48 protein-coding genes and 2 tRNA genes are annotated in these 53319 nt (G+C 64.0%); 31 read left to right on the forward strand and 19 right to left on the reverse strand.

Translation table 11 applies throughout. The features are described from left to right. The first annotated feature begins 46 nt into the window (after positions 1-46). The 14 genes from rlmE (at position 47) to rpsO (ending at position 13440) form a co-directional block, all read left to right on the forward strand. Positions 47-694, forward strand: a complete 648-nt coding sequence (gene rlmE, locus ACGLWX_RS15955; protein WP_396241203.1) for a 23S rRNA (uridine(2552)-2'-O)-methyltransferase RlmE — start codon at positions 47-49, stop codon at positions 692-694. A gap of 194 nt (positions 695-888) precedes the next feature. Continuing rightward, positions 889-2886 (forward strand): ATP-dependent zinc metalloprotease FtsH, encoded by a 1998-nt coding sequence (ftsH, locus tag ACGLWX_RS15960; protein WP_396241205.1) that lies wholly within the window; start codon positions 889-891, stop codon positions 2884-2886. A 100-nt stretch (positions 2887-2986) separates the two neighbouring features. Beyond that, on the forward strand, positions 2987-3892 hold the full coding sequence (gene folP / locus ACGLWX_RS15965) for a dihydropteroate synthase (RefSeq protein ID WP_396241207.1): 906 nt from the start codon (positions 2987-2989) through the stop codon (positions 3890-3892). After that, positions 3889-5238, forward strand: a complete 1350-nt coding sequence (gene glmM, locus ACGLWX_RS15970) for a phosphoglucosamine mutase (protein WP_252108385.1) — start codon at positions 3889-3891, stop codon at positions 5236-5238. The genes folP and glmM overlap by 4 nt, the downstream gene beginning before the upstream one ends. 97 nt (positions 5239-5335) lie before the next feature. Continuing rightward, complete coding sequence (gene tpiA / locus ACGLWX_RS15975; protein ID WP_396241209.1) at positions 5336-6085, forward strand: triose-phosphate isomerase; 750 nt, start codon at positions 5336-5338, stop codon at positions 6083-6085. A 4-nt stretch (positions 6086-6089) separates the two neighbouring features. Then, positions 6090-6449, forward strand: a complete 360-nt coding sequence (gene secG, locus ACGLWX_RS15980; protein ID WP_252108387.1) for a preprotein translocase subunit SecG — start codon at positions 6090-6092, stop codon at positions 6447-6449. Between the two features lie 34 nt (positions 6450-6483). Then, positions 6484-6570 (forward strand) — tRNA-Leu (locus tag ACGLWX_RS15985). Between the two features lie 133 nt (positions 6571-6703). Next, a tRNA-Met gene (locus tag ACGLWX_RS15990) sits at positions 6704-6780 on the forward strand. Between the two features lie 311 nt (positions 6781-7091). Beyond that, positions 7092-7553 (forward strand): ribosome maturation factor RimP, encoded by a 462-nt coding sequence (rimP, locus tag ACGLWX_RS15995; protein ID WP_252108389.1) that lies wholly within the window; start codon positions 7092-7094, stop codon positions 7551-7553. 76 nt (positions 7554-7629) lie between these two features. Then, positions 7630-9144 carry a transcription termination factor NusA gene (nusA, locus tag ACGLWX_RS16000; protein ID WP_252108391.1) on the forward strand — a complete coding sequence of 505 codons (1515 nt, stop codon included), beginning with the start codon at positions 7630-7632 and terminating at the stop codon, positions 9142-9144. A 26-nt stretch (positions 9145-9170) separates the two neighbouring features. Continuing rightward, positions 9171-11708, forward strand: a complete 2538-nt coding sequence (gene infB, locus ACGLWX_RS16005) for a translation initiation factor IF-2 (RefSeq protein ID WP_396241211.1) — start codon at positions 9171-9173, stop codon at positions 11706-11708. A gap of 18 nt (positions 11709-11726) precedes the next feature. Continuing rightward, entirely contained in the window at positions 11727-12134 is a 408-nt protein-coding gene (rbfA, locus tag ACGLWX_RS16010) for a 30S ribosome-binding factor RbfA (protein ID WP_252108395.1), read from the forward strand. Beyond that, positions 12134-13054 (forward strand): tRNA pseudouridine(55) synthase TruB, encoded by a 921-nt coding sequence (truB, locus tag ACGLWX_RS16015; RefSeq protein WP_396241213.1) that lies wholly within the window; start codon positions 12134-12136, stop codon positions 13052-13054. Before rbfA ends, truB begins: the two co-directional genes overlap by 1 nt. A gap of 116 nt (positions 13055-13170) precedes the next feature. Further along, entirely contained in the window at positions 13171-13440 is a 270-nt protein-coding gene (rpsO, locus tag ACGLWX_RS16020) for a 30S ribosomal protein S15 (RefSeq protein WP_074397689.1), read from the forward strand. Between the two features lie 96 nt (positions 13441-13536). Here the strand turns inward: rpsO and ACGLWX_RS16025 are convergent, their stop codons facing one another. Next, positions 13537-14556, reverse strand: coding sequence for a GlxA family transcriptional regulator (locus ACGLWX_RS16025; protein WP_396241215.1), 1020 nt, complete (start codon positions 14554-14556; stop codon positions 13537-13539). Between the two features lie 101 nt (positions 14557-14657). Between ACGLWX_RS16025 and ACGLWX_RS16030 the strand changes: the two genes are divergently transcribed. The 11 genes from ACGLWX_RS16030 (at position 14658) to ACGLWX_RS16080 (ending at position 25532) form a co-directional block, all read left to right on the forward strand. After that, positions 14658-15773: a TauD/TfdA family dioxygenase gene (locus tag ACGLWX_RS16030; RefSeq protein ID WP_252108402.1), complete on the forward strand. Its 1116-nt coding sequence runs from the start codon at positions 14658-14660 to the stop codon at positions 15771-15773. Beyond that, positions 15770-16357, forward strand: coding sequence for an HD domain-containing protein (locus ACGLWX_RS16035; protein WP_252108404.1), 588 nt, complete (start codon positions 15770-15772; stop codon positions 16355-16357). Before ACGLWX_RS16030 ends, ACGLWX_RS16035 begins: the two co-directional genes overlap by 4 nt. Continuing rightward, complete coding sequence (locus ACGLWX_RS16040) at positions 16354-17967, forward strand: 5-guanidino-2-oxopentanoate decarboxylase (protein ID WP_396241217.1); 1614 nt, start codon at positions 16354-16356, stop codon at positions 17965-17967. Before ACGLWX_RS16035 ends, ACGLWX_RS16040 begins: the two co-directional genes overlap by 4 nt. A gap of 31 nt (positions 17968-17998) precedes the next feature. Beyond that, complete coding sequence (locus tag ACGLWX_RS16045; RefSeq protein WP_252108408.1) at positions 17999-18937, forward strand: ABC transporter substrate-binding protein; 939 nt, start codon at positions 17999-18001, stop codon at positions 18935-18937. Then, on the forward strand, positions 18934-19674 hold the full coding sequence (locus tag ACGLWX_RS16050) for a class II aldolase/adducin family protein (protein WP_396241219.1): 741 nt from the start codon (positions 18934-18936) through the stop codon (positions 19672-19674). Before ACGLWX_RS16045 ends, ACGLWX_RS16050 begins: the two co-directional genes overlap by 4 nt. Before the next feature lie 16 nt (positions 19675-19690). After that, positions 19691-20902, forward strand: a complete 1212-nt coding sequence (locus tag ACGLWX_RS16055; protein WP_252108413.1) for a pyridoxal phosphate-dependent aminotransferase — start codon at positions 19691-19693, stop codon at positions 20900-20902. Continuing rightward, positions 20899-21705, forward strand: coding sequence for an ABC transporter ATP-binding protein (locus ACGLWX_RS16060; protein ID WP_396241221.1), 807 nt, complete (start codon positions 20899-20901; stop codon positions 21703-21705). Before ACGLWX_RS16055 ends, ACGLWX_RS16060 begins: the two co-directional genes overlap by 4 nt. A 43-nt stretch (positions 21706-21748) precedes the next feature. Beyond that, complete coding sequence (locus ACGLWX_RS16065) at positions 21749-22522, forward strand: transporter substrate-binding domain-containing protein (RefSeq protein ID WP_396241223.1); 774 nt, start codon at positions 21749-21751, stop codon at positions 22520-22522. An 84-nt stretch (positions 22523-22606) separates the two neighbouring features. After that, positions 22607-23311 carry an ABC transporter permease gene (locus ACGLWX_RS16070; RefSeq protein WP_396241225.1) on the forward strand — a complete coding sequence of 235 codons (705 nt, stop codon included), beginning with the start codon at positions 22607-22609 and terminating at the stop codon, positions 23309-23311. Beyond that, positions 23312-24037: an ABC transporter permease gene (locus tag ACGLWX_RS16075; protein WP_396241227.1), complete on the forward strand. Its 726-nt coding sequence runs from the start codon at positions 23312-23314 to the stop codon at positions 24035-24037. A gap of 25 nt (positions 24038-24062) precedes the next feature. Then, positions 24063-25532, forward strand: a complete 1470-nt coding sequence (locus tag ACGLWX_RS16080) for an aldehyde dehydrogenase family protein (protein WP_396241229.1) — start codon at positions 24063-24065, stop codon at positions 25530-25532. On the opposite strand, the gene ACGLWX_RS16085 is transcribed toward ACGLWX_RS16080, so the two are convergent. Both ACGLWX_RS16085 and ACGLWX_RS16090 read right to left on the reverse strand, forming a co-directional pair. Then, a complete protein-coding gene (locus tag ACGLWX_RS16085) occupies positions 25493-26728 on the reverse strand; it encodes a TauD/TfdA family dioxygenase (protein WP_396241231.1) in 1236 nt (411 codons plus the stop codon). The genes ACGLWX_RS16080 and ACGLWX_RS16085 overlap by 40 nt on opposite strands. 77 nt (positions 26729-26805) lie before the next feature. Further along, the gene (locus ACGLWX_RS16090) at positions 26806-27768 is read right to left on the reverse strand and encodes a GlxA family transcriptional regulator (protein ID WP_396241277.1); all 963 of its coding nucleotides are present in this window, start codon (positions 27766-27768) and stop codon (positions 26806-26808) included. A gap of 148 nt (positions 27769-27916) precedes the next feature. On the opposite strand from ACGLWX_RS16090, the gene pnp reads away from it, so the two are divergent. Together pnp and ACGLWX_RS16100 are read left to right on the forward strand one after the other, a co-directional pair. Next, positions 27917-30079: a polyribonucleotide nucleotidyltransferase gene (pnp, locus tag ACGLWX_RS16095; protein ID WP_396241233.1), complete on the forward strand. Its 2163-nt coding sequence runs from the start codon at positions 27917-27919 to the stop codon at positions 30077-30079. A gap of 85 nt (positions 30080-30164) precedes the next feature. Beyond that, entirely contained in the window at positions 30165-31331 is a 1167-nt protein-coding gene (locus tag ACGLWX_RS16100; RefSeq protein ID WP_396241235.1) for an MFS transporter, read from the forward strand. A gap of 210 nt (positions 31332-31541) precedes the next feature. Here ACGLWX_RS16100 and ACGLWX_RS16105 read toward each other — a convergent pair whose 3' ends face one another. The 10 genes from ACGLWX_RS16105 to dksA all read right to left on the reverse strand — a co-directional run bounded on the left by ACGLWX_RS16105 (position 31542) and on the right by dksA (position 43490). After that, a complete protein-coding gene (locus ACGLWX_RS16105) occupies positions 31542-32717 on the reverse strand; it encodes an acetyl-CoA C-acetyltransferase (RefSeq protein WP_396241237.1) in 1176 nt (391 codons plus the stop codon). A 215-nt stretch (positions 32718-32932) separates the two neighbouring features. Continuing rightward, the gene (gene panC, locus ACGLWX_RS16110; RefSeq protein ID WP_396241239.1) at positions 32933-33781 is read right to left on the reverse strand and encodes a pantoate--beta-alanine ligase; all 849 of its coding nucleotides are present in this window, start codon (positions 33779-33781) and stop codon (positions 32933-32935) included. 48 nt (positions 33782-33829) lie between these two features. Then, complete coding sequence (gene panB, locus ACGLWX_RS16115) at positions 33830-34621, reverse strand: 3-methyl-2-oxobutanoate hydroxymethyltransferase (RefSeq protein ID WP_396241241.1); 792 nt, start codon at positions 34619-34621, stop codon at positions 33830-33832. Positions 34622-34723: 102 nt separating this feature from the next. Continuing rightward, a complete protein-coding gene (folK, locus tag ACGLWX_RS16120) occupies positions 34724-35221 on the reverse strand; it encodes a 2-amino-4-hydroxy-6-hydroxymethyldihydropteridine diphosphokinase (protein WP_396241243.1) in 498 nt (165 codons plus the stop codon). Between the two features lie 8 nt (positions 35222-35229). After that, positions 35230-36615, reverse strand: a complete 1386-nt coding sequence (gene pcnB, locus ACGLWX_RS16125; RefSeq protein WP_396241245.1) for a polynucleotide adenylyltransferase PcnB — start codon at positions 36613-36615, stop codon at positions 35230-35232. A 969-nt stretch (positions 36616-37584) separates the two neighbouring features. Continuing rightward, complete coding sequence (locus tag ACGLWX_RS16130) at positions 37585-38958, reverse strand: sigma-54-dependent transcriptional regulator (protein WP_396241247.1); 1374 nt, start codon at positions 38956-38958, stop codon at positions 37585-37587. Continuing rightward, the gene (locus ACGLWX_RS16135) at positions 38951-41881 is read right to left on the reverse strand and encodes an ATP-binding protein (protein ID WP_396241249.1); all 2931 of its coding nucleotides are present in this window, start codon (positions 41879-41881) and stop codon (positions 38951-38953) included. The genes ACGLWX_RS16130 and ACGLWX_RS16135 overlap by 8 nt, the downstream gene beginning before the upstream one ends. Next, the gene (locus tag ACGLWX_RS16140; RefSeq protein WP_252108443.1) at positions 41871-42047 is read right to left on the reverse strand and encodes a hypothetical protein; all 177 of its coding nucleotides are present in this window, start codon (positions 42045-42047) and stop codon (positions 41871-41873) included. The genes ACGLWX_RS16135 and ACGLWX_RS16140 overlap by 11 nt, the downstream gene beginning before the upstream one ends. A 1-nt stretch (position 42048) precedes the next feature. Continuing rightward, positions 42049-42960, reverse strand: coding sequence for a tRNA glutamyl-Q(34) synthetase GluQRS (gluQRS, locus tag ACGLWX_RS16145; RefSeq protein WP_396241251.1), 912 nt, complete (start codon positions 42958-42960; stop codon positions 42049-42051). A 92-nt stretch (positions 42961-43052) separates the two neighbouring features. Beyond that, positions 43053-43490: an RNA polymerase-binding protein DksA gene (dksA, locus tag ACGLWX_RS16150; RefSeq protein WP_252108446.1), complete on the reverse strand. Its 438-nt coding sequence runs from the start codon at positions 43488-43490 to the stop codon at positions 43053-43055. 181 nt (positions 43491-43671) lie between these two features. Between dksA and ACGLWX_RS16155 the strand changes: the two genes are divergently transcribed. Both ACGLWX_RS16155 and sfsA read left to right on the forward strand, forming a co-directional pair. Further along, positions 43672-44832, forward strand: a complete 1161-nt coding sequence (locus ACGLWX_RS16155; RefSeq protein ID WP_396241253.1) for an aminotransferase class I/II-fold pyridoxal phosphate-dependent enzyme — start codon at positions 43672-43674, stop codon at positions 44830-44832. Further along, positions 44829-45560: a DNA/RNA nuclease SfsA gene (gene sfsA, locus ACGLWX_RS16160; RefSeq protein ID WP_396241255.1), complete on the forward strand. Its 732-nt coding sequence runs from the start codon at positions 44829-44831 to the stop codon at positions 45558-45560. Before ACGLWX_RS16155 ends, sfsA begins: the two co-directional genes overlap by 4 nt. Here the strand turns inward: sfsA and metW are convergent. From metW to ACGLWX_RS16185, 5 genes are all read right to left on the reverse strand, one after another. Then, positions 45557-46150: a methionine biosynthesis protein MetW gene (metW, locus tag ACGLWX_RS16165; protein WP_396241279.1), complete on the reverse strand. Its 594-nt coding sequence runs from the start codon at positions 46148-46150 to the stop codon at positions 45557-45559. The two genes, sfsA and metW, sit on opposite strands and share 4 nt — an antisense overlap. Next, a complete protein-coding gene (locus ACGLWX_RS16170) occupies positions 46150-47346 on the reverse strand; it encodes a homoserine O-acetyltransferase (protein WP_396241257.1) in 1197 nt (398 codons plus the stop codon). Before ACGLWX_RS16170 ends, metW begins: the two co-directional genes overlap by 1 nt. Positions 47347-47383: 37 nt before the next feature. Beyond that, positions 47384-47977, reverse strand: a complete 594-nt coding sequence (locus ACGLWX_RS16175; RefSeq protein ID WP_396241259.1) for a YggT family protein — start codon at positions 47975-47977, stop codon at positions 47384-47386. 54 nt (positions 47978-48031) lie between these two features. Further along, complete coding sequence (proC, locus tag ACGLWX_RS16180; RefSeq protein WP_396241261.1) at positions 48032-48856, reverse strand: pyrroline-5-carboxylate reductase; 825 nt, start codon at positions 48854-48856, stop codon at positions 48032-48034. 71 nt (positions 48857-48927) lie between these two features. Further along, on the reverse strand, positions 48928-49626 hold the full coding sequence (locus tag ACGLWX_RS16185; RefSeq protein ID WP_396241263.1) for a YggS family pyridoxal phosphate-dependent enzyme: 699 nt from the start codon (positions 49624-49626) through the stop codon (positions 48928-48930). 32 nt (positions 49627-49658) lie between these two features. Here ACGLWX_RS16185 and ACGLWX_RS16190 point away from each other — a divergent pair, with 32 nt between their 5' ends. Then, positions 49659-50702 carry a type IV pilus twitching motility protein PilT gene (locus ACGLWX_RS16190; protein ID WP_396241265.1) on the forward strand — a complete coding sequence of 348 codons (1044 nt, stop codon included), beginning with the start codon at positions 49659-49661 and terminating at the stop codon, positions 50700-50702. A gap of 6 nt (positions 50703-50708) precedes the next feature. Here the strand turns inward: ACGLWX_RS16190 and ACGLWX_RS16195 are convergent, their stop codons facing one another. Next, positions 50709-51863, reverse strand: coding sequence for an anhydro-N-acetylmuramic acid kinase (locus ACGLWX_RS16195; RefSeq protein WP_396241267.1), 1155 nt, complete (start codon positions 51861-51863; stop codon positions 50709-50711). A gap of 123 nt (positions 51864-51986) precedes the next feature. On the opposite strand from ACGLWX_RS16195, the gene tyrS reads away from it, so the two are divergent. After that, positions 51987-53183: a tyrosine--tRNA ligase gene (gene tyrS, locus ACGLWX_RS16200; RefSeq protein ID WP_396241269.1), complete on the forward strand. Its 1197-nt coding sequence runs from the start codon at positions 51987-51989 to the stop codon at positions 53181-53183. Positions 53184-53319 lie beyond the last annotated feature (136 nt).

Genomic DNA, 53319 nt, shown 5'->3' on the forward strand with positions numbered 1-53319 from the left:
CGGCACTTTCGCACATTCACTCCTCACGCCCAGATATAGACGCCCCATGCAGCAAAAGCCCCCAGGTCAAAAACGCGCCGCCAGCAAGACCAGCGCCAGCTGGATGAAGGAGCACTTCGACGACCAGTACGTCAAGCAGAGCTGGCAGGACGGCTACCGCTCCCGGGCAAGCTACAAGCTTTTGGAACTCGACGAGAAAGACAAGCTCTTTCGCCCCAACATGACGGTGATCGACCTGGGCGCCGCCCCCGGTGGCTGGAGCCAGGTTGCCGCCGAGAAGGTCGGCATCGACGGCGTAGTGATCGCATCCGACATTCTCGAGATGGATGCACTGGCCGGCGTGGACTTCGTTCAGGGCGATTTCACTGAGGAGAGCGTACTGAACGCGATTCTCGAAAAGCTCGGTGATCGCCCCGTCGACCTTGTGATGTCGGACATGGCCCCCAATATGAGCGGTATGGCGGCCATCGATCAGCCCCAGGCGATGTACCTGGTCGAGCTCGCCCTGGAGCTTGCGCGAGAAACCCTGCCAAAAGGCGGCACGTTTTTGGCCAAGGTGTTCCAGGGCGAGGGCTTCGATGCCTACCTCAAGGAGCTCAAGGGGTCGTTCGACCGCGTGGTGACGCGCAAGCCCGGCGCGTCGCGCGCCCGCTCACGGGAAGTCTACTTCCTGGCCCAGGGCTTTCGCGGCTAACGCTCGTAATACGAAAAACTTATCGAGGCGATTGCCGAGCCGGCAGGCGCAAAGCGTGTCACACTGCTCAAAAGCGGGATGGCACGGATGTCCCAAAGTCGGAACGTGCTTTGGCAATGGTTGAACGTAGTACTCTAGTGTAAGGTCTGAGTATCGACGGTTAACTGACGGATTCTTGTAATGAGGGTAGCCCCTTGAACGATATGGCGAAGAACCTGATTCTGTGGTTGGTCATTGCGGCCGTGCTGCTGACAGTGTTCAACAATTTCAGTACGGAAAGCGCACCTCAATCCACCAACTACTCCCAGTTCGTGCAGCAGGTGCAAAATCAACAGGTCCGCAGCGTGACCATCGACGGCTACACCATTCAGGGTGAGCGTACCGATGGCTCGCAGTTCCAGACCATCCGGCCAGCGGCGGAAGACCCGAAGCTGATGGATGACCTGTTGAGCAACAACGTCACCGTGGTGGGCAAGGAGCCGGAGCAGCAGAGCATCTGGATGCGCCTGCTGATCGCCAGTTTCCCGATCCTTTTGATCCTCGCCATCTTCATGTTCTTCATGCGTCAGATGCAGGGCGGTGCCGGCGGCGGTAAAGGCGGACCGATGAGTTTTGGCAAGTCCAAGGCGAAGCTTCTCTCCCAGGATCAGATCAAGACCACCTTCGCCGACGTCGCTGGCTGCGACGAAGCCAAGGAAGAGGTCGAAGAGCTCGTCGACTTCCTGCGCGACCCGACCAAGTTCCAGCGTCTGGGCGGCACGATTCCGCGCGGCGTACTGATGGTGGGCCCGCCGGGTACTGGTAAGACGCTGCTGGCTAAATCGATCGCTGGCGAAGCGAAGGTGCCGTTCTTCTCGATTTCCGGCTCTGACTTCGTCGAAATGTTCGTCGGCGTGGGCGCCTCGCGCGTGCGCGACATGTTCGAGCAGGCCAAGAAGCAGGCGCCCTGCATCATCTTTATCGACGAGATCGACGCCGTGGGCCGCTCGCGCGGCGCCGGCATGGGCGGCGGTAACGATGAGCGCGAGCAAACGCTCAACCAGCTGCTGGTCGAAATGGACGGCTTCGAGGCTAACGAAGGCATTATCGTCATCGCCGCGACCAACCGTCCGGACGTTCTCGACCCGGCGCTTTTGCGTCCGGGCCGTTTCGACCGTCAGGTGACCGTCGGCCTTCCGGATATTCGTGGCCGCGAGCACATTCTCGGCGTCCACCTGCGCAAGGTGCCGCTGGCCGACGACGTCAAGCCGGTGATCATTGCCCGCGGTACCCCCGGTTTTTCCGGTGCGGATCTGGCCAACCTGGTCAACGAAGCCGCACTCTTTGCCGCGCGGCGCAACAAGCGCCTGGTCGGCATGGACGAGCTGGAGCTTGCCAAGGACAAGATCATGATGGGCGCTGAGCGCAAATCCATGGTCATGACCGACAAGGAAAAGCTCAATACCGCCTATCACGAATCCGGCCACGCGATCATTGGTCTGGTGATGCCGGAGCACGACCCGGTCTACAAGGTGACGATCATTCCTCGCGGCCGCGCTCTCGGTGTGACCATGTTCCTGCCGGAAGAGGATCGCTACAGCCTCTCGCGCCAGCAGATTCTAAGCCAGATCTGCTCGCTGTTCGGCGGTCGTATCGCCGAGGAGATGACGCTCGGCGCCAACGGCGTTACCACCGGCGCCTCGAACGACATCAAGCGGGCCACCGAACTGGCTCACAACATGGTCGCCAAGTGGGGTCTCTCTGACGAGATGGGCCCGATCATGTACGACGAGGACGAGTCCCACCAGTTCCTCGGTGGCCCGGGTCAGGGCGGCGGTAAGCTGAAGTCCGGCGAGACCACCACGCGCTTGGACAAGGAAGTGCGCAAGATCATCGACGACTGCTACGAGCAGGCGCGCCAGATCCTGCACGACAACCGCGACAAGCTCGACGCCATGACCGAAGCGCTGATGAAGTATGAAACCATCGATGCCGCTCAGCTCAAGGACATCATGGAAGGCAAGGACCCGCGCCCGCCGGAAGGCTGGGATGACGGCGACTCCTCCGGTGGCGGCACCCCGGTGGGTGGCGACAAGGCGCAGCCCAAAGCCGATGAGCCGGATACCCGCGCCTCGGACGACGACAGCGAAGAGGACGACGACGAGCCGCGCCGTCGCCCGTCCGACCCGCTGGGCGGCCCGGCCGGACCCTAACCGAAACAGCTGGTTCATCATCAAGGCGCCCCGCGGGGCGCCTTTTTTTTGCTATGCTGGGCGCCCTCGAGCCGCAACGTTTTTATCTACAGGCTGTGCCATGAAACCAACTACCCCAGAGCCCTTGCCCGAAGCGGCGTCGTCACTGCAGTGCGGTCGCCACCGGCTGGATCTCTCCTTCCCCCGCGTCATGGGTATTCTCAACGTCACGCCCGACTCCTTTTCCGATGGCGGCCGCCACGTAGCGCTGGACGATGCGCTGCGCCGCGCCGAGCAGATGCTCGCCGAAGGTGCGGCCATGATCGACGTGGGCGGCGAGTCGACCCGGCCCGGGGCCGAGGCGGTGCCCGAGCAGGAGGAGCTCGACCGGGTCGCGCCGGTGGTCGAGGCACTGGTGCGCGAGCTCGACGCGCTGGTCTCCGTCGATACCAGCAGCGCCCTGGTGATGCGTGAGACCGCCGCGCGCGGGGCGAGTATGATCAACGACGTGCGCGCGCTGGAGCGCGACGGCGCGCTTGCCACCGCGGCGGCAAGCGGGCTGCCGGTTTGCCTGATGCACCGCCAGGGCGAGCCCCAGGCGATGCAGCACGCCCCGCACTACGAGGTGCCCGTCGAACAGGCTGTCGCCGAGTTTTTGAGCAAGCGGATAGCCGCCTGTGAGGCCGCCGGGCTGCCACGTGACCGGCTGCTGCTCGACCCGGGCTTTGGTTTTGGCAAAAGCGTCGAGCACAATCTGCGCCTTTTGAACCGCATGGAGGCGCTCGAAGCGCTTAGGCTTCCGCTATTGGTCGGCATGTCGCGCAAGAGCATGATCGGCAAGGTGCTCGGCCGTCCGGTCGAGGAGCGATTGTTCGGCGGGGTGGCGCTGTCGGCGATGGCGGTCGAAAGAGGCGCCAAAATACTACGAGTGCATGATGTCGGCCCCACCGTGGATGCCGTTACCATGGCATGGGCGGTTTTACAGGAAGGCTGCGAGCCGTCGACCAACAAGGAACTACTCTCATGACACGACGTTATTTCGGTACCGATGGTATTCGTGGCACGGTGGGCGAGGCGCCCATCACCGCCGACTTTATGCTCAAGCTCGGCTGGGCGGCAGGCCAGGTATTGCGCCGCGAGAAGGGCCGTACCCGCGTGCTGATCGGCAAGGACACCCGCATCTCGGGTTACATGTTCGAATCCGCGCTGGAGGCCGGGCTCTCCGCCGCCGGCGTCGATGTCTCGCTTCTGGGCCCCATGCCGACACCGGGTATCGCGTATCTCACCCGCACTTTTCGCGCCGACGCGGGCATCGTCATTTCCGCCTCGCACAACCCCTTCGCCGACAACGGCATCAAGTTCTTCTCTGCCGAGGGCAAGAAGCTTGCCGACGAAGTGGAAGATCGCATCGAGGCGATGCTGGACGCCCCGCTCGACACCGTTAGCGCCGGCCAGCTTGGCAAGGCCGCGCGGATCGACGACGCCGCCGGGCGCTATATCGAGTTCTGTAAGTCGACGCTGCCGGATCGCTTGAGCCTGCACGGCTTGAAGGTCGTGCTTGACTGCGCCAACGGGGCCACTTATCACATCGCCCCGAGCGTGTTTCGCGAGCTGGGCGCCGAGGTGAGCGTCATCGGCTGCTCGCCGGACGGGCTCAACATCAACCGCGACGTGGGCTCTACCCACCCGGCGGCGCTGCGTGCGGCGGTGATTCAACAGGGGGCGGATCTGGGGATCGCCTTTGACGGTGACGGCGACCGCGTGCTGCTAGTCGATGCCGACGGGCGCGAAGTCGACGGTGACGACATTCTCTATCTGATCGCCCGCGACCGCTTCGACCGTGGCCTGTTGCAGGGCGGGGTAGTAGGTACGCTGATGAGCAACTTTGGCCTGGCCATGGCGCTGGAAAAGCTCGGCATTCCCTTCGAGCGCGCCAAGGTGGGCGACCGTTTCGTCATGGAGAAGATGGCGGCCAACGGCTGGGAGCTTGGCGGCGAGTCGTCTGGCCATATCGTCTGCGCCCACGCGCAAACCACCGGTGACGGCATCGTCTCGGCGCTGCAAGTGCTGGCGCTGATGATGCGCGAGCAAAAAACGCTGGTGACGCTACTACGTGAGTTCGAGAAAGTGCCCCAGGCGCTGGTCAATGTGCGCCTGCCCGCTGGCACCGACGCAAAGGAAGTCATGAAAGCGCCGGAGCTCGATGCGGCGGTGAGCGGGCTCGAGGCGGAACTTGGTGACCAGGGGCGGGTACTGCTGCGCCCGTCGGGTACCGAGCCGTTGATTCGCGTGATGGTCGAGGGGCGCTCGCACCTGGATGTCATGGGACTTGCCAAAACCCTCGCCCAGCGCGTCGAAGCGCTGCTGGCCTGACGCGACGATTTCCCAGAAAAGGCCCTGATGTTGACAGCGGTTGTCTTGACAGGGCCGCTCCTATACCATTTCGCCCCACCTTGAGAGAGGACAACGAATGCGCACACCATTGATCGCCGGTAATTGGAAAATGAACGGCTCCATGTCGTTGATCGAGGACTTTGGCCGCAAATTTTCCGATGCGACGTTGTCCGAGGCGGTCAAGGTCGTGGTGATTCCTCCTTTTCCCTACTTGGAGGCGGCCCGTCAGGCGTTTCGCGACACGCCGCTTGCGCTTGGCGCGCAGACGCTCAATCCGGCCGATTCCGGTGCGCATACGGGCGAAGTCAGTGGTCGCATGCTTACCGAGCTCAACGCTACCTACGTACTGGTCGGCCACTCCGAGCGCCGCGAGCTCTACGGGGAAAGTGACGAGCAGGTGTTCGACCGCTTGCTTGCCGCGTTGAGCGTGGGGCTCGTGCCGATCCTGTGCGTGGGCGAATCGCTTGAAGAGCGTGATGCTGGACGGACCATGGACGTGGTGCTGCGCCAGGTAGGTTACGCCATGGCAAGGCTCGACCCCGAACAGCGTCAAAAGGTTGTCATAGCCTATGAACCCGTCTGGGCCATCGGTACTGGGCGCACGGCGACGCCGGAGCAGGCTCAGGAAGTGATGGCCGGCATCCGTGCCTATCAGGCAGAATTCAATACCACGCTTGCCGAGCAGCTCACGCTGCTTTACGGCGGCAGTATGAATGTAAAGAACGCGGCTGAGCTACTTGCCCAGCCCGATATCGACGGCGGTTTGGTGGGCGGTGCTTCGCTCAAAACCGATGATTTTTTCGCTATTTGTCAGTCAGCAGGATAACGCCATGCAAGTTGCAATTTTAATGGTTCACGTGGTCATCGCGATCGCGCTCGTTGTACTTATCCTGCTTCAGCAGGGTAAAGGGGCCGATGCCGGCGCCTCCTTCGGCGGTGGTGCATCGCAAACCGTCTTTGGCTCGCGCGGTAGCGGCAACTTTCTGTCGCGTACCACTGGCGTTCTGGCAGCGGGTTTCTTCGTAACGTCGCTGGCGCTCGCCTACTACGCGACTCAGGCGGGGCAGTCGCCAGAGGCCGGTATTCCGGATTCGCGTTTGATCGAGCAACAACAAAGCGTACCAACGCTTGACGAAGGCTCGGAAAGTGTGGATAATGCAGCGCCAGTGCTAGAGGGAAACGGCGAGTAAGTGATTGAGCCGCTTTCATTTAGCCTCCCCTGATGCCGAAGTGGTGGAATTGGTAGACACGCTATCTTGAGGGGGTAGTGACCTTACGGTCGTGCGGGTTCAAGTCCCGCCTTCGGCACCACTGAGACACCTTTAACGGTTTCTCAGCGCTCAACACAGCTGGCAACGGATGTGGTTTGAGTGAGCAGTATCTGAGACGAGAAAGGCGCTTGACGAAAGTAGTACAAGTCGCTAATATCGTCCAGCTTGATTGATGCGGGGTGGAGCAGTCTGGTAGCTCGTCGGGCTCATAACCCGAAGGTCATCGGTTCAAATCCGGTCCCCGCTACCATCTTCTACAAACGGTGTATGCGCAGCAAAGTCTTTAAAATGCTGGCAATCACATCTCACCGGTTTGTCGAAATGGTTCTACAGGTTTCTTTTAAAAAGCCCCTTCCTGTGAAGGGGCTTTTTGTTAGTAGCGCTTTTGCATAGCGGCGCTGCCGACTGTTTAAGAGTAGCTTTTTGCGAGCCAAGCGTGTCTGGCGTGCCGGCAGGGCCGGGCAGTCGACGACACATTTTCAGGTAACGCCAATCAGCCACCTAGCTTTTCTCATGACTCCTGGCCAGGTGCCTGATGCAACGGCTAAAGGAGCTTCGTCTGTGGCCACGAAACATGCAGCGCTGCACGCGCTGGTCGAGCCCGTTGTTGCCGCCATGGGCTTCGAGCTATGGGGCATTGACCATCTTTCTCAGGGCAAGCACTCCCGGCTTGTGATCTATATCGAGCGTGAAAGCGGCGTCAGCGTCGAAGACTGCGCCGATATCAGCCGCCAGGTCAGCGCCGTTTTGGACGTCGAAGACCCGATTCCTGGCGAGTATCGCCTGGAAGTCTCGTCGCCGGGCATGGCACGCCCCTTGTATACTCTGGATCATTTTACGCGCTTTCAGGGCCATCAGGTCGCGCTCAAGCTGCGCACCGCGTTCAGCGGTCGGCGCAAGTTTCAGGGGCTGCTCGCGGGGGTGGAGGGCGACGAAGTGTTACTTCAGCTCGACGACGAAGAGTACTGCTTTCCCATCGAAAGTATCGATGCTGCACACATTGTCCCGCAGTTCGACGACTAGGCTCGACGATTAAAAAAACGGCGGCCCCCCGGTTTGGGCGAGGCATAAAGGACAGGTTTACTGGCGAGGCATACGCATGAGTAAAGAAATTTTAATGGTCGTGGACGCGATCTCCAACGAGAAAGGCGTCTCGCGCGACGTCATTTTTGAGGCGGTCGAAGCGGCGCTTGCCAGCGCCTCACGCAAGCGTTTCGAACACGAAGAAGCCAACGTGCGCGTGTCGATCGATCGCCGCAGCGGCGACTACGACACCTACCGTTTCTGGACGGTGGTCGAGGACGACGAGTTCGAAACTCCGGACTACGAAATCAAGCAGACCATCGCCGAGCAGCGCGACCCGCCCCTGGCGCTGGGTGACATCGTCGAAGAGAAAATCGAGAACGCCGTTTTCGGTCGTATCGCCGCGCAAACCGCCAAGCAGGTCATCGTGCAGAAAGTGCGCGAAGCCGAGCGCGCCGAAGTCGTGCGTCAGTACGCCGACCGCGAAGGCGAGCTGGTCGCCGGTATCGTCAAAAAGACCACCCGCGACGGGTTGATCATCGATCTGGGCGAGAACGCCGAGGCGTTTTTGGCGCGTAACGAAATGATCCACGGCGAACGCTACCGCATGAACGAGCGGGTGCGGGCACTGCTGGTCAAGGTCGACGCCGACGCGCGCGGTGCCCAGCTTCAGCTGTCGCGCACCAATCCGCAGTTCATCATCGAATTGTTCAAGATCGAGGTGCCGGAAATCGCCGAGCAGCTCATCGAGATCAAGGGCGCGGCGCGCGATCCAGGCTCGCGGGCCAAGATTGCGGTCAAGACCAACGATCGACGCATCGATCCCGTCGGCGCCTGTGTCGGCATGCGCGGTTCGCGCGTTCAAGCGGTCTCCTCGGAGCTGCAAAACGAGCGCGTCGATATCGTGCTGTGGGACGACAACCCGGCGCAGCTAGTCATTAACGCCATGGCGCCTGCGGATGTCGCCTCCATTCTGGTGGACGAAGATGCCCACGCCATGGATGTCGCCGTCGCCCAGGACAATCTCGCCCAGGCCATCGGGCGCAGCGGTCAGAACGTGCGTTTGGCCTCGGAACTCACCGGCTGGCGTATCAACGTCATGACCGAGGACGAAGCCGAGTCCAAGCGCGAGCAGGAAATCGATAGCCTCGTGGACTCTTTCGTTCACCACCTGAGCGTGGACGAAGACGTTGCCCGCTTGCTGGTCGAAGAGGGGTTCACGACGCTGGAAGAAGTCGCCTACGTGCCGCTTGAAGAGATGCTCGAAATCGAGGAGTTCGATGAAGAGCTGGTCGAAGAGCTGCGCGCACGCGCCAAGGACGAGCTACTCACCATGGCGATCGCCTCGGAAGAAGCGCTCGATGGCGCGCAGCCGGCGGACGATCTGCTTGAAATGGAGGGCATGGAGCGCCATCTGGCCTTTATTCTCGCCAGCAAGGGCATCGTTACCATGGAAGATCTCGCCGAACAGTCTGTCGACGATCTGGTCGATATCGAGGAGTTAGACGAAGCGCGCGCAGCGGCACTGATCATGACTGCCCGTGCGCCCTGGTTTGAAGACGATAGCGAAGCGGCTTCGAACACACAGTAAACAGGTCACGGGCTTGGAGGGTCACAATGTCGGATATGACAGTTAAAGATTTTGCAGTAAAGGTGGGCCGCGACGTGCCCCGCTTGCTAGAGCAGATGAAAGAGGCGGGTCTCAAGCACGCCTCTGAAAGCGATGCGGTGTCCGAAGAGGACAAGCAGACGCTTTTGAGCTTTCTGAAGAAAAGCCACGGCGGCAGCGACGCCGCCGATGCGGGTAAAAACCGGATCACCCTGACGCGCAAGACGCGCAGCCGCATCAAAACCGGCGAGCGCGGCAAGACGATCGAAGTGCAGGTCAGAAAGAAGAAGACCTACGTCAAGCGCGCCGAAGAAGAGAAGCCGAAAGCCCAGGAGCCGGTTCACAGCGGCCCGCGCCAGCTGGTCGGCGACATGGCCGAAGCAGAAGCCGAGCGCAAGGTGCAGCAAGCGCGTGAAGCCGAAGCGCGCGCCGAGGCCGACAAGGCCCGCGCCGCCGAGGACGCCGAGCGTGCCAAGCAGGCCGAGGCATCCAACAAGGCCGTTGCTCCGGACATCGATGTTCCGCAGCTCGAGATAGACGAAACGCCCGCACCGGACGACATGCCCCCGGCACCGCCGAAAGAAGGCCGTACCGACCGTCGCACTGCGCCGCCGAAGAAAGCTGCGGCGAAGAAGAAAGGGCGTGACGAGGACGACGATCGCGGCGATCGCGAAGAGCGTAAGCGCGGTGGCGGGGCCAAGAAAGCCAAGCGCTCCGAACGCCGCGGCGGCCGTCGTAGCCCGGGCGGCAGCGGCAACGGTAAGCACGGCTTCCAGAAGCCGACGCAGCCGATCGTGCGCGAAGTCTCGATTCCTGAATCGATCAGCGTCGCCGAGCTTGCCGACAAGATGTCGATCAAGGCCAACGAAGTGATCAAGGCCATGTTCACCATGGGCGCGGCCGTGACCATCAACCAGACCATCGATCAGGACACCGCCGCGATCGTCGTCGAGGAGATGGGCCACAAGGTCAAGCTGGTCAAGGACGATGCGCTCGAAACCGAAATGATCGAGGGCATCTCCTACGAAGGTGAAGAGATCACTCGTTCGCCGGTCGTGACCGTCATGGGTCACGTCGACCACGGTAAGACCTCGCTGCTCGACTACATTCGTCGTGCCAAGGTCGCCACCGGCGAAGCCGGCGGTATCACCCAGCACATCGGTGCCTACCACGTGGAAGACAACCACGGCGGCGTCACCTTCCTGGATACCCCGGGTCACGCGGCGTTTACCGCCATGCGTGCTCGCGGTGCCAAGGCGACCGACGTAGTCATCCTGGTAGTCGCGGCGGACGACGGCGTCATGCCCCAGACCATCGAGGCGATCGAGCACTCCAAGGCGGCCGACGTTCCCATGGTCGTGGCGGTGAACAAGATCGACAAGGCGGGCGCGGATTTCGACCGTATTCGTAACGAACTCTCCCAGCACGGCGTTATTTCCGAGGACTGGGGTGGCGATACGCAGTTCGTTCACGTTTCCGCCAAAACCGGTGACGGTATGGAAGAGCTGCTGGAAGCCATCCAACTGGCCTCCGAAGTGCTCGAGCTCAAGGCCGTTCCGTCGGCACCCGGTAAGGGCGTGGTCGTCGAATCGCGTCTGGACAAGGGTCGCGGCCCGGTCGCTACGGTGCTGGTACAAAACGGCACGCTCAAGCGCGGCGACATCGTACTGGCCGGCCTGCACTACGGCCGTGTGCGCGCGCTGACCAACGAACTCGGCCAGCAGGTCGAGGAAGTGGGCCCCGCCATGCCCGTGGAAATCCAGGGCCTGGACGGCACGCCGGATGCCGGTGACGACTTCATGGTCGTGGCAGACGAGCGCAAGGCGCGCGAAGTCGCCAACTTCCGCCAGGGTAAGTACCGCGAAGTGCGCCTGGCGCGTCAGCAGAAAGCCAAGCTGGAGAACATGTTCAGCCAGATGGGTCAGGACGAGGTGGCCAAGGTCAACATCGTACTGAAGGCCGACGTGCAGGGCTCGCTGGAAGCGATCCGCGGGGCGCTCGAAGAGCTCTCCACTGACGAAGTGCAGGTGGCGGTCGTCTCTTCCGGCGTGGGCGGTATCACCGGTACTGACGCCAACCTGGCGCTGGCCAGTGAGGCCATCGTGGTCGGCTTCAACGTGCGTGCCGACGCCGCTGCGCGCGAAATCGTCGAGCGTGAAGGGCTGGATCTGCGCTACTACAGCGTCATCTACCAGTTGATCGACGAGGTCAAGCAGGCGATGAGCGGTATGCTCGCGCCGGAGTGGAAAGAAGAGATTGTCGGTATTGCTGAAGTCCGCGACGTGTTCCGTGCGCCGAAAATCGGTGCAATTGCCGGTTGTATGGTGGTTGAAGGCAACGTGCATCGTAATAAGAAGATCCGCGTACTGCGTGACGATGTAGTGATTTACGAGGGCGAGCTCGAATCACTGCGTCGCTTCAAGGACGATGTTCAGGAAGTTCGTAACGGCGTCGAGTGTGGTATCGGCGTCAAGAACTACAACGACGTCCAGGTCGGCGACAAGATCGAAGTCTTCGACCAGGTCAAGGTCGAGCGCACCCTGTAAGGGCCGCGAGGAGCAATCATGCGCGAATTCAAGCGTACCGACCGGGTAGCCGACCAGCTCCAGAAGGAGCTGGCGGTGCTCATCCAGCGTGAAATCAAGGACCCGCGCCTTGGCATGGTGACGGTCAGCGGCGCAACCGTCAGCCGCGATCTGGGCTACGCCGACATCTACGTCACCCTGTTGGGTGAACAGGAACCCGAGCGTATTAAGGAGAACCTGCAGGTGCTCAAGCGCGCCAGCGGTTTTCTGAGAAGCCAGATCGCCAAGCGCATCCAGCTTCGCCACGTACCGGAGCTGCGCTTTCATTTCGATGAAAGCGTGGTGCGCGGTCAGCAGCTGTCGTCACTGATCGACGAGGCGGTTTCGAGTGACCGCGCTCGTCAGGACGAAGACGACACGCCGGATGCGGGCGAGGAGCCGCGTTAATGGCGCGTCGCCGCAAGGGGTTGCCGGTGAACGGCGTGATGCTGCTGGATAAGCCCAAGGGCCTTTCCAGCAATCACGCGCTGCAACGGGTGCGCCGTCTCTTCGAGGCGCAAAAGGCGGGTCATACCGGCACGCTCGACCCCATGGCGACGGGCCTTTTACCGATTTGCCTCGGCGAGGCGACCAAGTTCTCCGCCCACCTGCTGGAAGCCGACAAGATGTATCGCACCCGGGTCGAACTCGGGGTGATCACAGACACCGGCGACGCTGAAGGCGAGGTGCTGGAGCGTCGCGCCGTGCCAACGCTTACCGAGCACGATATCGAGGCCGCGATCGCGCGCTTTCGCGGCGAGATCGACCAAGTGCCGCCGATGTACTCGGCGCTCAAGCACCAGGGCAAAAAGCTTTACGAGCTTGCTCGGGAAGGCAAGGAGATCGAGCGCAAAGCGCGGCGCGTGTGCATTCATGAGGCCCGCTTGATCGGCTTCGAGGGTGCTACCTTCGAACTCGAAGTGAGCGTGAGCAAGGGCACCTACATCCGAACGCTTGCCGAGGATATTGGCGCAGTGCTCGGGTGCGGCGCCCACATCAGCGCGTTGAGACGGCTCAAGACCGGACCGTTTGATAGTGAGGCGATGTGGACGCTCGAGGAGATCGAGGCGCTCGCCGATCAGCCCACCCGCGAGGCGACACTCATGCCCGTGGATGTGCTGGTCGATCATTTGCCGGCGCTCACGGTGGACGATACCGGCCACCAGCGCCTTTCTCATGGCCAGCCCGCGGCGATCGACGCCACGGCGCTTGGCCTCGAGAATCTGGCACGACTTTATTACGCCGACGCGTTTATCGGGCTCGGCGTTGTAAAGGGGCCGCAGGAAGTGGCCCCAAAGCGGCTGTTGAGTACGGTCGCTCGTTCGTAAATTCGTCGGAGAAACGTTGCAAGGATGCGGCGATCTGCGCGAAAATAGCCTTGAGACTGCAAATATGCGTGGTCTCACCCATTCAATGTTAAGCATATTGCTGACTGGAGAGACAGATGGCACTAACCGCTGAGAAAAAGGCCGAGATCGTCAACGAATATGGCCGCGGCGAGAGCGACACCGGTTCCCCCGAAGTGCAGGTTGCCCTGCTGAGCGCCAACATCAATGGCCTGCAGGACCACTTCAAAACCAACAAGCAGGATCACCACTCCCGTCGTGGCCTGATCCGCATGGTTAACCAGCGTCGTAAGCTGCTGGACTACCTCAAGCGCAAGGATTTCGAACGCTATCAGTCTCTGATTCAGCGTCTGGGTCTGCGTCGCTAAGACGCCTTGTCGGGTAGGCAGTTGCCTGCCTGACAGCAGAAAGGCACTTATTGAAAAGCGCTGGCAGCAATGCCAGCGCTTTTTTTTATGCCGTTTTCACGACGAGCCGCCCGTCTTGTAGCGCTGGGCGGTGGTGCTGGGCGTCTCGCCGAAGCGCTGCCGGTAGGCGCGGGTGAAGTGCGCCGGCTGAGTGAAACCGCTGGCCAAGGCCGCCTCGGTCACCTGGCAGTGGCTATCGGTGAGAAGCTGGCGGGCGCGGTCCAGGCGCATGCCCAAATAGCACTGCTGCGGAGTCTCGTTGAAGTGGCGTTGGAAAAGGCGCGTCAGTTGGCGCTGGGACTGGCCCGCTAGGCGGCAGATTTCGGGAATCGGCAGCGCTTGGGAGAGGTTCGCCTCCATCAATGCGAGCCCGCGCACCACGCTGCGCGAAAGGCCGCTGTAGCGCCCTGAGCGTGCACTCCCTTCGTGGCCGCCGGAGCGCTCGTGCACCAACTGGCGACCAACCGCGTCCGCCAGCGCCGGCCCGTGGGTCTGCTCGATCCACTCGAGCATCATGTCGATCCCGGCCACGCCCCCGGAGCCGGTCAGCCGGGTAGGGCTCTGCTCATAGCGCGCGGGGCTGACCTCGAGTTCGGGAAACTCCTGTTGAAAGGCCGGTACGCTCTCCCAGTGCAGCGCCACGCGGTGACCGGCGAGCACCCCCGCCCGGGCCAGAATGAAAGGTGCGGTGTCGAGCCCGCCAAGCCAGCCACCGTGGGCAGCGATCCGGCGCAGCACGGCGCGCTCTTTAAAGCCCACCGTGGCCTCGGCGTCGTAGGAAGAAACCACCATCAGCCGCGCGCTGTGATCGATCGACTCCAGCGCGCCGTCGACATCGATGCGCACGCCGTTGCTGGCCACCACCGCACCGCCATCCGCGGACAGCAGCTCCCAAGCGAACAGGTTGTGGCCAAAGCGATTGGCGACCCGCAGCGGTTCGAGAAGACAGAAAAGCGTCAGCATCGAAAATCGCGGCACCAGCCAGACGCTCAGGGTATAGGCCGCCTGCTCCGGCGTCAGCAGCGGCGGCGAATCCGGGCGAGGATAGGGCCATTCGAGTGAAGTTTCGGGGTTCATGGCGAATATGATCAATTACAAGGCTATTTATATCAAGTCGGTCGGGTCGTAAGCAGGCTAAGGTAGGGTGTTTTCCTAGCACACCCGTGGGAGGTGCCACCATGACTCATGTCATCGTCGAGCCGAATCAGCGCCGATTACGAATCGAACACGACGCCAGAAACGTGGCGCTGAGCGCGCTCTGGCTGCGCGAACGCAGCCCCGACGAAGCGACGCTGGACGCTTACACCGGCCAGCGCCTGATCGAGGCCGCCGAGCTGCCTTTGGATCTTGCCATCGACACCGCGAAGGCCGAAGGCGACACGCTGTCGCTGCGCTTCAGCGACGGCCACCAGGGCCGATTCTCCATCGCTGCGCTGCTCAACGACGCGCAGGACGAGGCGCCTCGCCGGCTCTGGAGCGCCAGTGATGCGCCGCGCACCGACGTCGACTTCGACCAGGCCTGCGGTGATGACGCCGCGCTTCTGGACATGCTCGAGGCACTGCACCGCGACGGCTTCGTCGTGGTGTCCAACGTGCCCGGCCGCGAAGACGGCATGCAGACACTGATCGACCGGGTCGGCCCGCTCAGACGCACCAACTGGGGCGGCATCGCGGATGTGAAGTCCGTGGCCAACGCCTATGACCTGACCATGACTCAGCGCGGGCTCGAGCCGCATACGGACAATCCCTATCGCGACCCGATTCCCGGCTACATTTGGCTGCACTGCCTGACCAACGCCGCCGATGGCGGCGACAGCACTCTGGCTGACGGCTTCAAGGCCGCCGAGCTTTTGCGCCAGCGCGACCCGGACGCTTACGCCTGCCTGACCCGAGTGACACCGCGCTTTCGCTACCAGGACGCGGACACCCATCTGGAGAGCGAAGGCCCGCTGATCGAACTCGACAGCGCCGGTACGCCGATACGCGTGCGCTACTCCAACCGCACCGAGAACGTGCCTGCGCTGGAGCCTGACGAGCTCGACGCCTACTACGCCGCCCGCCGAGCCTTCTACCAGCTGATCACCGGCGATGAGCTGACCCTCAATCTCAAGCTCGATGCCGGCCAGATGCTGATCATGGACAACTACCGCTTGCTGCACGGGCGTAGTGCCTTTCAACTCGCCGGCGGCGTGCGCCATATGCGCCAGGGCTACGTCGACCGGGACAGCACCGCCAGCCGTCGTCGCGTTCTGCAAAAGCGGCGCGCTCATCAGGGCGCAGGAGAGACCGCATGAAACAGGCGCGTTTTCGCTATTTCACCGAGGCCAAGCGTGACGACTGGGTGCTGATCGACGCCCGCTTTCGCGACTACGTCGACGACGCGCCGCGCCGCGTGCTCGCTCACCTGAAAAACCTCGCAGGAGACCACCACGGCTACCCTGTGGACCGCTACGAGCACTGCCTGCAAACCGCCACCCGGGCGCTGCGCGACGGTGCCGACGAGGAGATGGTGGTGTGCGCGCTGCTCCACGATATCGGCGACGACCTGACGCCAGCCAATCACGCCGAGATCGCCGCCGCGATCCTCGAGCCCTACGTCGACCCGCTCAACGTGTGGATGATCCGCCATCACGAGCTCTTTCAGGGCTACCACTACCGCCACTTCTTCGGCCAGGACCCGCACGCCCGCGAGCAGTATCGCGATCACCCGGCCTACGCGCGCACCGTGCGCTTCTGCGACGAGTGGGACCAGGCGAGCTTCGACCCGGAGTACGACACGCTGCCGCTTTCTCACTTCGTACCGATGGTCGAACGTGTCCTGCGGCGCACCCCGCGCGGCGGCCTGCCCGACCCGGTTCCAGAGGAGGCGCTGCGATGAAAAAGACCTGCGCCGAGCTTCTGCTCGAGCTGCTCACCGCCTACCGGGTCGATACCGTCTTCGGTATCCCCGGCGTGCACACCATCGAGCTCTACCGCTCGGTGGGCCAGTACCCGCTGCGCCACGTGACGCCGCGCCACGAGCAGGGCGCGGGCTTCATGGCCGACGGCTACGCCCGGGCCAGCGGCCGGCCGGCAGCCTGTTTCATCATTACCGGCCCCGGCATGACCAATATCGCCACCGCCATGGGCCAAGCGCTGGCGGACTCCATCCCGATGCTAGTGATCTCGAGCGTCAACCGCCGCGCCACGTTGGGGCGTGGGCAGGGGAGGCTACACGAGCTGCCCAACCAGCAGCAGACCCTTTCCGGGGTAAGCGTGTTCAGCCACACCCTGCACGACCCCGCAGCGCTGCCCGAAATCATCGCCCGTGCCTTCGCCGTGTTTCAAGGCGCCCGCCCGGGGCCGGTGCATATCGAGATTCCCATCGACCTGTTCGATGCCCCGGTGGACGTAGGCGAGGTGCGCCCCATCGAGGTGTTCCCGCCGGCGCCGGCGCCGCAAGCCGTGGCCCGCGCCGCCAAATGGCTTTCTCAGGCGAGCCGCCCGCTGGTGCTACTTGGCGGTGGTTGCGTGGCCGCGTCTGATGCCGCCCGTGCGCTCGTCGATCGACTGCAGGCGCCAGCGCTGACCACCATCAACGCCAAAGGCGTGCTCGGCCGCGACCACCCGCTCGACCTGGGCGCGACCATGAGCCTCCCCGCCGCCAGGCGCCTGGCCGCCGAGGCGGACGTGGTGCTGGCGCTGGGCACCGAGCTTGGCGAAACCGATTATGATCTGGTGTTCGACGAGGGCTTCGCGCTGACCGGCCGCCTGATTCGAGTGGATATCGACCCGGAGCAGCTCGGGCGCAACCAGCGCGCCGATCTTGCTTTGGTGGCGGACGCCGGCCAGACCCTGGAGGCACTGCTCGCCGCACTGCCGAAGGGGCAGACCCAGCCGCGCGCCGGAGACGACCGCGCCGCCGCAACCCGCCAGGCGCTGGCGCTCGAGCAGGACGCGGATCTTGCACCCTACGTGCCGCTCTACGCCACGCTCGATGCGGCGCTGCCCGAGGCGATCATCGTCGGTGACTCGACCGGCCCGGTCTACGCGGGTAACTTTCTCGTGGCCAGGGCCGCGCCGCGCTGCTACTTCAACGCCGCCACCGGCTACGGCACGCTCGGCTACGGCCTGCCCGCCGCCCTCGGCGCGGCCATCGCCTGCCCCGAGCGCCCGGTGGTCGCGCTGGTCGGCGACGGCGGGCTGCAGTTCGTGCTTGGCGAGCTCGCCACCGCGCGGGATCTCGCCCAGCCGGTGGCGCTGCTGATCTGGAATAATCAGGGCTACGACGAGATTCGCCGTTATATGGCGATGAACGAGGTGGACAAGCTCGGCGTCGACCTGACCGCGCCGCACTTCGAGGCGTTAGCCCAGGCCTTCGACTGTCGCTACCGGGCGGCGGGAGAGCCGGCCACGCTCGAGCGCGCGCTGGGAGAGCTTTATGAGGCCGCCTCGCCGCTGGTGATCGAGATCGACGCGCTGAGCTGGATGAACGCGATCGCAGAATAAATAATTTTACAATCGATGAAAGGAGCCTGACATGTTGGGAAGAAGTCTGCTGGCCACGATGATGTTGACCGCCCTGGTGCCGCTGACGGCCCAAGCCGCACAGGATGAAAGCGACGCCCTGCGTCTGGTGGTGCCCCCTTGGCCCGGGGTAACGGTAAAAAGCGAGATTCTGGCTCAGCTCGCCGAGCCGCTGGGTTATCGCGTCTCGCGCCAGGAACTGAGCTCGACGGTGGGCTACAGCACGCTGCAAAGCGGCGACAGCGACGTTTTCCTGGCTGGCTGGCTGCCGGCCCAGCAGGAGAGCTTCGATGCCGCCATGGCGGCGGGCAAGATCGTTGATCTGGGCAATAACGTCGAAGGGGCCCGAATGGGCTTTGCCGTACCCGGCTACGTGGCAGAAGCGGGCATCACCCGTGCCGAACAGCTTGCTGACCCCGAGGTGGCCGAGCGCTTCGACCGGCGTATCTACAGCATCGAGAACGGCTCGACGGTCACCGACATGATGGAGGTGGCGATCGACAACGATACCTACGGCCTCGGCGACTGGTCGATTTTATCCTCGTCGACCCCGGGCATGCTCAGCGAAGTGGCCGGCGCCGTGAGCGAGCAGCGCTGGATCCTGTTCTACGGCTGGACACCGCACTGGATGATTCCCGCCTACGATGTGCAGCTGCTCGAGGACCCCGAGGGCGTGTTCGGCCCGGACAGCGGCGGCAGCGACGTGCGCACCATCGTCGCCCGCGACTACGCCGAGGCGAACCCCAACATGCGCCGCCTGCTCGATCAGTTCCGTTTCACCGCCGACGAGCAGAGCGACTTCATCAGCGCCTATAGCCGCGAAGAGCGCGATCTTGAAGACGTGGCCCGCGAGTGGCTGGCCGAACACCCTGAGCGGGTCGACGCGTTTCTCGACGGGGTGACTACCCGCGACGGAGCGCCGGCGGCGAGCGTCGTCGAGGCGGCGCCATGAGCCGCGCCCAAATCGACGAGCAAGCGCTGCGCGACGACCTGGCCGCCGCTTATCGCCTCATCGCCCTGGACGGCATGGACGACGGGATCGACACCCACATTTCCGCCCGCCTGCCTGGCGAGCGCTTTCTGCTCAACCCCTACGGGCTGCGCTTTTCCGAGGTGCGCGCCGAGCAGCTGGTGACCGTCGACGGCGACGGCCGGGTGCTCGACGACCCCACCGGGCTCGGCGTCAATCCAGCCGGTTTCACCATCCACAGCGCTCTGCATGCCGCACGGCCCGAGGTCGCCTGCGTGCTGCACACGCACACCGTAGCGGGCGTGGCGCTGTCGTGCCTGGAAGAGGGGCTGCTGCCGCTCAACCAGTGGTCGCTGGAATTCTACCAACGCCTGGGCTACCACGACTTCGAGGGCATCGCGCTGTCGCTATCAGAGCGCGAGCGCTTGGCACGTGACCTCGGCGGCCACTGGGCGATGGTGCTGCGCCAGCACGGTCTTCTGACCGGTGGCAGGAGCATCGGCGAGGCGTTCTTGCGTATGCGAAACCTCGAGCGTAGCTGCCAGGCCCAGCTCGCCGCCCAAGCCACGGGGCGCCCGCTTCGTCCGGTGTCCGACGCCATGGCCGAACACGTCGCCCGCCAATACGAGGCTTGGGCGGCGAGTCCCCAGGGCACCGATTTAGCGTGGCAGGCGGAAAAGCGTCGCTTGGCGGATTCACCCAGTCAGCGATCCATCTAGTCACCATGGAGCTTTCATGCACTACTCACGACTGACCCAGCGTATTGCCGGCGAAGGCGCGGCGGCCTGGGACATTCACTACCGGGCGCTGGCCCGCCAGGCCGCCGGCGAGGAGATCACCGTGCTCTCCGTCGGCGACCCGGATTTCGCCACCCCCGAGCCGATCATCGAAAGCGCCGTGTCGAGCCTGCAGGGCGGCGCCACCCACTACTCGGACGTGCAGGGCAAGGCGGCGCTGCGCGAGGCGATCGCCGACGGTTATCGCCGCCAAGGCCTCGCGGTCGGCGCTGATAACGTGATCGTCATGGCCGGTGCACAGTGCGGGCTCTACGCCACCGCCCAGTGCCTTCTGGATAGCGGTGATGAAGTGCTGGTCTGCGAGCCCAACTACGTCACTTACGAAGCGGTGCTGCGCGCCACCGGCGCCGAGATGGTGCGCGTGCCGCTCGATCGCGACGCAGCATTTCGCCTCGACGTGGCGGCACTCGAGCGGGCGGTGACGCCGCGCACCCGGGCGATCCTGCTCAATAGCCCCCACAACCCCACCGGCCAGCTGATCGATGCGTCCACTTGGGAGGCGGTGGCCGCGCTTTGCCATCGCCACGATCTGTGGCTGATCTGCGACGAGGTCTATGCCGAGCTGATCTTCGACGGTGAGCATGTCTGCCCCGCCACGCTCGAGGGCATGGCCAGCCGCTGCGTGGTGGTCAGCAGCCTATCGAAATCCCACGCCATGACCGGGTGGCGGCTGGGCTGGGTGGTGGGGCCCGAGGCGCTGATCCAGCATCTCTCGAACCTGGCACTGTGCATGCTCTACGGCTGCCCGGACTTCATCCAGGACGCCGCCCACGCCGCGCTCACCGCGCCGCCACCGGGGCTTGACGCCATGCGCGACGCTTACCGCGCGCGGCGCGACGCGGTCTGTCAGGCGCTCGAGGAGAGCTCGGCAGTGGCGGCGATTCGCCCACCGGCGGGCATGTTCCTGATGGTCGACATTCGCGCCACTGGCCTCTCGTCTCAGGCCTTCGCCGACCGTCTGCTCGACGAGGAGCGCGTCTCGGTGCTCTCCGGCGAGGCCTTTGGCCCCTCGGCGGCGGGGTTCGTGCGCCTGAGTCTGACCGTCGACGCCGAGACGCTCGTCGAGGCGAGCCGACGACTGGTGGCCTGCGCCGAACGCGCGCTGGCCGAATTTTCCACCCACCGGGCCTCGGAGGCCATTCGCCTATGACATCATCATCCCGGACGTTTTCTCAGCACACTTCTCTCTCCTCACCCAACGCGCCGGCGGTATCGGCGCATAATCTCACCAAACGCTTCGGCGATCTCGACGTGCTCAAGGGTGTGTCGCTGGCGGTGCCCGAAGGCAGCGTCACCTCCATCATCGGCGCCAGCGGCTCGGGCAAGAGCACCTTGCTTCGCTGTATGAACCTTCTCGAACGGCCCGACCAGGGCGAACTGGCGATTGCGGATGAGGCGATTCGCTTCACCCGCAATCCCCAGGGCGACATCACCGGGCTCGACCGCGGCCAGCTGCAGCGGCTGCGCGCGAAGGTAGCGATGGTCTTTCAGCAGTTCAATCTCTGGCCGCATCTGACGGTGCTGGGCAACGTCATCGAAGCGCCGATGCGGGTCAAGAACCGCTCGCGCAAGGAGGCCGTCGCGCTCGGCGAGCACTACCTGGAGCGAGTCGGAATGGCGGATCGCCGCGACGCCTATCCCGCCTTTCTCTCCGGCGGCCAACAGCAGCGCGTGGCGATCGCACGGGCGCTGGCGATGGAACCACGCATCCTGCTTTTTGACGAGCCGACCTCGGCGCTCGATCCGGAGCGCGTCAACGAGGTGCTGGGCGTCATCCGCGGGCTCGCCGACGAAGGGCGCACCATGCTCATGGTCACCCACGAGATGCACTTCGCCCGCGAAGTTTCCGACCAGCTGGTCTACCTCGATAAAGGCTACATCGCCGCCGAAGGCAGCCCGGACGAGGTGTTCGACGACCCGTGCTGCCAGCGTTTCGTCGCCCCCGCCGCTTGAGGCCATTCATTAATAACTATTTTTAATAACAAGGGAGAACTTCATGCACGTATCGATCAAGACCGCCTTGGTACTGGCCGCCTTTACCACGACCGCCCACGCCTCCGCCGACGCGCCGCTGAACGTCGGGATTTCCGGCGAGCCCTATCCGCCGTTCACCTATAAAGCCGCCAGCGGCGACTGGACCGGGTTCGAAGTCGAGCTCGCCCACGCGATCTGCGCTGAACTCGAGCGCGAGTGCGAGATCGCGCCCACCGGGTGGAGCGGTATCATTCCGTCGCTGCAGGCCGAGCGCATCGACATGATCATGAACTCGATGTCGATCACCGAACAGCGACAGCGCGTGATCGCCTTCACCCGGCCTTACTACTTCACCCCCGGCGCCTACGTGGCGGCGAGCGAGCGCGAGCTGGTGATCCCCGACGACCTTGACGGGCTGGTAATGGGCGTGCAGTCGGCGACCACCAACGCCACCTACGCCCGCCGCGCGCTGCGTGACAGCGGCGTCGACGTGCGCCTCTACGATCAGGCCGAGCAGGTCAACAGCGACCTGTTGGCCGGGCGTCTCGATATCGTGCTGGCCGACGAGATCGCGATGCGCCAATTTCTGGCCCGTGACGAGGCCGAGGCCTTCGAGATCAAGGCGACCGCGCCCCACCACGACGCCTACGGCGAGGGGATCGGCATCGGCCTGCGCCAGCAGGACGAAACGCTAAAAGCCGCGCTCGATGAAGCGATAGCCGCGGTCGTTGATGAGGGTACCTGCGCACGGCTCTCCGAGCAGTTTCTGGGCACCGACGTATGCGTCTACCCCTGAGCGGGCCTGGCCGCCCGGTGCAAAGCCACCGGGCGCTTTTGAGTCACGCCTTTTTTACAAGCTAGACCGAGGATGTCGTCGATCATGACACCCATGATGTCGGAAGGGCTCGCCGATTGGGCCGGCCCGATTTTCAACGGCGCGCTGGCCACGATAAAGATCGCCGTATTGGCTTACGCGATCGGTTTACTGCTGGGGCTGATTGGCGCGGCCGCCAAGCTGAGCCCCTGGGCACCACTTCGCGGCGTTGCCATCGCTTACTCCACCTCCATTCGCGCCGTGCCGGAGCTGTTGCTGATTTTGCTGCTCTACTACGCCGGCAGCGAAGCGCTGGGCACGCTGCTCGCCCTGCTGGGCGTCGATGGCGTGCGCTTGACCGGCTTCGCCACCGCCGTGGGCGTGCTCGCCTTCGTTCAGGGCGCCTACATGACCGAGGTGTTTCGCGGCGCTATCCTGGCCATCCCCAAAGGCCAGTTGGAGGCGGCCGATGCTTTCGGCTTTTCGCGCTGGACGCGCTTTCACCGCTTCGTGCTGCCAGCCATGCTGCCCAACGCACTGCCGGGGATGTCGAATCTCTGGCTAATTCTGATCAAGGACACCGCTCTGATCAGCGTGATCGGCTTTAACGAGCTGTTCTTCACCATCCAGCAAGCCGCGGCCAGCAGCCGCGCCTATTTTCTCTTCTACGCCGCGGCGGGCGCCATTTACCTTGTGATCACGCTGAGCTCCACGGCGCTGTTCGCGCGCTTGGAGCGCCGCGTGCGCCGCACTCAACCGGTGGAGGCTTGAATGGATTTTTCCTGGCTCAGCGACCCGTTCTATCAGGAATATTTGTGGGAGGGTTTCGTCAACACGCTATGGCTGCTGCTGGTCTCTGCAGTGGGCGGGCAGCTGCTCGCCGTGGGCGTGGCGCTGGCGCGCCTGCGCGGGCCGCGCCCTCTTGCCTGGTTCGCCGCGGCTTTTTCAAGCGTGATTCGCGGCACGCCCTTGCTGGTGCAGCTGTTCTTCTTCTACTACGGCGTCGGCCACCTGCTGGAAGGGGTGCCAGGGCTTCGCGAGACCTGGTTCTGGCCGTTGATGCGCGACCCGTTCTTCTTCGGTGCGGTGACCTTCATCTGCAGCGTTGGCGCCTACTCCGGCGAAGTGATTCGCGGGGCCATGCTGAGCGTGCCGCCGGGCGAGTTGGAAGCTGGCCGCGCCTTTGGCCTCTCTGGGCGTCAGGTGCTCGTGAGGCTCTGGCTGCCCCGAGCGATCCAGCTCTGTCTGCCCACGCTTACCGGCGAGATGATCCTGCTGCTCAAGTCGATTCCGCTGGTCTCGACCATCGCACTGATGGATCTGTTACAGGCCGCCAACATCATCCGCGACGAAACCTTTCTGGTCTACGAGCCGCTGCTGCTGATCGCCGGTATTTATCTGGCCACCACCGTGGTACTGACGGTGACGCTGCGCCTGGTGGAGATCAACTTCCCCGGCATGCGGCCGCGCTCACGCCGCTGGCTGCCTGTTCGCTAAACGCACGGAAAAAAGGATCTGCGCGATGTCCGCATATTCCCCTCTCTCGTCTATCCCCACTCTCGACGAGCAGTTCATCGACAACGCCTGGCAGCCAAGCCGGGGCACGGCGCTGCTCGACGTCACCAACCCCTTCGACGGCGGCGTCATTGCCCGCGTGACCCGGGGCGATGCGCGGGACGTCGATGCCGCAGTGGCGGCGGCGCGGCGGGCGCTGCCCGGCTGGCGGGCCACCTCGGCGGCGCGCCGGGGCGAGTGCCTGGCAGCGATCGCCGAAGGGCTCGCTGCCAGGCGTGAGCCGCTGGTGGCGATGTCGAGTCTCAACAACGGCAAGCCGCTTGCGGAGGCGCATCAGGATCTCGACGATGCCATCGCTTGCTACCGCTACTACGCCGAGGCAGCAGCAGCGCTCGGCGAGCGCCAAGGCCAGCGAGAGCCTGGCGAGCAGGCGGAGCTGGAGGTGCGCCGCTACTGGGAACCGGTCGGGGTGGCGGGGCTGATCACGCCTTGGAACTTCCCGCTGGTGAGCAGCGCCTGGAAGCTCGCCCCGGCGCTCGCCGCGGGCTGCACCGTGGTGTTCAAGCCTTCGGAAGTGACGCCGCTGCCCGAGCGCGTGCTCGCCGAGGTAATGCACGAGGCGGGGGCCCCGGCGGGGGTATTCAACCTGCTGCTTGGCGATGGCGCCAACGTCGGCGCCGCGCTCGGCGATCATCCGGGCATCGACAAGCTCTCCTTCACGGGCAGCAACGCCGTGGGCGAGGCGGTGATGCGCGCCGCGGCCCACGGCACGCGCCCGGTGTCACTCGAACTCGGCGGCAAGTCGCCGATCATCGTCACCGAGGACGCGGATCTCGACCTCGCCTGCGAACTGGTGATCAACGGCATCTGCTACAACGCCGGGCAGATGTGTTCGGCTACCAGCCGGCTGCTGGTCCATGAACGCGTAAGCGAAGCGCTGTTCGAGAGAATCGACGCCGCCATGCAGGCGCTGCGTCTGGGCGACCCAAACGCACCGGACACCGACATGGGACCGGTGGTCAGCGCCCTTCAGCGTGAGCGTATAGAGGCCTTCATCGACCGCGCCCGCGAGACTGAGCTCGAAAGCCGCACCACGCTTGCGCCACACCCGGCCAGCGGCTTTTTCGTCGCCCCGCGGCTCTATCGCGATGTGCCTACCGACAGCGCCCTGTGGCGCGAAGAGATCTTCGGGCCGCTGCTTTGCGCGCGACACGTGACGGGCGACGACGAAGCGATCGCGCTTGCCAACGACAGCGACTTTGGCTTGGCGGCGACGGTGGTCGCGGGAAGCGATGATCGTGCCGAGGCGATCGCTCTGCGCCTGGAGGTAGGCAACGTCTGGTGTAATAGCGACCAAATCGCGCCGCCCCAGGGTAGTTGGGGCGGCATGAAGCGCAGCGGCATCGGCCGGGAGCTCGGCCCGGCCGGGCTCGAGGCTTATCTCGAGCTCAAGCGCATCTCGCGCTCGCGGCGCTGACACATCCGATAGCGCGAGCGCACTTCGTCGCGCTCCATGTAACATCCTTGCAGCCAGCGGTGTCCGGTGCTGCCCTCGAAGGCGTCGCGGGCGTGCAGCAGTCGGCGGTTGTCGAAGATCACCAGATCCCCCGGTGCGTAGCTGAAGCGCAGGGCGAATTCGGGTTCGCGCAGCAGCCGCTGCAGCATCATCAGCGCCGCGTAGGCAGTCTCGACCTCGTCGAAGGGCGCCTGCAGCGGCCCGCGTAGAAAGTCGGCGATGCGCACTTCGAGCAGCTCGCCGCGCTCGTTCAGGCGAATCATCGGCGAGTACCAGACGTAGTCGGTGACCCGAGCGGTATTGGCATAGCACCAGTGCACGCGGGTCAGCGTCTCGAAGGCGGCGGGGTGGCGCGCGCGCAGCGCCTCAGCGACAGCGAAACCGTCGAGCATCACCGCCTGGCCGCCCTCGACGCTGTTCTCCAGACAGTGCAGCATCTGCAGGCCCGGATGGTACTCGCGGGTCGGCAGGTCCGTGTGTGGCGGTAGCGCGATCGAGGTATAGGCGTTGGAGTCCGGGTTGGGCTTGGCCTTCACGTCGAACAGCTGGCCAAAATTGGTCGGACGCACCGGTCCGATTCGCCGGGCGATGGCCTCGAGTGAGCCGGGCTCGGTGGGCAGACCGCGCAGGCGCACCAATCCCTTGCCCAGCACGCTTTCGAGCGCCGGCTTCAGAATGCGTGCCTCTTCATCACTCCCCGCGTCGCTTTCGAGCAGCCCTGATGCGTCGAGGGTGTCCGCCACGCTCTCCGGGCCGCCGTGCCACAGCGTCACCGGTACCAGCGGCGCTTCGGGGTCGTCGGCATTGTCGTAGTCGTGGGCGCGCAGCCAGCCTGGGTGAAAGCGCAGGCGACTGTTATCGGAAGCGAAGGTAACCGCCAGGGCGCCAGCGGCGTCAATCTCGGCGCGCTCAACCTCGGGCCAGCCGGAAAGCTGCGAAAGATCCAAAATACGCTCGCGGGTGGCCGGGTTGATGGTGGTGTCGTCGGCGGCATTTTCGCGCAGCCAGATGCTGTGGTAGCGGCTCTCCCGTCCATCGCTCCAACGCAGGGTCACGATACGCGGCGTGGCGCTTACCGAGGCGATACTCGCCTCCACCGGCCAGGCGTCGTAGTCCGGCGTACAGGGCAGATCGAGAGAAGCGGTCGCGGTCGTCATGGAGCCTCCTTGGCGTTGTAAGATCCGCCGAGTATGGCGTCCTTTACCTGCCTCGACGCGACCAGATTCGACGCCGACTATGCACGATTCGACACTCCCCGTTGGCGTAGCTGGCTGGGCGTAACGCCGTGCTGGCGGCGAAAGGCGCGGGCGAAGCTCGAAGGCGAGGCGAAGCCGCAGGCAAGTCCCACCTGAACGACGCTGAGCGAGGTGGTGCTCAGAAGCTGGTGGGCGTGCTCGAGGCGCTTGGCCTGGTAAGCGCGCTGTGGCGAGGTGCCCAAGTGCTGGGAGAAGAGCCGTTCGAGCCGGCGCCAGGAGATGCCAAGCTCTTGAGCCAGCGCGCTGACAGGCAGCGGCGACTCGAGCCGGCTCTCCATCAGCGCGATTGCCCGTTCGAGCAGCGGGTTGGCAGGCGTGATCGGGTCGCGCTGGCGGCTAGCGGGCAGGCGCCCCTGATCGTGGATCAACTGCTCGCGCACCCGGGCGCACAGCGCCTCGCCGTGGCGGCGGCGAATCAGGTCCAGGCTCATGTCGATCGCCGCGCTACCGCCGGCGCAGGAAAAGCTTGAACTATCGACCTCGAACACCGACTCGACTGCATCGACATGGGGGAAGCGGCGGCGAAAATCCGGCAGGCACTCCCAGTGCAGCGTCACCGTCGAGTCGTCCAGGAGTCCGGCGGCGGCCAGCGCGTAGCAGCCGGTATCGACGCCGCCTAGCACGCACTCCTTTTGCGCGCGCAGCCAGTCGAGCAGCGCGTCGTCGATGGCGCGCAGCGGCTCGAAGCTTGCGCACACCGCCAGGCTCGTGACGCTGGTGGCGCTCTGCATCGGCGTGTCGACCTCCAAGGACATGCCGTTGGAGGCGATCACCGACGCTCCATCGCGGCTGATTACCTGCCACTGGAACAGCGTTGTGCCGCTGAGGCGATTGGCAATGCGCAGCGGCTCGATGGCCGAGAAGAAGGCGACCATGGCGAAGCGCGGCAGCAGCAGAAAACCGATTTTCTCGGGCGTGGTCGCCGGGGGCTCTAGTCTCATGGGCAAAAAGAATACACCACCGCCGATGGTGAGGGCAGGGAGTGAGGCCCGGCGCGGGGCTATTTCGGGTTTCTGGTGGCCCTTGAAGGCTACACCGCCTAGAATAGTGGCAGTCAAAACGACCCCAGAAAAGACAAGTAGCTATTTTATGTTAAAGGAAGTCGCCGTGAATCCGGTAAAAAAGACGTTTCAATTTGGCCGCAGCACCGTCACCCTGGAAACCGGGCGCATCGCCCGCCAGGCAAGCGGTGCCGTTATGGTCACCATGGACGACACCGTGGTGCTGTGTACTGTCGTCGCCAAGAAAGAAGTCAGCCCTCATCAGGCTTTCTTCCCGCTGTCGGTGCATTACCAGGAAAAGACCTACGCGGTCGGCAAGATTCCCGGCGGCTTTTTCAAGCGTGAAGGGCGCCCCACCGAGAAAGAGACGCTGACGTCGCGCCTTATCGACCGGCCGATCCGTCCGCTTTTCCCGAAGGGCTTCATGAACGAAGTGCAGGTGATCTGTACCGTTCTTTCCACCGATCGTAATCACGATCCGGATATCGCGGCGATGCTCGGCACCTCGGCGGCGCTTTCGATCTCCGGCGTGCCGTTTAACGGCCCGATCGGCGCGGCGCGTGTCGGCTTCAGCGAAGAGCAGGGTTACTTTTTGAACCCGACCGTCGAAGAGCTTGCTACCTCCGAGCTCAACATGGTCGTTGCCGGCACCCAGAACGCCGTGCTGATGGTCGAATCCGAAGCCCAGGAGCTTTTGGAAGACGAGATGCTCGGCGCCGTGCTTTACGGCCATCAGGAAATGCAGGTCGCCATCAGCGCCATTCAGGAACTGACCCAGCAAGCCGGCAAGCCGCGCTGGGAGTGGCAGGCCGCTGAAGAGAACGCCGCGCTCAAGTCCGCCATGGCCGAGCAGTTCGAAACGAAGGTGGGCGAAGCCTACCGCATCACCGACAAGATGGAGCGTCAGGACGCGCTGGCCGCGCTGAAAGAGCAGGCCATTGAAGCGCTGGGCGCCGTTGACGGTGAGCCGGTCAACGACAAGTTCGACCGCGACGAAGTGAAGGGCGCGTTCTCGAGCCTCGAGAAGCGCGTGGTGCGCTCGCGCGTGGTCAAGGGTGAGCCGCGTATCGACGGCCGCGACAACACTACCGTTCGTCCGCTTGCCATCGAAGTCGGCGTGCTGCCCAAAACCCACGGCTCGGCGGTGTTCACCCGCGGCGAGACCCAAGCGATCGCCGTCGCGACCTTGGGCACGCTTCGCGACTCGCAACTGATCGAATCGCTTGAAGGTGAGCGCAAGGACCGCTTCATGCTGCACTACAACTTCCCCCCCTACTCGGTGGGCGAAGCCGGCTTCATGGGCGGGCCGAAGCGTCGTGAAATCGGTCACGGTCGCCTGGCGCGCCGCGGTGTGCAGGCGATGCTGCCCTCTGAAGACGAATTTCCCTACACCATTCGCGTGGTCTCCGAAATCACCGAATCCAACGGCTCGAGCTCCATGGCCTCGGTGTGCGGCTCTTCGCTGGCGCTGATGGACGCGGGTGTTCCGCTGAAAGCGCCGGTCGCCGGTATCGCCATGGGCCTGGTCAAGGACCCGGAAGGCTACGCGGTGCTGACCGATATCCTGGGTGACGAAGATCACCTCGGCGATATGGACTTCAAGGTCGCGGGTTCCGAAGAGGGCGTTACGGCCCTGCAGATGGACATCAAGATCGAAGGCATCAACGAAGAGATCATGGAGACCGCGCTGCAGCAGGCCCACCACGCGCGCATCGCGATCCTCGAGCAGATGAACGCCGTGATCAACCATAGCCGCACCGAGGTGTCCGAGAACGCGCCGTCGATGGCCACCATCAAGATCGACCCGGAGAAGATCCGCGACGTTATCGGCAAGGGCGGCGCGACCATTCGCAAGATTTGCGAAGACACCGGCGCGTCTATCGATCTCGACGACGACGGCACCGTGCGTATCTACGCCGAAGACAAGAAAGCGGCCAAGGCTGCGATCGACACGGTACTGGCGATCACCGCGGAAGCCGAGATCGGCAAGCTCTACAATGGCAAGGTCGTGCGGATCGCCGACTTCGGCGCGTTCGTGAACATCATGCCGGGCACCGACGGGCTGGTGCACATCTCGCAGATCGTCCAGGAGCGCGTCAACAACGTACGCGACTTCCTCAACGAAGGCGACGACGTGGTGGTCAAGGTGCTCGACATCGACAACCGCAACCGCGTGAAGCTCTCCATCAAGGAGATCACCGAGGAAGAGAAAGCGGCCTTCGCCGCGCAGAGCGAAAGCGCCGCCGAGTAAGCTTGACCGCGGTGTTCACTCCGCCCCCGCAGCCCTAGGCTGCGGGGGCGGAATCGTTTGGATACGCAGGACGTTAGGAGAGGGCATGGAGCAGCAGGCAAGGTGGTGGGCGGTCATTGCGGTCATGAGCGGCATCTTTCTACTGGTGACCGCCGAGCAGCTACCGATTGGGCTGCTCTCTCAGGTTGCGCTGGATCTGGGTGTCACTGAGGGTACCGCCGGGCTGATGGTCACGGTGCCCGGCGTGGTGGCGGCGCTCTCCGCACCGCTTCTCCCGGTGGCGGTAGGCCGGCTCGATCGGCGGGTGATGCTCACTGGCCTGATGATCAGCATGACGTTTGGAAGCGTGCTCTCGGCGATGGCGGAAAGCTTTGTGTTGCTGCTGGCTGCGCGTGCGCTGATCGGCATGAGCATCGGCGGCTTTTGGGCCATCGCCGGCAGCATCGCACCGAGGCTCGTGCCCGAGGAGAAGGTTGCCCGCGCGATGACGATCATTTTCGGCGGCGTGACCGCGGCCTCGGTGCTCGGCGTGCCGCTGGGCACGCTACTTGGGGATATCAGCAGCTGGCGCTGGGTGTTCGGCGGGCTTGGCGGCTTTAGCTTGCTAACCGCCGGGCTGATCTGGCTGTGGCTGCCAACGCTGCCGCCTCGCGAGCCGGTACGCCTTGGCATGCTCTTCCAGCAGGTGTTCAACCGCGGTGTGCGCGTAGCGGTGCTCACCACCGCCTGCGTGGTCGTGGGCCACTTTGTTGCCTACACCTTCATCAGCCCGATTCTGCAGGATATCAGCGGTATCGAGCAGCGCAATGTCAGCACTCTGCTGCTGCTCTACGGTGCCGCCGGCCTCATCGGTAACGTGGTGGCAGGCATGAAGGCGGCGCGCAACCCCTACGCCGCCGTGCTGGCCATTCCGGTACTGTTGCTGCTGGTAGTGGCCAGCTACCCGCTGCTGGGCACCCAGCCGGTCAGCGGCGTGGCGCTGTTAATGGTGTGGGGGGCGATCTTTGGCAGCATCTCGGTGAGCATCCAGACCTGGATACTGCGCACCGCGCCGAATACCGAAGCGGCCACCGCGCTGATGGCGTTCGTGTTCAACATGTCGATCGGGGTCGGGGCGCTGATCGGCGGGCGAGTAGTCGACGCCACGAGCCTGCCCACCACCATGTGGGCCGCCGCGGTGCTGTTTCTGATCGGCGTGGTGCTGGTCGCGCGCACGCCGTCAAGGCTGGTCAACGGGGGGCGGATTCGCTGAGGGTCGAATCTGGAGGTTGCGGGTTTCAAGAACGGTGGCCCGACAGCAGCCCTACGCGGGGGCGCTGTGAATACCTCCCTGTACGCTACTTTCGCCATCCCTGGCGAAAGACCCCCGCGTAGGGCGACTTCCGGTCGCGTCTGGGTGCGAGATAACCAAAAAGCCTCGGCAAATTGCCGAGGCTTTTTAATTTACTGCTGGTCAGGTTTACTAGCGCTCGATCGCCAGCGCCACGCCCTGGCCGCCGCCGATGCACAGCGTCGCGAGGCCCTTCTTGGCGTCGCGGGCGATCATCTCGTGAATCAAGGAGACCAGCACGCGACAGCCCGAGGCGCCGATGGGGTGGCCAAGGGCAATGGCGCCGCCGTTGACGTTCACTTTCGACACGTCCCAGCCAAGCTCCTTGTTGACCGACATCGCTTGGGCGGCAAAGGCTTCGTTGGCTTCGACCAGGTCCAGGTCCTCAAGGCTCCAGCCCGCTTTCTCCAAGCAGCGCCGGGTCGCCGGTGCCGGGCCGATGCCCATGATCGCCGGATCCACGCCGGCATTGGCGTAGGCCTTGATACGCGCCAGCGGCTCGAGCCCCAGCTCTTTCGCCTTCTCGGCCGAGCAGACCATGACCACCGCGGCGCCGTCGTTGAGTGACGAGGCGTTGCCCGCGGTCACGGTGCCGTCTTTCTTGAATGCGGGTTTCATGCCGGCGAGCTTCTCGGCGGTGACTTCGCGCGGGTTCTCGTCGGTGTCGAACACGATCGGGTCGCCCCGGCGCTGAGGAATCTCGACCGGCACAATCTGGCTCTTGAACTTGCCTTCCTTGATCGCGTTGGAGGCGTTCTGCTGTGACTGGGCGGCGAATTCGTCCATCTGCTCGCGGGTGATGCCGTACTTCTCGGCCAGGTTTTCGGCGGTGATGCCCATGTGGTAGTCGTTGAAGGCGTCCCACAGGCCGTCGTGCACCATGGTGTCGATCGCTTTCCAGTCGCCCATGCGCTGGCCCTGGCGCGAGTGCGGCAGCACGTGCGGCGAGGCGGACATGTTCTCCTGGCCGCCGGCGATGATCAGGTCGGCGTCGCCGCAGAGGATCGCTTGCGTTGCCAGATGCACCGCCTTGAGCCCGGAGCCGCATACCTTGTTGATGGTCATGGCCGGGACGGAGTCCGGCAGGCCCGCCTTGATCGAGGCCTGGCGCGCCGGGTTCTGGCCGACACCGGCGGTCAGCACCTGGCCGAGCAGCACTTCGTTGACTTGGTCCGGCGAGACACCGGTGGAGGCGAGGATGTCCTTGATGACGTATGAGCCGAGATCGCTTGCAGAAATACCCGCGAGCGAGCCGCCGAAGCTACCCACCGCGGTGCGCCGTGCGGCGACAATGACCACTTCTTGCATGACAGAACTCCCGATATGAATAAGGCCGTGGGCCTGTGAACGCGCCTGTTTGTTTCAAGCGTCAGTTGTTTCAAGCGTTAGCTGCTTCAAGCGTTTGGTTATTTTAAGCGCCTGATTGTTTCAACCTGGTTGTTTCCAGCGTGTTCTTTCAGCATAGGGAAAGTTGTGCGTTGCGACAATACGCCATTGGCTCGCGCGCGAAGGGCTTGCGTAGGCTATTGGCCCAGCGTGACGCGGACGTTGTCGATCAGCCGCGCCGGGCCGAGTTTGGCCGCGGCCAGCAAAATGGCCTCGCGCGTCTGCGGCGTGACCGGGCCGAGCTCGGCGCTTTTGAGCTCCACGTAGTCCGGCGCAAAGCCCGCCGCGCCGAGTGCGGCAATCGCCCGGTCAAGCACGGTTGGGGCCGGCTCGCCGCGCTCGAGCGCCGCTTTGGCCGACGTGAGCGTTTGGTAAAGCGCCGGGGCGGTGGCGCGCTCGGCCTCGTTTAAATAGCCGTTGCGCGATGAGAGCGCCAGTCCATCCTCGGCGCGCTGGGTCGCAACGCCCAGTATCTCGATCGGCAGGTGCAGATCCGCCGTGAGCTTTCGAATGACCGCCAGCTGCTGGTAATCCTTCTCGCCGAACAGGGCGATGTCCGGCTGTACCAGGTTGAACAGCAGGGTCACGACGGTCGCTACGCCGTCGAAGTGGCCAGGGCGTGCGCGCCCGCAAAGTCCCTCGGACACCACGGGCACCTGCACCCGGGTCTGGCCCTCCAGCCCGTTGGGGTAGAGCGCGGCAGCGGACGGGGCGAACAGCAGATCGCAGCCGGCCTCGGTGAGTTTGGCCTGGTCCGCATCCAGCGTGCGCGGGTAGGCGTCGAGATCTTCCGTGGGGCCGAACTGCATCGGGTTGACGAACAAGCTCGCCACCACGATATCGGCGTGGCGGCGCGCGGTTTCCACCAGCGCCACGTGGCCGGCGTGCAGATTGCCCATGGTGGGCACCAGCGCGATGCGCTTTCCGGCGTGGCGATGCTGGGTGAGCGTGGCTCGTAAATCGGCTAAGTCGTGCAGCGTGCGCATGGTAAAATCGCCTGACAATGGAGCTTGAAAGTTAAACGGGATTAGCGGCTAAAAACAGTGCTCGGCGGCGGGAAAGGCGCGGCTTTTGACCGCCGCATGATAGCCCTCGAAGGCCCCTGAAATGCTGTCGGCATCAATCATGAAGTTTTTGACGAAGCGCGGCGTGTGGCCGTGGGTGACGCCAAGCACGTCGTGCATCACCAGTATTTGCCCATCGGTATCGGGGCCGGCGCCGATCCCGATCACCGGCACCGACAGTGCCTCGGTCACGGCCTTGCCAAGGCTTGCCGGCACGCACTCGAGCAGGATGATCGAAGCGCCGGCGTCCACCAGCGTGTTGGCATCGTTCAGGATACGCTCGGCCGCCGCGGCGTCGCGGCCCTGCACCTTGTAGCCGCCGAGCTGATGCACGGCTTGCGGCGTCAGCCCCAGGTGCGCGCACACCGGCACGCCCCGGCGGGTCAGCTCGCGCACGCCGTCGGCCATCCACGCCTCGCCTTCGACCTTGACCATTTCGGCGCCGGCGCGCATCAGCCGTCCGGCGTCCTTCAAAAGCGTGTCGGTCGTGGCATTGCTCATGAAGGGCACATCCACCATCAACAGGCTCTCGCCCTTGCCGCGGGCGGCGCACTCGGTGTGGTAGCAGATGTCATCGACGGTCACCGGAAGGGTGCTAGTGTGGCCTTGCAGCACCATGCCTAGCGAGTCGCCCACCAGCAGCACCTCGATGCCGGCGCGGCTGGCCGCACTGGCAAAGGAGGCATCATAGGCGGTCAGGCAGCTAAACGGCTCATTGGCGCGCTTCAAGGCGCTGAGAGTGCTGATGGTGACGGGTTTCATGGCGGGCTCTCTGTCCTGGGGAATGCGGGAGCATTCGTCGGTTCGCGATAGAGGGCCCGATTGTTACCCGGGAAAGCGCGCGGTGTCGAGCGGGCAAAAGGTCTAGCCCGGGCCATCCTCGACCATCCGCTGAAGGCCGGGCTCAGCGATGCGCTGGAGCCAGTGTTCGAGCGGGCGCTCGAACACGATGAGCGTGGGGTTAAGCTCCTTGAGCGGCACCAGTACGAAGGCGCGCTCTCGCATGTGCGGGTGGGGCACTTTAAGGCGCCGATGCTCGATACAGGCATCGTCGAAAAGCAAAAGATCCAGATCGAGAGTGCGCGGGCCCCAGTGCCTGAGCCGACGGCGGCGGTGGCGCTGCTCGAGACCCTGAAGCTGATCCAAAAGCGCAAGCGGTGAAAGCGCGGTCTCGAGCTCGACGACGGCGTTGACGAAGTCCGGCTGATCCTGGGGGCCGACCGGGCGGCTGGCGTAGAGCGACGACACAGCCTTGACGCTGCTTAGCGGCATCTCACCAAGTTCTTTGATCGCCAGGCGTACCTGGCTCACCGGCTCGTCGAGGTTGCTGCCAAGGCCGATATAGGCCCGCGCGATCTGCATGCCACTCATCAATCGGGCTTGCGCGACGGCTTGCGGCGTTTCTTGCGCCGCCGGTCGCCCTGGCTTGCCGGGTCGCCGCCGACCTTTTGCAAAAGCCGGCGCTGTTCGTGCTCGTCGCCCTGCTGGAACGCTTCCCACCAGTCGCCCAGACCGCGGGGAAGTTCACCGGCCTGCTCGCGCAGCAGCAGCAGATCGAAAGCGGCGCGAAAGCGCGGATGCTCGCGACTCTGGAACGCGCGCTTGCCGCGGCGTTGCGGCAGGCGCGCCTGCAGCTCCCAAATTTCGCGCATCGGCATGCCGAAACGCTTGGGAATCGAGATGTGCTGAAGCTGGCGCATGACCACCTGCTGGGACGCGGTTTGCAGCGCGGGTACCGCAGGCATGCCCTCGTTTTCAAGCGCCGCGGCACGAAGCGCCACCGGCCCCCACAAAAACGCCGCGAACAGAAACGCCGGGGTGACTGGGCGGTCATTGGCGATGCGCTGGTCGGTGTTTCTCAGCGCCTGCTCGATCAGCGTTTCGACCCAGGCCGCGTCCGCCATCGCTTCTTCGGCTTCGGGGAAGAGCATGCCGAACAGGCCGTAGTGGCTGAGCAGTTGGAAGGTGAGCAGCCCCTGGCCGGACATGAAGAGCTTGAGCGCTTCGTCGAACAGCCGCGCCGGCGGAATTTGCAGCAACAGCGGGGCAAGATCGTACATCGGCGCTTCGGTGTCCGGGGCGATCTCGAAGCCGAGCTTGGCGGCAAAGCGCACCGCGCGCAGCATGCGCACCGGGTCCTCGCGATAGCGGGTCGCCGGGTCGCCGATCAGGCGCAGCGTCCGCGCGTTGATATCGCCAATGCCGCCGGCGAAGTCGTGGATCGAGAAGTCGGCGATGCTGTAATAGAGCGCGTTGACGGTGAAGTCGCGACGCAGCGCGTCCTCTTCGATGCTGCCCCAGACGTTGTCGCGAAGCAGCAGCCCATCGTCGGACTGCTGGGCGATATTGTCACCGTGCTCGTCCTGGGGTTTGCCACGAAAGGTCGTGACTTCGATGATCTCGCGCCCGAAGCGTACGTGAACGATGCGAAAGCGCCGGCCGATCAGCCGTGAGTTGCGGAAAAGGTCGCGCACCTGCTCGGGCGTGGCGTTGGTCGCGACGTCGAAATCCTTGGGCGTTTCACCCAGCAGAGCATCGCGGATGCAGCCGCCGACCAGGTAGGCCTCATAGCCCGCGCCGTCCAATCGATAAAGAACTTTCAAGGCGGCATCGCTGATCTGCTTGCGCGACACAGGGTGCTCGGAGCGGGGGATGACTTGGGGCGTCAGGGCCTCGACGGGGCTGTCTGGGGAATCGAGCAGTTTTTTCAATTGCTCTCCCGAACCAGGTAAAAAACGGGTAAGTCCTCTAAACATGCGATGGTATCGACTCGCAGTTAAAACGTAGGGTATTTAACAAAAGATTTGGTAAATGATAAGTCGACGAGTGTAGCCGACCCCCAACGCCTTGCAAAGCATTGAAACCGGGATTGCCAAAAACACAGCGCGTTGGCGGGTGGATCGCCGCGTTTTAACGCCTTTTAGCGCGATCTTCAAGACACGCTCTCAAAGGCACGGTTTTCAGAGCAAGGTCGTCGAGGCACCGTAAAACACAGTGCCCAGACGCGGAAAGGGGAGGCCAAGTGGGCCTCCCCTGTCAATTCGTTTAGTTCAGCATCCATGCTGCTATTTTTCTTCATGATGGCACATCGCCCTGAATACGCACCGCAGTCAAAAAGCTGTACTTATTGGGCCTCGTCTTGCCAGGCCTTGACCGCCTCGTATTCAAAGCAATAATCCAACCGCGAACTTTTCTCTCCCGGCGAGTTGTTGTTGGCTCCGGGGTGTACGGCTCGAAACGCTTGTTGTTATTCGTCGTCTCCTGCGTACGTCGCGTCCATTTTCGGGCTTTGCTATCGATTGTTGTTATTCTTGCGCCACTCATGGCGCCAGCACTTTCTGAGACGTTAGCCATTTGTTGTTATTGGTGCCTTGTCTCACCCTCGCCCTGTTGTTTTTGTTGTGGCGAGGTTTTCGCGGTACGGCTCGTTGTTATTGTTGTGAGCGCTATCAAACCGCTGCCCGATTTATTCTTCTTACCGAGTAATACTGCACCTGCCGTGCCACTTGTCGAAAAAAAGCGCTATTTCATTGGCTTGTAAAATTTCAGAAAATTTTGCGCGGGCCAGGCGCTTGAAGTGTTACCTCCAAAACGGCGTTTTTTAACCCTCGATGTGTGGGAAGGTAACAGGGCAAAAAAGCTAAATTCAGGATATTTCTTTTTCAAATCAGGCTATTGGACGTTAGTTGTAAGTGATGTAGCGCAGTTTCAGAGATGAGCTTTTTCTAGCCCTGATCCGGGCGCTTGGCGGTCTTTTTGCGCGGAATGCCCAGCCGCTGACGCCGCTCCCACAGGTTTTTACGGCTGATGCCCAGTTTTTGTGCAAGCTCGGTTTCGCTCATCTGATCCTGGTGCTCCAAAACGAAATGCTGAAAATAGTCCTCGAGGGACAGATCCTCTTCGTCTTCGAGCGCCTCCTGGGAATCCGACGCGGCGGGAGGGGCGGGGCGGTGGGTCACCGGGCCAAGGCCCAGGTCGTCCGGGTGAATCAGGTGGCCTTCTGCGAGAATCACGCCGCGCTCCAGGGCGTTTTCCAGCTCGCGCACGTTACCGGGCCAAGGGTAATCCTGCAGGTCCTGGCGCGCGGCGCGGGAGAGCCGTAGGCCCTGGCGTTCGTGGCGCTTGCAGGCTTTCTCCAGCAGGATGTCGGCGATTTTCAGCACGTCCTCGTCGCGCTCGCGAAGCGGGGGCAGCGCGATTTGCATGACGTTCAAGCGGTAGTAAAGATCCAGGCGAAACTCGCCGCTTTTGGACAGCGCGCGCAGATCGCGGTGGGTGGCGGTGATCAGGCGGATATCCACATGGCGCGTTTCGACGGAGCCGATCTTGCGGATTTCGCCCTCCTGCAGCACGCGCAGAAGCCGCGCCTGGGCATCCAGGGGAAGCTCGCCTATTTCGTCGAGAAACAGCGTGCCGCCGTCGGCGGCTTCAACCAGCCCCGTGCGGGCGGCACTGGCGCCGGTGAAGGCGCCTTTTTCATGGCCGAACAGCTCGGATTCGATCAGCGTTTCGGGAATCGCGGCGCAGTTAACGCAGATCAAGGGGGCCTGGGCGCGCTTGCTCTGCTGGTGAAGCGCTCGGGCGACCAGCTCCTTGCCGGTGCCGGACTCGCCCTGGATCAGCACGCTGACGTCCGCCGGCGCGGTCTTTTTGATGCGCATGTAGACGTGCTGCATGGCGGCGCAGTCGCCGATCATCATCGATCGGGTGCCGCGTTCGTCGGTGATCGAGGGAGCGCTGCCCGAGGCCATGGCGCGCTTGTGCAGGATGCCCTGCACGGTTTCGAGCAGTTCGTCGTGATCAAACGGCTTGGCGACGTAGTCCACCGCGCCGAGCTTGAGCGCCTCGATGGCCGAGCGCATGCTGGCGTAGCTGGTCATCATCAGTACCGGCGCCGGGGCGGCGGCCTCGATCAGCGCAGTGCCCGGGGCCCCGGGCAGGCGCAGATCGCTAATGATGAGATCGAACTCCGACAGTGCATGCGTTTGGGCCTGCTCGACGCTGTCGGCCTCGACGACCTCGAACTGGCTGCGTTCCAGAAGGCGCTTCAGGGCGCTGCGAATAATCGCTTCGTCTTCAACAATCAGTATCCTAGCCATGTGCGGGTCGATCATCCTGTTGGTAAAGCGGCAGCCAAAGCGTCATGGCGGTGCCGCGCGATTGTCCGCTGGGGGGCGAGGCGCACTCGATCCGGCCCTGATGTTCGCTGATGATTTGGTAGGCCACCGACAGCCCAAGCCCGGTGCCTTCCCCCGGCGCCTTGGTGGTGGTGAAGGGCTCGAACAGATGATCCTTCACGCTCGGCGCAATGCCTTCGCCGTTGTCGGTCACCCGCCACCACACAAGCCCGTTGTGCTCGCCGGCCTCGACGGTGACCCGCCCCGGCGCCTGGCAGGCGTCCCGGGCGTTACCCAATAGATTCACCATCACTTGGGTCAAACGCTGGCGGTCGCCCTGAACCATGAGTGCGGCCGGGCAGGCGTTATCGAAGGTGACATCCTCGCCCGAGCGGGCCAGGTGGATCAAGTGCAGCGCGTCGTCGGTGATTTGACCCAGCGCGACCGGCTCGGCGGGCGGGGCCAGCGCCTGGCGCCCACCGTGGGCGAAGCCGACCAGTGAGTTGACGATCTTGCTCACCCGCTCGGTCAGCGTCTGGATATGGTCGGCGGTTTCCAGCAGCGCCGGGTCGTCAGTGTCGAAGCGCAGATTCTGAGCAAGCGACGAAATGCCGGTAATGGGGTTGCCGATTTCGTGAGCGACCCCGGCGGCGAGCTGGCCGATCGAGGCAAGCCGCGCGGCGTGCACCAGCTCCTCCTCCAGCCACTTCATTTCGGTGTGATCCTCGACGAGGATGACGCTGCCGCCGCGGCTATCGAGCCCGCTCAGCGCCGCCTTGTGCAGCGTGAGAAAGTGATCGCGGCCATGCAGATTGACCGGCTGTTTATAGAGCGGCGCGCCGGTGGCGCTGAGCGCTTGGGCCAGAAGCGCCGGCCAGGGAGCGGGCAGGCTGTCGCGGTGAGCGCCGATGACGCTTTCGCCGCTGATACCCGAGAGCTCGGACAGCGCCTGGTTCCAGAGCGTGAGTTCGTCGTCATCGCCGAGCACGCAAAGCCCGACCGGCAGATAAGCCAGCGTCTGGCGGTGGTGGCGGCGCAAGCCGTCGAGTTCGCGGGCAAGGCCTGTTAGCCGTGAGCGGTAGGCCTCGAGTCGGCTCTCGACGAAGTGGATGTCGTCGGTGCCCGGCGTGTCGTCGTGGCGGTAGGGCAGATAGCGGTCGACGATGTCGCGGGCAACCGACGGCCCCATCAGCCCGGAAAGGTTCGCCTGAATGCGGTCGCGCAGCCGGCGCAGCGCGTAGGGGCGGCGCTCCTCCGGGCCGAGGTTGAGCGCCTTGAGCGCCCGTGCGACCTCGCGATCGGCGGCTTCGTCGCCCAGGGCCTGGGCCAGCGGTGCTTGAAAGTCGCGGGCGCTGGCGGCTTCCAACGGCAGGCGCTTGGAGCGAATCACCGCGTCCACCGAGCAGGCCTCGGCGGCGCTGCGCTCGCCTTCCGAGGTGCGAGTGAAAAGCGATACCACGATCAGCAGCACGATGTTGACCGAAAGCGAAATCAGCGTGGTGGTGTACCAGTCCGGCGCACCCGGGGGCATCAGGTCGATGAAAACCAGCGCCGGCAAGGGCGCTTTTAGCAGCAGCGGCAGCCAAAGCCCCCAGAGCCAGATCAGCGCGCCGCCAATGAGCCCTGCGACCATGCCGTTGCGGTTGGCGCCGGGCCAGTAGAGCAGCGCCAGCATGCCCGGCAGGCACTGGGCGATGCCGACGAACGCCGCCAGGCCCAAATCGGTCAGGGTGTGATCGCGGCTGATGCCCTCGGCAAAGAGCCAGCCGCTGGCCACCACCGCCACGATCAGCGCGCGACGAAGCCACAAGAGCCAGCCGTAAAGGTTGCTGCGCGCCTCCGGCGGCCGGGCGACGAGCACGCCGTGGTTGAGCACCATACCGGAGAGCGACAGCGCCATCATGATCATGGTGCCGCTGGCCGCGGCGAGCCCGGCGACAAAGGCGAGCGACCCAACGCCCCAGTGGCTGGAAAGCAGGTAAGCGGCGTAGGCGGGCAGCGGTATCTCGCTGGCAATCGACTGCGCCGCCCACCACACCAGCGGCACCGGCAGCGCCAGCAGCAATAGATAAAGCGGCAACGTCCAGCTCGCTTGCAACAGCGTATGGCGCGACAGGTTTTCGGCGAAGGTGATCTGAAAAAGATGCGGCATCATGAAGGCGGCGGCGAAGAACAGCAGCAGCAGCGTACGCCACTGGGCAGATTCGAGCCTGGGCGTGGCGGCCTGAAGCGCGGCTCCCGGGCCGTCGAGCCACTGCTGCAGATCCTGTGGGCCGCTGAACACCCACCAAAGCGCCACGCCGCCGAGCGCCAGCATCGCCGCGAGTTTGATGAGTGACTCCAGCGCCAAAATGCCCAGCAGCGTATCGTGACGGTGCTGGTGACGGTGGCGCGCGCCGCAGAGAATCGCCGCGAGCGCGATGGCGGCGCAAAACAGCAGCGCGACACCATCGCTGTAGCGGCTTTGGGTCAGATGGAAGACCGCCTCGCTCAGGGTTTTGACCTGAATCCCCAACAGCGGCAGCACCGCTAACAGGCTCAACAGCGTGACCAGCGATCCCACCCAGCGCGAGCGAAAGCGAAACGCGAACAGGTCGGCGATCGAAGAGAGCTGATAGGTGCGCGTGATGCGCTGGATCGGCACCAGCAGCACCGGGGCGAGCAAAAACGCGCCGGCCGCGCCCAGGTAGTAGGCGAGATAGCCAAAGCCCGCCTGCGAGGCGAACTCGATACTGGCGTATACCGCCCAGGCGCTGGCGTAGATGCCGAGTGCCAGGGTGTAGACCAGCGGATGGCGGGTCACGCGTACCGGAATTCGCCCGCGCTCGATCGCCACCCCGCAGCCGAGTAACAGCGCGAAGTAGCCAAGGCCCAGACCGAGAACGACGACCAGCTCAGCGCTCATCCAGCTTCCTTTTCTGTTCGAGCCACAGCGTCAGCGCGATTAAAGCGCCCCAGATCAAAAACGGCCGGTACCAGGCGGTGCCCGGCTCGTTCCAGCCGCCCATCAATATCGGCGACAGCAGATAGCCGCCGAACACCAGAAACAGCAGCAGGCGATAGACGTACATGTCAATTCTCTTCCCTGTGCGCGCTGAGGATAGGCCGCTCGGCGGCGGGTGTGACGCGCTCGACGCGCCAGTGCGCCACCGCCCAGGCGAGCTGCTCGGCGGGCGCGGCGCCGTCGAGCTCGGCGGGTGGCGCCTGGTCGAGCGTCTCGATCGCCTGGAAAAGCTGGCGGGCGATGGCAGCAGGCTCGCTTGCAAGCGCCGGCGCCAGGTTCTGCTTGGAGAGCTTCTGGCCGTCTGGCGACATCACCAGCGGCAGGTGCAGATAGCGCGGTACCGGGTAGCCCAGCGCCGTTTGAAGCTGAACCTGCCAGGGCGTGTTATCGAGCAGATCGACCCCGCGCACGATATCGCTGATATGTTGGTCGCCGTCGTCCACCACCACGGCGAGCTGGTACGCCCAAAGGCCATCCTTGCGCTTGAGCACCACGTCGCCCAGATCCGCCGGGTCGAAGCGCTGCTCACCAAAGAGACGGTCCGGCCAAGCGATTGGGCGCTGGCCAAGATCGCTTCGAAGCCGCCAGGCGATGGGTTTGCCAGGCTCGCCAGGGCCGTCGCGACACCAGCCGGGGTAGACGTCGTGGCCCTGCCACTGCTTGCGCGAGCAGCTGCAAGGATACGTCAGGCCCTGCTCGCGAAGGCGCTCGAGCGCCGACTGGTAGGCATCGCCGCGGGCGCTTTGCCACACCACTGCGCCGTCCCAGTGCAGGCCGAACGCCTCGAGCTGGCGCAAAATGGTGGTGTCCGTGCCCGGTGGGCAGCGCGGCGGATCGATGTCCTCGATGCGCACGAGCCACTGCCCGCCGGCGGCGCGGGCGTCCAGATAGCTTCCAAGCGCCGCCACTAATGAGCCAAAGTGCAGCGGGCCGGAGGGCGTGGGCGCAAAGCGGCCCCGGTAGCGAGAAAAAGTGGTCATAAACGCCATGATGCGGCAGGTGAAATTACCCGGCAAGCCATAAAAAACGGGCACCCATGAGGGTGCCCGCTTTCAAGACATCGAGGCGGTGCTTAGCCGCCGAGCTGCTTCTCCTTGAGCTCGGCCAGCGTTTTGCAGTCCACGCAGAGCGTGGCGGTGGGGCGCGCTTCCAAACGACGAATACCGATCTCGACGCCGCAGGCCTCGCAAAAGCCGTAGTCGTCCTCGTCGATGTTCTCGATGGTCTCGTTGATCTTTTTCAAAAGCTTGCGCTCGCGATCCCGGGTACGCAGTTCCAGGCTAAAGCCCTCTTCCTGGGTCGCCCGGTCGGCGGGGTCGGCGTAGTTATTGGCGTCTTCCTGCAGGTGGCGCACGGTGCGGTCCACCTCTTCCATGAGGTCCTGCTTCCAGTTGAGCAGCAGCTGGCGAAAGTGCGCAAGCTGCTTGTCGTTCATGTACTCTTCACCCGGTGCCGGCTCGTACGGAGTGAAGGATGTGGACGCTTCCGGTTTTTGTTCCGCTACTGGCATGGGAGTGCCCCTTACTCGTGTGACTGAGATCCATCGCGACAACACCACGATTTCACGCCAAAGGGATGCTTGTTTAGCCTAAAATGTATCGCCATGCAAGCATAACCGGACGTCTACGACGAACGTCTAATTTCTTAATGCACCTTACAACCTCGATCGATAGAGCGCTCAAGGAGTTCGAATGGGCTGGAATCCCCGCCTCGACCAGGTCGCGCCGTTTCGCGTGATGCACCTGCTGGAAATGGCCCAAGCCCGCGAGGCCCAAGGCTTTGACGTCATTCACCTGGAAGTGGGCGAGCCGGACTTCCCCACGCCCGCGCCGATTTTGGCCGCCGGTCAGGCCGCCCTGGCCGACGCGAAAACCCGCTATACCCCCGCCGCGGGACTGCCGACGCTGCGCGAGGCGATCAGCGGCCACTACGCTGATCACTTCGGCGCCGAGGTGGATCCGGCGCGTATCATCGTCACCCCCGGCGCCTCCGGGGCGCTGCTGCTGGCAAGCCAGCTACTGGTGAGCGAAGGCGACCGGGTGCTGATGGCGGACCCCAACTATCCCTGCAACCGCCACTTCATGGCGCTGGCCGGCGCCGAGGTGGATGCCATCCCGGTTGGCGCCGACACCGGCTGGCAGCTCGACGCCGGGCTGATCGAGCGCCACTGGCAGCCGGCCACGCGCCTTGCCATGCTTGCCACGCCGTCGAACCCCACCGGCCACACCCTGAGCCGGGCTGGGCTTGCCGGCGTGTGCGAAGCGGTGGCGGCCCGCGGCGGCGAGCTGGTGGTCGATGAGATCTATCAGGGGCTCAACTTTGACGACGCGCCGCTTTCCGCCACGTCGCTTTCAAGCGAGGCGTTCGTCGTCAACAGCTTCTCGAAGTACTTTGGCATGACCGGCTGGCGCCTGGGCTGGCTGGTGGCGCCAACGCGCGCGATCGAACCGCTGACGAGGCTGGCCCAGAACGTCTTTCTGGCGGCGTCCACCCCCGCGCAGCACGCCGCGCTTGCTGCCTTTACGCCGGAGTGCCGCGAGGAGCTGGAGCGCCGCCTCGCCGTGTTGAAAGAGCGCCGCCAGGTGCTGATCGATGGCCTCCAGACGCTGGGCCTCGCCCCGGACGTGGCGCCCCAGGGCGCGTTCTATGTCTGGATCGATATTTCTCGCTACAGCCGCGATAGCCAAACGTTTTGCCAGCGGCTGCTGGAAGAGGAGAACGTAGCGATCACGCCAGGCATCGATTTCGCCGTGCAGGGCGGCGAGCGCTTCGTGCGTATCGCCTTCACCGCGGACGTGGCGCGCCTCGAGGAAGCGCTGGTGCGTCTGGCCCGCTTCGTGGCGCGCACATGATCACTTACGAGGCCCTGGTGCCGGGCATTTTGCTGCGCCGCTACAAGCGCTTTTTCGCCGACGTGCGCCTGGACGACGGCCGCGAGGTCACCGCCCACTGCCCCAATACCGGTTCGATGAAAAGCGTCAACGTGCCGGGGTGTCGGGTGTGGCTCTCCTCCAGCGACAACCCCAAGCGCAAGCTCGCCTGGACCTGGGAGTTGATCGAGCTGCCGGAGGCCAACGGCCAGGTAGCGCTTGCCTCGATCCACACCGGGCGCGCCAACCGCATCGTCGAGACCGCCCTTGAGGCCGGCAGGCTCGAGGCGCTGGCCGGCTTCGATACGCGCCGCCGCGAGGTGACGGTCGACGACTCGCGGCTCGACTTTCTGCTCGAAGACTCCAAAAGCGGTCGCCGCGCCTATCTCGAGGTCAAGCAGGTGACGCTGCGCGAGGACGACGGCCACGGCTACTTTCCGGCATCGGTCAGCACTCGCGGGCTCAAGCACCTGCAATCGCTCGAGGCGTTGGCCCGCCGCGGCGAGCGTGCGGTGCTGGTGTTCTGCGTGGCGCGCCAGGGCATCGACGACGTCGGCCCGGCCACGCACATCGACCCGGCCTACGCCGCGGGCTTGCACGCCGCGGTGGCTCAGGGCGTCGAGGTGCTGGCCTACGGTATCGGTATCGGGTGGGAGGCGGGCGCGCCGACGTCGATCTTTATCGAGCGCGCCCTGAAGGTGCGCCTTTAACGTCGGCGCACGCGGAAGATCGCGATCTCGCCGAAGAGGTTGGGCCACCACTTGGACGTCCAGTGGCCGCGATGCTCGCCCACGCCCACGGCGCGGTCGACGATCACCAGCCCTTTCTCGCGACACAGCTGCTCGAAGTCGTTGAAGGTGGACAGGTGAATGTTGGGCGTGTCGTACCAGGCGTGGGGCAGCGACTTCGACACCGGCATGTAGCCGCGCAGGCCCAGATACACCCGGTGGCGCCAGTAGGCGAAGTTAGGGAAGGTGATGATGCCCTCGTTGGCCACCCGGAGCATTTCGTCGAGCATTTTGTCCGGTCGGCGCAGCGCCTGAAGCGCTTGGGTCATGATCACCTGGTCGTAGCTTTGATCGCAGAAGTTGCCTAGGCCATCGTCCAGGTTGTGCTCGATCACCGACACCCCGCGCGCCACGCAGGCGGTGATGCCCGCCGGGTCGATCTCCAAACCGTAGCCGGTCACCGCTTTTTCGCGGCTCAGGCGCTCGAGCAGCGCGCCGTCGCCGCAGGCCAGGTCCAGCACGTGCGCCCCCTTGGGGATCCAGTCGAAAATCAGCTCTAGATCGGTGCGCATCATGACCGGGGCTCCTGGCGGATGGCCTCGAGGCCGAGCTCTTCGGCGGCGCGCGTCATGAAGGCGCTAAACAGCGCCTCGTAGCGCGGCTCCGGCAGCAAAAAGGCGTCGTGGCCGTGGGGGGATTCGATGTTGGCGTAGCTGACCGGCTTGCCCGCGTGAATCAGCGCGTCGACCAGCTCTTTCGAGCGCGAAGGCGGAAAGCGCCAGTCGGTGGTGAAGCTTACGATCAAAAACGGGCACTGCGCCGGGGCTACGGCCTTGGCCAGCTCGCCGCCGTGTAGCGCCGAGGGGTCGAAGTAGTCCAGCGCCTTGGTCATCAAAAGATACGTGTTGGCATCGAAGGCGGTCGAGAAGGCGTCGCCCTGGTAGCGCAGGTAGGACTCCACCTGAAACTCCACGTCGAAGCCGAAGTTGAGGTCTTCGCTGCGCAAGTCGCGGCCGAACTTGGTGCCCATGGCGTCTTCGGACAGATAGGTGATGTGACCCACCATGCGCGCAAGCTTCAGGCCCCGTTTGGGCACCGTGTCGTGCTCGGCGTACCAGCCGTCGAAAAACTCCGGGTCCGAGCGAATCGCTTGGCGGGCGACCTCGTTGAAGGCGATGTTCTGCGCCGAGAGCCTGGGTGTGGCGGCGATGATCACCGCGTTGGCTACCCGCTCCGGGTGAGTGATCGTCCATTGCAGCACCTGCATGCCGCCAAGGCTCCCCCCCACGGCGGCGGCGAAGCGCTCGATGCCCAGATGATCGGCTAGCCGTGCCTGGCTTGCCACCCAGTCGCTCACCGTCACCACGGGAAAGTCCGGCCCCCATTGGCGGCCGGTTTCCGGGTTATGGCTAACCGGCCCGGTGCTTCCGTGGCAGCCGCCGAGGTTGTTCAGCGATACGACAAAGAAGCGGTCGGTGTCGATCGGCTTGCCCGGGCCGATATGCGCATCCCACCAGCCGGGTTTTGTATCGTCGGGGTGGTGATAGCCGGCGGCGTGATGGTGGCCGGAGAGCGCGTGGCAGATCAGCACGGCGTTGGTGCGCTCGGCGTTCAACGTGCCGTAGGTCTCGAAAATCAGCTCGTACTCCGGCAGCACCCGGCCGCAGGCGAGCGGCAGCGGCGTGTCGAAGCGGGCCACGTGAGGCGTGACCAACCCGACGGAGTCCGCCGGGTAGTCGGGCCCGGGGCGCGTGTCTAAATCAGGCATCAAGGGCGTCAATCCTGCAAAATCCGAGTGAAGGCGCTCATAGCCCGACCAGCGCGCCGGGCGCGCCCGCCTGGCGAATCAGCGAGCCCACGACGAGTCCATCGATCAAATTGATGGCGATGAACACCACGATCGGCGAGAGATCGATCATGCCCAGCGGCGGAATCACCTTGCGCACCGGCGCCATGATCGGCTCGACCAGCTGCATCACCAGAAGCGCGCCCGGGTGGCTTGCGTTGGGCGCCACCCAGCTCAGAATGATCATCACGATCAAGGCGAAGAAGTAGATCTTCAAAATGGCGTTGGCAAGCGAGGCAATGCCCGCGATCACCAGCTGCACCACCGGCGGCATGCCGAGACCGAACAGCATGAAAATGGCGACGATGCTGACCACCTTCAGCACGAACGCCGCCGCCAGCGTTGCTAGGTCGAAGCGCCCGGCCACCGGCCCTAAAAAGGCCTGGAAAGGCCCGACCACCGGCTGGGTGATCTTGACCACCGACTGACTCATCGGGTTGTAGTAGTCCGCGCGTGAGGCCTGCAGCAGAAAACGCAGCATTAAAAGAAATAAATAGATGTTGATGAGCGTGTTGACGAGCATCAACCCGGCGCTACCTACTTGGCTGCCCATTGCTTGCGTCTCCGTTGCGTTAAGTCGTGCTGAGTATTGAAGGTTTGGCGGTACTTAGCGGCCGCGCAGCTCTTTGGCCATGTCATCGGCGCGGTCGGCGCAGGCCTGCATCGCTGCTTTGATCGTTTCGCGCAGCTTTGCCGACTCCATGTGCTCGATCGCCCGCTCGGTGGTGCCGCCGGGCGACATGACGTTGCGCTTGAGCGTGGCCGGGTCGTGTTCGCTTTGCGCCGCCATGGTCGCCGCGCCCAGCGCGGTTTGAATCGCAAGGCGGCGCGCGGTCTGCGCCGGGAGCCCCTGGGCCACCGCCGCCTCTTCCATCGCCTCGAACATCAAAAAGAAGTAGGCCGGGGCGCTGCCGGACACCGCGGTGACCGCATTCAAAAGCGCTTCGTCTTCGACCCATTCGACGATGCCCACCGCTTCCATGAGCTCGCCGGCCAAACGGCGCTGGTCGTCACTCACACGGGCGTTGGCATAAAGGCCGCTGGCGCCGACGCCGACCAGCGACGGCGTGTTGGGCATGCAGCGCACCAGCGCCGACTCGCCGCCCAGCCAGCCGTCGATTGTAGCGGCTTCAAGCCCCGCGGCAATCGAAATGACCAGCGGCTTGCTTGCCTGTATCGGCTCGGCGAGTGCTGCGCACACGTCCTGCATGATCTGCGGCTTGACCGCGAGGATCACCACGTCGGCGTTTTTGACCGCCTCAACGTTGTCGGTCGCGGTATGAATACCCATTTTCTCGCGCAGCGGCGCAAGCTCCTCATCCTTTGGCGCGGTGGCGGTGATCTGTGCGGCGGAAAAGCCGCTGTCGAGCAGGCCACCGATGATCGCCTTGGCCATGTTGCCCGCGCCGATGAAGGTAATGTTGTTCGCCATCAATGAAGCTCCTGATTAAATAAAAGTGGCCGCTCGCGGCGGTTTCCGTGATCGAGTGCCGGGTTTTACGCTTAATCGCGAGCGCCGAAAATTGCGCTGCCCAGACGTACCAGCGTCGCGCCTTCGAAAACGGCGGCTTCCAGGTCGTCGCTCATGCCCATGGAGAGCGTATCCAACGGCGCGTCGGGCAGGGCGGCCTGCAGCTCAAAAAGTAGCGCCTTGAGCGCGGCGAAGGGTTCGCGCTGGCGCTCGGGGTCGTCACAGGGCGCGGGAATTGCCATGAGCCCGCGCAGCGAAAGACGCTCGAGCGCGGCGATTTCTCTGGCGAGCGCCAGCGCGTCTTCCGGTGCGACGCCGGCCTTGCTCGCCTCGCGGCTAATGTTCACCTGCAAACACACGTTGAGCGGGGGAAGGTGCGCCGGGCGCTGTTCATTGAGCCGCCTGGCGATCTTTTCGCGCTCGACGGTGTGCATCCAATCGAAGTGCTCGGCCACCGCCCGGGTCTTGTTGGACTGCAGCGGACCGATGAAATGCCACTCGATATCGTCGAGATCCGAAAGCTCGCGCTGCTTATCGAGAGCCTCCTGCAGGTAGTTTTCACCGAAGGCGCGCTGGCCGTGCTGCCAGGCATCGCGCAGCATCGAGGCGGGTTTGGTCTTGCTCACCGCCAAAAGCCTGGCGCTACCTGTCGGGCGCTCGGCGGCGTCGAGCGCGCGCTCCAAACGCTGGTGTGCGGCGTCAAGCGACTTGCAAAGCGCGATTTCTGCCATACTGAAGTACCTTTAACCGCCAGGGAAGTGAGATGGATATTACCGAACTGCTGGCATTCTCGGCAAAACAGAATGCCTCCGACCTGCATCTGAGCGCCGGTTTGCCGCCCATGATTCGCGTCGATGGCGATATTCATCGGCTCAACGTCCCCGCCATGAGTCACGAACAGGTACTGTCGCTGGTTCACGCCATCATGAACGATCGTCAGCGCCAGGAGTATGCCCAGCACCTGGAGATCGACTTCTCCTATGCACTGCCCGGCATCGCGCGCTTTCGCGTCAACGCCTTCACCCAAGGGCGCGGGGCCGGGGCGGTGTTTCGCACGATTCCAAGCCAGGTGCTGTCGATGAAGGCGCTGGGGCTTGGCGAGGTGTTCGAGCGTTTAGCGATGCTGCCTCGCGGAATTGTACTGGTCACCGGCCCGACCGGGTCGGGCAAGAGTACGACCCTGGCCGCGCTGATCGACTACATCAACCAATACCGCTATGAGCACATTCTCACCATCGAAGACCCGGTGGAGTTCGTGCATGAAAGCAAGAGCTGTCTGGTCAACCAGCGCGAGGTGCACCGCGACACCCACAGCTTCGCTAACGCGTTGAAGAGCGCGCTGCGCGAGGACCCGGATGTCATCATGGTGGGGGAGCTTCGCGATCTCGAAACCATTCGGCTGGCGCTGACCGCCGCGGAAACCGGGCACTTGGTCTTCGCGACGCTGCACACCACCTCGGCGGCGAAGACCATCGACCGCATCATCGACGTTTTTCCCGGTGAGGAGAAAGCGATGGTGCGCTCGATGCTTTCGGAATCGCTGCAGGCAGTCGTCGCCCAGACGCTTTTAAAGCGCGAAGGCGGCGGGCGCGTGGCGGCCCACGAAATCCTGATCGCCACCTCGGCGGTGCGCAACCTGATCCGCGAAGACAAGGTGGCGCAGATCTACTCGGCGATGCAGACCGGCGTCAATCTCGGCATGCAGACCCTCAACGCCTCGCTTTTAAAGCTGGTCAAGGATGGCGCGGTCAGCTTCGAGGAGGCCCAGACCCGCGCCCAGGGGGCGCTCACCCCGCCTCGCGACTGATCATGCTCAGCGCGCGTAGACCCCGCCGAGCACGCGGGGCCCGCGCGCGCCGGTCACCGAGGGCAGGTTGCCGGGCAGGTGTTCCAGCCGTTGGTGGGCCAGCCAGCCAAAAGCGCCGGCCTCGATCCAGTCCGCCGGCCAGCCGTACGCCTCTGGTGAGATCAGTGTCGCACACGGCAGGTGATGGCCAAGTCTCTCCATCAAATAGGTGTTGTGGGCACCGCCGCCGCCGGTGATCAAATTGACTCGGGTGGCGCTGGGTAAAAGCTCGCAGATGGCGCGGGCCACGCTCACCGCGGTCAGCTCGGCAAGCGTGGCCTGCACGTTGGCCGGGGCCTCATCGCCTTTTAGCCTTTTTAGCAGCCACTCGAGATGAAACAGTTCGCGCCCGGTGCTTCTTGGCGGCGGCTGGCGAAAAAAAGGCTCGTCGAGCAGCCGGTCGAGCAGGGCGGTATCGATACGACCGCTTTTCGCCCAAGCGCCGTTTTTATCGAAGCGCCCGGTCGCCCCCTTTGAGCAGTGGCGCGCAAACCAGGCGTCCATCAACACGTTGGCCGGGCCGGTGTCGAAGCCGATCACCGGCTGAGTCGGCGCGGCGGGAAGCCAGGTGACGTTGGCGATGCCGCCTAAATTCAGCACTAGCTGCTCGGTTTCGGCCGCTGAAAAAAGCGCCTGATGAAAGGCCGGGGCGAGCGGCGCGGCCTGTCCGCCGGCGGCGAGATCACGTCGGCGAAAATCCCCCACCACGGTCATGCCGGTAAGCTCTGCCAGAAGGCTCGGGTTGTCGAGCTGCAGCGTATAGGCCGGGCCTTCGGTGTGGCCTTGCGGGGCATGTTCGATGGTTTGGCCGTGGCTGCCGATCGCGCGAATGTCCTCACCCGACACGCCGGCCTTGCCGAGCAGCCTCTGAACCGCTTTCGCCTGCAGTTCGCAAAACTGCGCCTCAGCGCTTGCAAGCTCGGCAAAGCGTGCCTGGTCCGAATGGCACAGCGTCAATAGCGCTTGACGAAGCGGCTCGGGCATCGGCTCTGCGTGGGTCTCGAGCAGTTTGGGTGCGGTCGTGGGGGCGATGGCCACCAGAGCGGCGTCGATGCCGTCGAGGCTGGTGCCGGACATCAGCCCGATATAGAGCAGCGTGTCCGGCGCTAGGGGCGTCTTCATGGGTGAATCCATGGGCGTATCCAGAGTAGTGAAGGCTCAACCGGTATCGATTGGCGTGATAACATTGGCGGCTATCGATCGTTTCCGCCCCGAATGGGCAAAGCTTACCAGTGGAGAGAGGCAATGAGTGAGGTGGATCAGGCGCTAGCGCTGCTGTCGCGCGGCACACACGAAATTCTGGTCGAGGACGAGCTGCGCAAAAAGCTCGAGTCCGGCCGCAAGCTGCGCATCAAGGCAGGCTTCGATCCCACCGCGCCGGATCTGCACCTCGGTCACAGCGTTCTGCTCACCAAAATGCGTCAGTTCCAAGAGCTGGGTCACACCGTCATCTTTTTGATCGGCGACTTCACCGGGCGTATCGGTGACCCGACCGGTAAGAACGTGACGCGCAAGCCGCTCACCGAGGCCGACGTCAAGGCCAACGCCGAGACCTATAAAGAGCAGGTGTTCAAGATCCTCGATCCGGAAAAGACCGAGGTGCGCTTCAACGCCGAGTGGTTTGGCGAAATGGGAGCGGCCAAAATGATCGAGCTGGCCGCGCAGAGCACTGTGGCGCGCATGCTCGAGCGCGATGACTTCGAGAAGCGTTATAAGGCCAATCAGTCCATCGCCATTCATGAGTTTCTCTACCCGCTGGTTCAGGGTTACGACTCCGTGGCGCTCGAAGCGGATGTGGAGCTTGGCGGCACCGATCAGAAGTTCAACCTGTTGATGGGGCGCGAAATTCAGAAGCACTTCGGCCAGGAGCCCCAAGTCGTCATCACCATGCCGCTGCTCGAAGGCCTGGACGGCGTGCAGAAGATGTCGAAGTCGCTGGGTAACTACGTCGGCGTCGACGAGTCACCGGGTTCGATGTTCAACAAGCTGGTCTCCATGCCAGACAGCCTCATGTGGCGCTACTTCGAGCTTCTATCGCTGAAATCCAACGAAGAGCTCGATACGATCAAGCAAAGCGTCGAGCAGGGCGCCAACCCGCGCGACATCAAGATGGAACTCGCTCGCGAGCTGATCGCCCGCTACCACGGTGACGAGGCGGCGGCCAACGCGCACAAGTCCGCCGGCAACCAGCTGGCCGACGGCGAGCTGCCCGAGGATCTACCGGAGGTCGAGGTCGACTTCGAAGGTGAGGAAGCGCCGATCGCCAGCGTTCTGACCCGGGCAGGGCTGACCAAAAACAGCGCCCAGGCGAAGGACATGCTCAAAAACGGTAGTGTGAAAGTCGACGGCGAAGCGGTTGCGCCCAGCACCATGCTGGCCACGAACAACGCTTACGTCATTCAGGCTGGCAAGAAGCGCTACGCTCGCGTCACGCTCAAATAACGCTTTTTGAAAAAAAGCCCTTGCGCTCCCGGCGGTGAATCCGTAAAGTACGCATCCGCTGCCGGGGACGCACAGCGTTTCAGGCGGTAAGTGAAGGTGAAAACCTTCGGTTTGTCAGGAGGTTAGCGCAGTTTCG

The organism is Halomonas sp. HMF6819, from assembly GCF_044335525.1.
Taxonomy (GTDB): Bacteria; Pseudomonadota; Gammaproteobacteria; order Pseudomonadales; family Halomonadaceae; genus Vreelandella.

Coding starts and splice junctions, on each gene's coding strand:
- rlmE (WP_396241203.1), top strand. CDS start 47: ATGCAGCAAAAGCCCCCAGGTCAAAAACGCGCCGCCAGCAAGACCAGC.
- folP (WP_396241207.1), top strand. CDS start 2,987: ATGAAACCAACTACCCCAGAGCCCTTGCCCGAAGCGGCGTCGTCACTG.
- glmM (WP_252108385.1), top strand. CDS start 3,889: ATGACACGACGTTATTTCGGTACCGATGGTATTCGTGGCACGGTGGGC.
- tpiA (WP_396241209.1), top strand. CDS start 5,336: ATGCGCACACCATTGATCGCCGGTAATTGGAAAATGAACGGCTCCATG.
- secG (WP_252108387.1), top strand. CDS start 6,090: ATGCAAGTTGCAATTTTAATGGTTCACGTGGTCATCGCGATCGCGCTC.
- nusA (WP_252108391.1), top strand. CDS start 7,630: ATGAGTAAAGAAATTTTAATGGTCGTGGACGCGATCTCCAACGAGAAA.
- infB (WP_396241211.1), top strand. CDS start 9,171: ATGTCGGATATGACAGTTAAAGATTTTGCAGTAAAGGTGGGCCGCGAC.
- rbfA (WP_252108395.1), top strand. CDS start 11,727: ATGCGCGAATTCAAGCGTACCGACCGGGTAGCCGACCAGCTCCAGAAG.
- truB (WP_396241213.1), top strand. CDS start 12,134: ATGGCGCGTCGCCGCAAGGGGTTGCCGGTGAACGGCGTGATGCTGCTG.
- rpsO (WP_074397689.1), top strand. CDS start 13,171: ATGGCACTAACCGCTGAGAAAAAGGCCGAGATCGTCAACGAATATGGC.
- ACGLWX_RS16025 (WP_396241215.1), bottom strand. CDS start 14,556: ATGAACCCCGAAACTTCACTCGAATGGCCCTATCCTCGCCCGGATTCG.
- ACGLWX_RS16030 (WP_252108402.1), top strand. CDS start 14,658: ATGACTCATGTCATCGTCGAGCCGAATCAGCGCCGATTACGAATCGAA.
- ACGLWX_RS16035 (WP_252108404.1), top strand. CDS start 15,770: ATGAAACAGGCGCGTTTTCGCTATTTCACCGAGGCCAAGCGTGACGAC.
- ACGLWX_RS16040 (WP_396241217.1), top strand. CDS start 16,354: ATGAAAAAGACCTGCGCCGAGCTTCTGCTCGAGCTGCTCACCGCCTAC.
- ACGLWX_RS16045 (WP_252108408.1), top strand. CDS start 17,999: ATGTTGGGAAGAAGTCTGCTGGCCACGATGATGTTGACCGCCCTGGTG.
- ACGLWX_RS16050 (WP_396241219.1), top strand. CDS start 18,934: ATGAGCCGCGCCCAAATCGACGAGCAAGCGCTGCGCGACGACCTGGCC.
- ACGLWX_RS16055 (WP_252108413.1), top strand. CDS start 19,691: ATGCACTACTCACGACTGACCCAGCGTATTGCCGGCGAAGGCGCGGCG.
- ACGLWX_RS16060 (WP_396241221.1), top strand. CDS start 20,899: ATGACATCATCATCCCGGACGTTTTCTCAGCACACTTCTCTCTCCTCA.
- ACGLWX_RS16065 (WP_396241223.1), top strand. CDS start 21,749: ATGCACGTATCGATCAAGACCGCCTTGGTACTGGCCGCCTTTACCACG.
- ACGLWX_RS16070 (WP_396241225.1), top strand. CDS start 22,607: ATGACACCCATGATGTCGGAAGGGCTCGCCGATTGGGCCGGCCCGATT.
- ACGLWX_RS16075 (WP_396241227.1), top strand. CDS start 23,312: ATGGATTTTTCCTGGCTCAGCGACCCGTTCTATCAGGAATATTTGTGG.
- ACGLWX_RS16080 (WP_396241229.1), top strand. CDS start 24,063: ATGTCCGCATATTCCCCTCTCTCGTCTATCCCCACTCTCGACGAGCAG.
- ACGLWX_RS16085 (WP_396241231.1), bottom strand. CDS start 26,728: ATGACGACCGCGACCGCTTCTCTCGATCTGCCCTGTACGCCGGACTAC.
- ACGLWX_RS16090 (WP_396241277.1), bottom strand. CDS start 27,768: ATGAGACTAGAGCCCCCGGCGACCACGCCCGAGAAAATCGGTTTTCTG.
- pnp (WP_396241233.1), top strand. CDS start 27,917: ATGTTAAAGGAAGTCGCCGTGAATCCGGTAAAAAAGACGTTTCAATTT.
- ACGLWX_RS16100 (WP_396241235.1), top strand. CDS start 30,165: ATGGAGCAGCAGGCAAGGTGGTGGGCGGTCATTGCGGTCATGAGCGGC.
- ACGLWX_RS16105 (WP_396241237.1), bottom strand. CDS start 32,717: ATGCAAGAAGTGGTCATTGTCGCCGCACGGCGCACCGCGGTGGGTAGC.
- panC (WP_396241239.1), bottom strand. CDS start 33,781: ATGCGCACGCTGCACGACTTAGCCGATTTACGAGCCACGCTCACCCAG.
- panB (WP_396241241.1), bottom strand. CDS start 34,621: ATGAAACCCGTCACCATCAGCACTCTCAGCGCCTTGAAGCGCGCCAAT.
- folK (WP_396241243.1), bottom strand. CDS start 35,221: ATGCAGATCGCGCGGGCCTATATCGGCCTTGGCAGCAACCTCGACGAG.
- pcnB (WP_396241245.1), bottom strand. CDS start 36,615: ATGTTTAGAGGACTTACCCGTTTTTTACCTGGTTCGGGAGAGCAATTG.
- ACGLWX_RS16130 (WP_396241247.1), bottom strand. CDS start 38,958: ATGGCTAGGATACTGATTGTTGAAGACGAAGCGATTATTCGCAGCGCC.
- ACGLWX_RS16135 (WP_396241249.1), bottom strand. CDS start 41,881: ATGAGCGCTGAGCTGGTCGTCGTTCTCGGTCTGGGCCTTGGCTACTTC.
- ACGLWX_RS16140 (WP_252108443.1), bottom strand. CDS start 42,047: ATGTACGTCTATCGCCTGCTGCTGTTTCTGGTGTTCGGCGGCTATCTG.
- gluQRS (WP_396241251.1), bottom strand. CDS start 42,960: ATGACCACTTTTTCTCGCTACCGGGGCCGCTTTGCGCCCACGCCCTCC.
- dksA (WP_252108446.1), bottom strand. CDS start 43,490: ATGCCAGTAGCGGAACAAAAACCGGAAGCGTCCACATCCTTCACTCCG.
- ACGLWX_RS16155 (WP_396241253.1), top strand. CDS start 43,672: ATGGGCTGGAATCCCCGCCTCGACCAGGTCGCGCCGTTTCGCGTGATG.
- sfsA (WP_396241255.1), top strand. CDS start 44,829: ATGATCACTTACGAGGCCCTGGTGCCGGGCATTTTGCTGCGCCGCTAC.
- metW (WP_396241279.1), bottom strand. CDS start 46,150: ATGCGCACCGATCTAGAGCTGATTTTCGACTGGATCCCCAAGGGGGCG.
- ACGLWX_RS16170 (WP_396241257.1), bottom strand. CDS start 47,346: ATGCCTGATTTAGACACGCGCCCCGGGCCCGACTACCCGGCGGACTCC.
- ACGLWX_RS16175 (WP_396241259.1), bottom strand. CDS start 47,977: ATGGGCAGCCAAGTAGGTAGCGCCGGGTTGATGCTCGTCAACACGCTC.
- proC (WP_396241261.1), bottom strand. CDS start 48,856: ATGGCGAACAACATTACCTTCATCGGCGCGGGCAACATGGCCAAGGCG.
- ACGLWX_RS16185 (WP_396241263.1), bottom strand. CDS start 49,626: ATGGCAGAAATCGCGCTTTGCAAGTCGCTTGACGCCGCACACCAGCGT.
- ACGLWX_RS16190 (WP_396241265.1), top strand. CDS start 49,659: ATGGATATTACCGAACTGCTGGCATTCTCGGCAAAACAGAATGCCTCC.
- ACGLWX_RS16195 (WP_396241267.1), bottom strand. CDS start 51,863: ATGAAGACGCCCCTAGCGCCGGACACGCTGCTCTATATCGGGCTGATG.
- tyrS (WP_396241269.1), top strand. CDS start 51,987: ATGAGTGAGGTGGATCAGGCGCTAGCGCTGCTGTCGCGCGGCACACAC.